Here is a 57,671-nt window from a genome sequence, read left to right on the forward strand (position 1 = left end):
CCGATTTTGAAAAATGTGTCCGTGACTATTACGATTTCCTGTGCACATATTGGCAGGAAAATGAAAATACAGGCAATTCCTTTGATCTTTTGCCCTTCAATATTGTTGTTAACGACGAAGGCAAATGGATAACGATTGACAAGGAGTGGTGCGTCGACCTCCCGCTTACACCTGAGTATCTGTTGTTTAGGGCATTGTTCTGGTTTCCGGGCGGCAATGAGTCGGTGTTGGCTGCGTTGTTTGCGGAATACAATATTACCACTCTCAAAGATTTCATCGCCCATTATTTCAAGCGCCTGTCTCTTCCTCTGGAGAAGTCGCTGGATCAGTTCGTTGCCAACGAAGAAGCGCTGCAGTCAGAAATAGCCGAACAACTGCGTGATAATCCTATTCAGAACATGCTCGTTCAACCTCTACGCCAGCATAACGCCGGAGCTGTTTCCACTTCTTTTCTCGCTCAACTCTATTGGGCCGGTCCTGACGATGAATGGTCCGAGGATAAAAGCCTGTTCGAGCCCGCACAACTTGGCCCTGAGTCGCAGATCATCAGCTTCAGGATTCCTCCTGCTCATGGACATATAACAAAATTCCGTTATGACCCTGCTGACAGAGCGGGCTTTTTTCGTATGGATAACATCAGGATTTCAGCCATAGCGGATCACAACAATGGTCCTCAGGAAATCTGGGAGTTGGTGGGGAACGGATCAATCGCACGCTCGGCAGGGTTACACAACATCGAGTACTGCAAAAACGGTCTGGGAGATGTGTTTATATCGACAGGTAATGATCCTCATTTTATTTTTGATGTTCCCGAAAAGGTAGAGCAATGGTTAAACTCAACGGGCATATATCTTTCGGTGACGATGGATTGGCCGAAATCATCCGATTATCTTGTTGTCATGGATACCTTGGGGAAACGATTTGTTGAACAGCAGATAGAACTGCAACGACTGCAGCAGGTTGAAAAGCTGAGCAGTGCGCAGGTAATCCGGATTTCGGAACAGGCCGCCAAACTGAAGGAAACAAGTGATCAGGTGCGGTCCAAGGATATCTACATCGAATCCATCGAGAAAGAAATAGAAACAATGCGCCAGACCCGTGTCTGGAGAGTGGCCGAATTTCTCAGGGCCAGAATATATTACCGGCTTCTTGATGGCAGGACGCTTTGCCGCAAAGGGATAAAGACCTTACGCCAGGAAGGTTTTCGACAATTTCTGCGAAAGGCTCGCCGACAGCTTACCTCACAGCCTGATTCAGAGACTCTTGGTCTGAACCGGACGGATTATACCACCTGGGTAGAACATAATCGGTTAACCGCCTACGATATCGACGAAATACGAACCAATATCAGTGAATTCCAGCTAAAACCACTTTTCAGCATCGTTGTGCCGGTGTATGACGTCGACCAGGAATGGTTGGAGCGTACTATCGATTCCGTACGGAGCCAGCTCTACGAAAACTGGGAATTGTGTCTGTGTGATGATCTTTCCCCGAGCCCGCATGTAAAGAAAATACTGCAACAGTATGCGGAAATGGATCCTCGAATTAAAGTGCTCTTCAAAGAAAAGAATGAAGGAATAGCGATTGCCTCCAATGCAGCGTTGTCTTTGGCAACAGGAGATTATGTCGGACTCCTCGATCATGACGATGAGCTCACGATCGATGCACTTTATGAGAATGCCCGAATGATCAACCAGAATCCTGGAGCCGGCCTGCTCTACAGTGATGAGGACAAACTGGATATGCAAGGCAGAAGGTGCGATCCCTTCTTTAAACCTGATTATTCGCCTGAGCTGATTCGCTCGCAAAACTATATTTGCCATTTTACGGTAATAAAAAAGAGCATACTCGATGACTTGGGAGGGTTCCGCCAAGGATTTGACGGCTCTCAGGATCATGATCTTATTCTCCGGGTTTTGGAAAAAACATCCAAGGTCGTTCATATACCGAAGATCCTCTATCACTGGCGAAAAATCCCCGGCTCAACAGCCGCGGTCTATAGTTCTAAATCCTATGCCTGGGAGGCGGGAAGGAAAGCGGTCGAGGATTCGCTGCAGAGGTTGGGCGTTGCCGGAAATGTCGGTCTTGCCAAATTTCAAGGCAGTTATCGGGTGAGCAATACAATTCTCGAAAATCCATTAGTCACCATAATCATACCATTTAAGGATCGAGCCGATTTGCTGAAAACCGCAATAAACTCCATCCTCGAAAAAACAGCTTATAAAAACTTTGAGATTTTGGCTGTCAACAACAACAGCAGCGAAAAAGAGACCTTCAGTCTGATAGAAACATACAGTAAAAACGACAGAGTAAGGTTTATTGAATATAATGTGCCATTCAATTTTTCAGATATAAATAACCATGCAGTAAAGCAGGCAAACGGTGAATACATAACACTGCTCAATAATGACATTGAGATTATCTCCCCGGAATGGCTTGATGCAATGCTTGAGTTTGCCCAACTTCCCGAGGTTGGTGCAGTTGGAGGAAGACTGTACTATTCCGATGATCGAATTCAACATGCCGGGATTGTTATCGGCATGGCAGGGGTCGCCGGTCCACCTCACTACCTCTTTCATAAAGATGATGTCGGTTATTATGCCAGATCACATGTCATCCACAATGTCAGTGCAGTTACCGGGGCATGTCTCATGGTTAAAAAAAGTGTGTATGAATCCGTGGGAGGATTGGATGCGGAGAATTTTGGTGTTGCCTACAATGATATCGATTTTTGCCTGAAGTTGATACAAAAAGGGTACCGCAATGTTTTTACGCCTTATTGTGAGATGTACCACTACGAGTCTCAGTCGAGAGGATATGAGGATACACCCGAAAAGCAGGAACGTTTGCAGCGGGAGAGTTCGGCGTTCCGGGAGAAATGGAAGATCTACTTTGACAAGGGCGATCCCTATTACAGTCCCCACCTCTCTCTCGAAAAAACCAATTTTACCATCAGGATTAGATGATTGATTTTATGCCGAAACAATGCTGATCATAGATGCTCACGTCCATATTTACGACTGCTATTCCCTGGAACGGCTGTTTGACTGCGCCTATTCCAATTTTCTCAAGCTGGCGAAAAAACAGAATAAAGAGAAATATTTTCAGGGAGTGCTGCTTCTTGCGGAGAAATCGGGGCAACATCATTTTAATGACTTATCAAGAAATATAGGGAAGCAGAATGAGCAGGGCGGGTTGGGGAAATGGAATGTGAGGCAAACGGCAGATCCTTTTTGCCTGGCCCTGTCAACGCCGGACGATCGACAATTGCATCTCATCCAGGGAAGACAGCTCATCAGCAAGGAAGGGCTTGAGGTTTTGTCTCTGGCGACGGAGAAGGAGCTTGAAGAAGGATTGCCTCTTGCCGGCCAGGTAGAAGAAAGCATCAGCAAACAGGCTCTTACCGTGATACCCTGGGCATTTGGAAAATGGATGGGCAACAGGGGGCGGGTTTTACGGAGTTTCCTGGACAGCAATCAGCATCATCCGGTTTTTTTGGGAGATAATGGTGGGAGACCGGGATGCATCTGCTCTTCCATTCTAAAGAGATACAGTGCAGGTTCAGCAACTTCGTTGATATCGGGAAGCGATCCCTTACCACTAAAAAGCGAAGAGAGGAGGGCCGGCAGTTTTGGAGTATTCATCGATGAAGTTCTGCATGAGCCGGACATAGGAAGGGAGGTAAAGAAAATATTACAATGTAGATCAAGAGATTTTTCCCCCTATGGAAACCCATTGTCTTTCCGCGAATTCATTCACCTGCAATATCTTCTGCGTCTGAAGCATAAGCCAATTATGGCATAATAAACGCATTAAGCTATGAAAAAAATACCATGCCTTATGAATATGAACATCATATGGTATTCTCCGTTGTTATTAGCTTTCCTTCTCTCATTTACCTGTGCAGTTCACACATCACCGGATTCGGGATTATACCTTCGTAAAGCATATGAGTTTACTCAGGGACAAATTGATTGGGGATTCCGGCCGGGTTTTATTGCCCTTCTGGTTGCATCTTTCAAGACGCTGGGGATCAGTGTGTGGTCAGCCGCAGTGGTCATCCGGATATTCTTTTTTGCCAATGTGCTTCTTATCTTTTATATGACTAAATATATAGTCAATAAACAAGCTGCCTTTGCTGCTTCCCTGGCTTTACTCACCTCCTATTACCTGACAATTCTATCGCAGTATGTTCTCCTTGACATTATACAACCCTTCTTCATCCTTTTGGCCATATTTTCATCCATGCTGGCTATTGATCGTCGTTCGGATAAAATTGCCCTGACTGCCGGTATTGTTTTTGTTTATTCCTACCTTGTCAAATCAACTACTCTACTGTTTATTCCTTTTCCACTCATATTGGTTTTCCTCTGGTTTGGTCTACGCATAAATTTTTTTAAGTTGAGGCAAGCTGGAATAATATGTGCGACATCCGTCATCGGAATCATTTTTTATCATTCTTCCCTAGTCTTTGTTATAGAAAAGAAAGCTAATCAATCTCTGGGTAGGGCCTCGGAGAGCGCCCTCAACCTCCTGTTTTCAGACAGTCTGACAGGAATACTGTCTAACGCATTGCATGGGTTTGTTGGATTTTGGCACAATTTCATGTTTCAGGATTCCCGTTTGGGTTGGCTGTTCGCCGCAGCATGGGCTTGGGTAGTTATCCGTTCAATAACACACAAAAACTATAGACCCATGGTGGTTGTTTATGTCTTATTCTTACCTGCAATGCTATTTCTAGGATTGACGAACTTTAGAACCGGGCAAGCCGGAGTATTTTTGTTTGCAACTTTTATCCCTATAGGGGTTTTTCTATCTGATCTGAGTAAAGGACTAGGCAAGATTCCAGTTCTGCTCTCTAAAGGCTATATCGGGACTACTGTTTCTGAAAGAGCAACAATCATAATCATTACCGTTGGATTATGCATCTACCAAACTTGGTATGTAGAGAATGTATATAGAAGCAGTTCACAATGGCTCCAATATACCTATATTGGCCGGATGCTGATGGGAAAAGAAACTCAGTGGAAATTAATTGGAGTCTTTGATAAACAAAGCCAGCGGCTAGCAAAAATAATCAGCAAGGAAGCTCAACCAGGTGCAATTATATATACTGGTATCACTTTCAATGCAGCTTTGGATTTTTTCACAAATTATCAATATAAGGTCTCTCGCCTTCCCACAGGCTTCATCCGTATACATTCACTACAAACAGGATTATCTGAAGATTTGCCAAAAGAATCGATTACAAAAGATTTGTTATTTTTATGGCCCAATGCTTGGCCGAGGAGACTTGAACATTGGAATGCGGGAGGAGAGTTGCGAATAAAGTTTATAGAGGAAGATGTCATAAGTCGCCTTTTTCGATTAAATGAACCTGTATTTATAGCCTTGGATAAACGCTACAAGCATCTCGGCGAATATTTTGAAAGGCTTTCCGGAGTTGTTAAGCTATCAAGCAACCCTTTAGTATACAAAGTTGAAAAATTTGTGCCGGCAGGAGAATTCAAAAAACCAAGAGTTGCATATGAAATAGGAATGCTTCTAGCTGAGCTGCGTGAAAGAAAACCTGAAAACTATAGAGTGCTGCGAGATGATTTCTTTCCCCGTTTCTTCGGGTTAGCCCCAGAAAGGGTCGAAGCTTTGGCCGATAAGGATGAAGATGCTGCAGATGTTGTTTTTGTTGGTTTGCCTGGGCGAAAATATTAAACAGGTTGTGGTACGTCAAATTGGAATTGATTCTATGCGGGCCATTAGTTTTCATGGCTTTGGTAGAATCGTGGCAGGCACAATTTAATAAAATTACTGGATTCTTTTGAGGAAATATGTTCGAAATTAGTCCTTTACGCCTTGTTGGTATTTTCTTTGGCCTGCTTGCCTTGTTCATTTGTTTCTCCAGGCTCCGGATCTATGCGAATAAAAGAACTGATGTCTGGTTTCTTTTCATTTTCGGGTCTGCACTTTTTTTTGTAGGGCTTTTCCCTGATCTGGCCAACTTTCCGTCAGCAATACTACATATGGGAGATTACCAGTGGGGAAGGTTGCTTGCTTTATTGATTCTTTCCAACCTTTTTTTGTGGTTCCTGGTCTTCTATCAACGTGCAAAAAATGAAACGAGGTTCTATCAGTTCGATAATCTCGTTCGGGCTCTAACTGTTTCCGAGTTTTTAAAAAATAACACCATCGACAATGTCGCCGGCAGTATCGTAATACTTATTCCCGCATATAATGAAGCCGCTAACTTAGCTACTGTATTATCGCAAATACCTGAAAGAATAATTTCTAATGATGTAAAGGTTATCGTGCTTGATGATGGCAGTAGTGATGGAACAGCTGATGTCGCAAGAAGTAAAAATGCATTTGTTGCAGTGCATCCCACAAACAGAGGAGGGGGCGCTGCTCTCAAAACCGGCTACGATTTGGTTACTCACTTAAAACCTGCGGTCGTGCTGACTATGGATGCTGACGGTCAACATAATCCGGTGGAGATTGAGACCCTAGTCAAGCCTATCCTGGATGATGAGGCTGATTTTGTAATAGGCTCCCGGATCTTGGGGAAATGCGCGGATTATTCCAAGTTCCGACTGCTGGGTGTCCATGTATTCAGTCGTCTGATCAATTTCATCGCCGGCACGAAGATTACCGATTGTTCCAGTGGATATCGGGCAATCAGAGGAAAGGTTCTTGAGGAGTGTCTGTTGCTTCAGGAACAATATCATACGGCAGAGGTAATAATTGAAGCTGCAAAGAGAAAATTTCGTATTATTGAACGGCCGGTGACTATTGCAAAGCGACTCAGCGGAGAGAGTAAAAAGGGACATGATTTAAAATATGGGCTTTTCTTCCTGCGCACTATTATTAAAACATGGATTCGCTAGCATGGGACACCTTGCAGAGAACAGTCCTCCTTTAATTGACACGGTTGCGTCCTGCCCCCTATGTGGTGCTGACAGCTGTATCCATGAGCATATATCAAAGGTAATTCATGAAAGGCAGTATGACATATATAAATGCAACTCATGTACCGTATGTTTTACATATCCAGTACCTTCTGCTGAGTTGCTGACCCGTATTTATTCCGGTGAGTACTGGTTAAGAGAGGGAAAGGTAAATGTCCCCAAAAAGAACCTGACCGGTTTAGTACAAAAATTTAATACAATTCGCCTTGCAGCGATGGTGAAACCACTTGTAAGGCATCTCAAACCTGGAGACAGAATTCTTGAAGTTGGTTGCGGTTCCGGCCAATTAGCTGTTTATTTGCAAGAGTGTGGCTTCAATATTGAAGTTACAGATGTCAGTACAGAAATATTGGAAGAAATTTCAGATCTCCATAAAATAAAAGGGTATTGTGGTGATCTTCAGGATATTTCTTTTGATGATGAACCATATCAGGCTGTGATATTCAATAATGTATTAGAACATCTTGATGATCCGGAAGGAAATTTACGTCAAGCCTGTCAACTTCTTGACAGGAATGGTCTTGTTTTTGTTGAAGTGCCCAATATCGAGAGTTTTCAGTTCAAATTATTTGGAGAAAAATGGTTTCCACTGCAACTTCCTGAACATTTGTACCATTTTTCTCCGATTTCTTTACAAAAAATAGCAGGAAAATGTGGATTGATTAGAGCTTGGATGTCTACTTTATCGCCCAGAGTATCTTCTGCAGGATATGTTGCTACTATTTTTCCTTTTCTACGGCCCGAACGGTTGCGCTTTTCTATGTCGAAACCATTGCTTGGCCTATATCTTGGTTTGCAGGTAATCTTTTTACCTATTGCTTTCGTTGAGTCTTTGCTTGGAAAGGGTTCCGCAGTTCGCATTATTTTCAAAAAAGAGAAGGAATGATGGATCTATCTATTCTGATTTCAACTTTTAATGGTGAGAAAGATATAAGACTTCTTCTTGATTCCATAGCAGAGATCGAAAAAAATGCATATTTCCTAGAAGTTATTCTACGGGATGACTGCTCGTCAGATGATACCTCGAAGATAGTTAAGGAGGAATATAAGTGGGTAAAGGTATTAGAAGATAACTATGGCAATATTGGTTTTGTTAAAAGCAACAATTTACTGTTTCAAGAGGCAGAGGGGAAGGTTATCTGTTGTGTAAATCAGGATACAATTCTTCATCCACGATTTGTAGTTGAAGGCATGAGGATGATTAATCAGAATCCTGAGGTTGCCGGTGTAAATACCAACATGATTATGCCATGGATAATGCCTCTTGATAAATATAGGAATGCCGAAAGTACTCAATTACCGGCCTATGAATATCAACTCACAAGTTATGGATATGTACGATATATTGAGGTGGAAAGACAATCACGTGAGGCAAACTTTATGACGGGTGGAGGCTTCTTCGTTAGAAGTGCTGTTTTTCCAAGTAATTATCTCTTCGATCCAGATATTGACATGTATTGCGAGGACACCGAACTTTCATTGCGATTGCAGCGGCATGGTTGGAAGATGCTGTATTGCCCCGAAGCAGTGATTTATCACAACCAGATCAGAAAAAAGGCCACTGTTTTTCGGGATCTGATTAAGCTCATTCGAATTACAAAAAACAGGTTCGCTCTCTTTGCAAGAATTGAATCGCCATCGAGTTATTCTCGGAGGTATATCAAATATGTTCTCGGTATTATAAACAAGATGAAATACATCGGCCTTTCTTTTCCCAAAAATGTAGGTGCTTATATAGCGGGTATTGTAATCGCTGTCTTATTCCTCTTCTTCTTTCCTTATTGGTTAAACTATTCAAAGAAAAGTAAAAAGAATTCTATTCTATCACTCATTCAAAAGGTATGAAAAACAATTTAAAGAAATCATTGAATATGCTGGAAGTGGTTTTTTTCTCTTCTGAGCGGAGGTCGGATTGTCCGTGAACGAATTTGACAATAAGAAATTATTGCTAATCATGAGTCAACTAATAACGATCAATGACTGATAATAATAGTTCTTTCCCCGCATTGCCAGAGAAAAATCGAATGAGTTTACCGAAGCAAAATGGCAAGATTAGGTATTGTTTCTTAACTATTTTGGGTTTAATCGCTTTTGGTGGATTGCTCTATTTTGGTGGTTTTGAATCTTTTGAAAAAATCAAACATCCTAATTACATCTGGCTTTTAGCTGCTTTTTGTGGTTCCGGGTTTATGATTTTTATTTTTGCAATTCGTTGGGGAGGAATAGTAAATAGCTTGCTAGGTAGAAAGATTACGGACAACATGACCTATTTCTTTTATTCACTCTCTTCCTTGGCTGTTGGTACCGTCCTTCCCCATACCGCCGGATCTCTTGTTGGAAAGGCAGCTGCTTTAAATAAATTCCAGAAAATATCGATGAAAAATAGCGCGGCATCGGTCTTGTTAGATAAGGTATTTGATGGCTTTTTCATGCTGATGTTCGGCTGGCCTTTATTATTGCTACTCTCAGGTGTAGCAACAATTAAGCAAGTCATTGTTATATCAATCGCTGAATTTTTAATTATCAGCTTACTTGTCCTGGTACATTATTCTTTATGGCTGAGATTGCTGAAAATAACCATAGCTTCTTTGGTTAATTTTTTGGGCATGTTCTCATTTATAAGAAAGCGTAAGCAGTGGCAAAAGATAGATGCCTTGAATCGATTAGATGAATGGGATGTTTTGCAAAAAGAGACAATACTAAGGGCGTATTTTCTTACAGCCATCGGTCAATTAATGTTGACAGTTCGGGCTTGGCTGGCGGCTATGGCAGTGGGAGTCGGAATCACCCCTTTTGAGATTTTTGTTGGAATAGGATTGGTGCAGGCAAGTATATTAATAAGTGTTACTCCGGGAGCCTTGGGTTTTGCGGATGCGGCTTGGTTTATAGCTTTAGTCGGTGCAGGCGTCCCTAAAGAAATCATACCGGTATTTCTTGTATCCATTAGAGTTATAGAAAATCTGGCGGTTTTGTTTTTTTGGCTGCCTCTGTATTTTTTTATTATTTGGAAATCAGCCGTTAGAAGAAGGAACAAATAATTGACATGTGCTTTTAATCCAACACCTTTCTACCTCCTACCGCAGTACTCCTCCCGAAAATATCGAAAATTATTTCAGGATAAGGTAAGAAAGCATATTAAAATGCATTCCTGTCTTAATAAAATACTCCGAACACGGTCTAACATCTAAGTTAAAGTTTCTTATGAACACTTTTTCAAATGGCCAAAGCACATATAGGCATGGGCGAAGGGACATCATCATTGGGTTTATGGGATCTTTTTTCCTGCTATGTCTTTTCTACCCGGGTTTTGTTTTTTTTGAGACCAGTCCTATGCATGCTAATAGCTGGGAGATCAGCGATCCATCAGTAAGCTGGGCCAATTTCATGCCCTCGTTCAGGGTTTTTCAATATGAGTTGTACAACAATGCCAATATATTGTGGTCTTCGTTGCGTACCATGGGAATGCCCGTTCTGGCCAACGATATTCAGGCCGCCCCCTTGTTCCCTCTGACTGTGCTGTTCAGCTGGCTGGATGAAAATATCTTCTGGAATGTCTTTGTCGCCGCCAGATTGGTGCTGCTGGGGCTGGGGACCTATCTTCTTGCTCGACGGTTTTTGGGTTTTCAAAAACTTCCGTCTATATATTTTATTGTCACCTTTGTCTATGCACTATACGTGATGAGGTGGATGAACAATCCTTGGCAAAATGGCTTGTTGGCGGGTGTATGGTACCTCTATTTTCTCTGCCGGACCCTGGAGCAGCCTTCATGGTATACCCTGAAAAGAGTTAGGGTTTTTGCCGGTCTGGTGCTGGCGGTCTTTATGATGGTAACCTGCGGGTTCCCGGAAGCTTCAATGATGTGCGCCATTCTGGTGATCCTGGTCTTCACTCCTTTGCTGGTGAGCAGGGTATGGAGAAAAGAGGTGAAGCTTAAGCCTTTTTTTCAGGATCTGCTGCTCGCTCATATTGCCGGATTTGCACTTTCTTCATTCCAGATATTTTCCATAATAGAGCTCCTGGCCGCTTCTGAGTCACACAGATATGTCGGCCTGAGACAATATGCCGCAGCCGATATCATGCCGTTTTTTGCTGAAAATCTAACACGATTTCTTGAATCGGGACCACATCTTTACGGTGACAGCCGAACCTATCTCGGGCTGATCCCCGTCGCTTTTTTCCTAGCAGGAATTGCCTCAACTATAAAAAATATCAGAAGAATTGGGGCTGGAGAGGTTGGAGCCCTGTTATGCGGCCTTTTTATAATCCTGAAGATGTTTGCCATAGGGCCTGGCTGGTTTAATAAAATGGTGGCCAGCCCTCCTGTTTTGCGGGAATCATATTTTTATGTCTATTTTTTCTCTATCTTTCTCTGGTTTTTTTCATTTTTTTCCGCCAGGGGATTTCAGGAGGTTGTCGGGATTTGTGGAAAGAGGGGATCGGCTATTTCCACTACCTGGAAACATTTGCTTTCCCTTGCTTTTCTGGCTGTTATTCCTCTTGTCTGGTTTGCTGCTCCTCTGGCAACCGAACAAAATTTGTGGGAACTCGTAGTCATTGAGAGACAGCGTATTCTGTTCAGGGTGCTGGTAGTTTTCGCGGCAGCGCTCGGAGGGATTTTTTTATGCCTGTATTTGCGCAAAAGCAGATTCATCAGCATTCTTCTTCCATTTCTGTTGCTGGGGCTGGTCATTTTTGAGAATGCCCTTGTTTTACCCTCCGATTTTCATGCGTTGAAAGACAGAGATAACCAGGAAATCGATCATATTCTCGATGAACTGAAGAAACGCGATATACCCCTAGTCGAGTCAAGGATTATCGATCGCAACGGCACCTATGTTTCTCATGGTCTGGCCACTATTGATACGGGGGCAACGCCCTTGCTGCCCAGGCGCACGCAGATATTCCGGACCAATTTCTTCAAGACCGTTCGGGCCGGACATTTATCAATTGATGCCCCCAAAAACCGTTTTGCATGGGGACTGACCTCCACTAATTTAAGATCTCTCGATAGATATTATGGCGGGGGAGAAGCAGAATTTCCCGACTGGTCCTCCTGGGAAAAAAAGGAAGGCGGCACTATTCATCTTGATGAGATGAAATTCAATAACCAGGATCTTCCCCAAAATGCAATGACGAATATTATCGCCGGTTCCCGTGACTATCTCTACTTTAGAGGCTGGGCCATAGGTGCAGGGCAAAAGAGTCTGGACTCGACTGCTGTCTATATCATCCTCAAGGGACAAGACGAGGAAATCGCCATCCCGGCCAGAAAGGCTGTACGTCATGATGTAGCACAGCACCTCCAGGATGAAAAATTCACCATGGCCGGATGGGACAGCTATGTATCCGCCTCTTTATTGGCAGAAGGAAGTTATGCCGTACATATACGTTTTGCAGATCATCTTAAGCGTCAATATTACGAAAAGATTACTGGGAATCGAATTCAGTTCCGTAAAAAAGAAGAAGTATCATCCAATAGGTTTATCTTCGGCCTGGATGAAAACAACAAGGAATTTCTCGGACTATTGGATCAGTACTACATTTACCTTGACAGAACCGCTTTGCCGCGAGCCTATATTGCCTCACGATGTCAATATTATCCAAGTCTCAAGGATGTTGTCGAGGAATTTAAAAGTACAACTACCTTTCAGCTTGGACACGTTTATCTGGAGGATCTTTCAGAAGAAGAGCAGGTATTCTGCCGAAATTATAGTGCCAGGGTTTCGCGCGTACCCATTGTGGAAGATGGCGGGGATAATCTTGAGTTAGGCAAAGTTCGGGGGCCTGCAATCCTGGTGCTCAATGACAATGTATATGACGGCTGGAATGCTTTTGATACTGTCAATGAGGTATCGCTGGCAATTAAACCTGCAAACATAACTTTCAGGTCGCTGATACTGCCGGAAGAGAGAGAATACCATATTATCTTTACCTACAAGCCAAAGTGGCTGCCCATAGCCCGGGTCTTCCTTGCTATCGGCCTGCTTAGCCTTTTGCTGCCCGTGTTTTTATTCATAAGAAGACATACAAAGAGCGAATACCCGATTGAGGAATACCATGGATTTAACAGAAATTGAAAATGCAAGTGTTCACCGGCATCCCTGGGAAATCTCAAGAGCAGACTCTATCCTTAAGCTTACAGGGCAGTTCATTTCCGACTCGATGGCCGATATAGGCTCGGGAGACCTTTATTTCGCCAGGCAAGTCACAGAGTTTAGCGGTAAGAGTTTATATGCCTGCGATATTCATTATACTGATAATGATACTGTTTCTCCCCGGATAACCAAAGTCTCCTCTACAGCTGAGATTCCAGCCGGTTCCATTGATCTGGCTTTTCTTCTGGATGTCCTTGAGCATGTGGAGAATGAAGATGCCTTCTTGTGCAATGTAAGCTCACTTTTGCAAAAGGAGGGCAGGATGATAATCACGGTGCCGGCGTATCAATGCCTGTTTGGCGATCATGATGTTTTCCTCAAACACTTCAGGAGGTATGATAAAAAAAGGCTCACCAAGGTTCTTGTAGGCAATGATTTTGTTGTGGAAAAGATCTTTTATTTCTATACTTCCCTTCTTTTGCTCAAGGGAGCAGGAAAACTGCTGTCACGATGCGGAATTAGAAGAGAATACAGCAATTCCGTCAGCAACTGGAAATATTCCAGGTCGGACTATGTCACTCGCTCATTGGTTTTTCTGCTCAACCTGGATTTTTTCCTGAACAGGTTTTTGCACAGAACTTTGAAAATATCTCTGCCGGGTTTGTCTCTATGCGCAATCGTCAAAAAATCTGTTTAGTCATTCCCTGCTATAATGAAGAATTTCGTCTTGATATTAAAGAGTTTTTACGGCATTGCTCAGATGATCTGATCTTTGTTTTTGTCAATGATGGCTCAACGGATAACACCGCAGAGGTGCTCTGTCCTCATGTCGGCAGGAACTGGCACGTAGTCAGCCTTGAGAAGAATAAAGGTAAAAGCGAGGCCATACGGCAGGGAGCTCTTTATATAAAGAAATCCGGTTTGGACAAGGAAATTACCTGGTTTGGCTTTTGGGATTCCGATCTCTCCATTCCTCTTGCTGAACTAGAAAATTTCTATAAATTTTCTGAGTGTTTTGGTGCTGACGCAGATGGTGTCGTAGGCAGCAGGGTCAAAAGAATGGGCAGCAATATCAGCAGGTCTCTGGTCAGACATTATCTGGGGCGTGTGTTTTGTACATTGGTATCTTTTCTTTTTTCCATTAGCTACTACGATACCCAGTGCGGTGCTAAAATCTTTAAAAAAGAGATGCTCGAACCCGGATTCTCTGAGCCGTTTAACTCAAACTGGATATTTGATGTGGAATTGCTATTACGCTTGATGCACCATGAAATCATAGAATACCCACTCCATGTCTGGCAGGAAAAGCCAGGCTCGAAAATCAGGTTTCCTACTGTAATCTTTGAGGTAGTTCGAGACCTTGTCCATTTAAAAAAAATATATGGAAGCTGAATTAAGAATACATGCTTTGCTGCTTGTTTTTTAAGGTGCATTTCCTGTAACTGAAGATAAGTTATTGATGAAAAGAGATATTGTAAAACTGGGCGAACAGAGTTTTGATGTACTGATAGTCGGCGGCGGCATACATGGCGCCGCTGCTGTCCGGCAGTGTGCGGAACAGGGAATGAAAGCCGCTCTCATCGAAAAAGCCGATTTCGGCGGCGCCACCTCTGCCAACAGTTTGAAGATCATTCATGGAGGTTTCCGCTACTTACAGCATCTTAATATCAAGCGGATGCGGGAGTCGATTGTTTCCAGGCGTTTGATGTCGCAGCTATCTCCGGAGAATATACGGGCTCTTCGTTGTGCTATACCGAACTCGGGTTGGGGGCTGCGAAGTAAAATGTTAATGCGGCTGGCCCTTTTGCTCAATGATGTTATATCATTTGACCGGAACCGGGGAGTTCGGCAGGAATGTAGAATACCAGCAGGTGAAATACTTTCACTCGAGGAATGCCGGAAGCAGTTTCCCTTGATCGACTGGACCGGAAAAACAGGAGGGGCGATATGGCACGACGCCATTGCGCTCAACTCAGAAAGATTGACGCTTGCATTTGTGCAGCAGGCGGTTCAGCTCGGTGCTACAGTTGCCAATTATCTCGAACTCAAAGAAATACTGGTAGAAGCCGGTAAGGCTGTTGGAGTCAGGGCATATGATTCAGTAAGCGGCAACGACCTGCTGATAAAGGCAGAAGCACTGATAATATCAGCAGGATCGAACAATGACAGGCTGTTGGGAAGGCATCAAAACAAAAGAGATATGCAGAAAAAATGGGCTAAAGCTGTCAATGTCGTTGTGAAAAGGAAGCTCCTCGACGATACGGCCATCGGTTTAACCGGTGAAGCTGATTTTACTGATAAAGACGCCGTTATTAAAAAGAATGGTCGGTTTTTCTTTTTTGTTCCCTGGCGCGGTTATACCATGATCGGCACTACCTATAGTTTTGATAAAAATACTTCAGCGGTGAAGGCTGATCGGGGTGATATCGAAGACATCCTGAGGGAAGTAAATGATATCTTTCCAGGAGCGGCACTTACACTGGACGAGGTCGGTAATGTCCATGCCGGACTGGTTCCGGCATATTCGCATGCCTCAAGAAAGGATGAGGTTCAACTGGTTAAGGAGACGGAAGTTGCAGATTTGACTAAGAAGGTTGTAAATCCTATTCAAGGCATTTTTACCATAAAAAGTGTCAAATACACAACTGCTCCGCTGGTTGCTTTTTCTACCGCTAAAAAAGTTGCAGCCTATCTGGGATTTCCGCTGCCGAAAAAAATCCAGTTTTCCTTAAATCCTTCCGGGGCAGAAGAAAATAAGGCTGAGAACAGCCACGCTCATGGCAGGTTGCTTCAGGACCGTTATGGCAGTTTGAGCGGAAAGGTCGGAAAATATATAGCTGCCGATAACGATTTGCTCTGTGCTGACACGCCGCTCTATGGCGGAGAGGTAAAATATTTTATAAAGGAGGAGATGGCCCGGACGCTCAGCGATATTGTTTTCCGCCGCTCACCTGTGGCTTCGGCAGAATGCCCTTCGACTAAAATACTTACTTTAATTGCCGAACGAATGGCGCTACATCTTGATTGGAAAGAAGAAAAAATCTCTCGAGAAATCAAAGAAGTTGAGAATGCTTTCGACTGGCGGAATTCTGCTCCGGCTTTAGGGAAGCGGTCATGAGTAATTTTCCTGAAACTGCTGACATCGAAACTGCATCGGATGATTATGCAACCAGATTCTCCGGAAAGGTCGGAGAGTTCTTTCTCGAAATGCAGTTAAAAAAGGTTGTTTCGCTACTGGAAATGTATGATAACCCTGCGTTGTTGGATGTGGGGGGAGGGCATGGACAGCTGGCCGTTCCTTTAATCAAGACGGGGTACGACGTCACTGTAACCGGGAGCGATGACAGCTGCGAAAATCAGCTGAAAAAGCAATTGAGTACGGAAAAATACTCATTTCTTACCTGCAATTCCCTGGCTCTTCCTTATCCTGATAATGCCTTTGATGTCGTTCTGGCTTTTCGCCTGGTGCCGCACACTCAAAGATGGCGGGAGTTACTCAAAGAACTGTCACGTGTTGCCAGGCAGGGCGTAATTATCGACTATCCGGATATTCGCAGCGCCAATATATTGAATGCCGCATTATTCAAAGTAAAAAAAATCATGGAAGGAAACACCAGACCTTTTGAGCTGTTTTCCCGAGCGCAGATATGCGAAGAATTCAAAAGATATCAATGCCGCCCGATAGGTCTGTATCCGGAATTCTTTCTACCAATGGTTCTCCATCGAAAACTCGGATCCGTTGGATTCTCAAGGATTTCTGAAAAGATTTTTGCAGCTGCCGGGCTTACTTCAATTCTTGGTTCTCCCATAATCGTTCACCTGGAAAAAGTAAAAAGCCAATGAAAATATTAGTATTGGCTCCTCAGCCTTTTTTCCAAAACCGGGGCACCCCCATTGCCGTGCGTATGCTCATTGAAGATTTGCAGGGTGCAGGTCATGAGGTTGAACTCTTGGTCTTCCATGAGGGAGAAGATGTCGATCTCAGCGATATCACCATTCACAGGACCTTGGCCGTACCTGGAATCAGCAATATCGGACCGGGATTTTCCTTCAAAAAAGTCATCTGTGATTTCTTCATGTTGACTGGAGCAGTGCGGCTTTGTTGCAGATCGCGTTATGACATGATTCATGCAGTGGAAGAATCGGTATTTATTGCAATGATTCTCAAATTATTTTTCAGGATTCCCTACATCTATGACATTGATTCCTGGCTTAGCGATCAGATTATAGAAAAATTTTCGTTTATCCGGCCTATGCGGGGATTTTTCTCTTTCTGTGAAAATGCGGCGGTACGCTACAGCAATGGAGCGGTTGCCGTATGTAAGGTCCTGGAGGAAAAGGTAAGAGGCATAGATTCCCGCATACCCCTGCTGCGTCTTGAAGATGTGAGTCTTGTTTCCGAGGCGGAATGTGAATATGAATCGCTTCGTGATGTTGTCGGTTCGTCGGGCGACATACTGCTTTACGTGGGTAATCTCGAGAAGTATCAGGGCATAGATCTGCTTCTCGAGGCCTTTCGGATTTTATCGAAGAAAAGAGCGGACTGCTGTCTGGTCATCATAGGCGGAAGCCGGCCGGGTATAGAAAAATATATCAAAAAAGCGGAAGAGCTTGCAATTCTTTCACAAGTATTCTTTATTGGCTCACGGCCTCTGGATAGGCTCGGTATGTATTTGCGGCAAGCGGATCTGCTTGTTTCTCCGCGTGTTGATGGAGAAAATACGCCTATGAAGATATACTCGTATATGGCCTCAGGCATTCCCATCGTGGCCACACGAATAACAAGCCATACCCAGGTCCTGGACGATTCCACAGCGCTGTTGGCGGAACCTGATGGAGTGAGTATGGCGGAATCTTTTATGCAGGGACTTGCCGACAAGAGAAAGAGCGCAGGATTAGCAGCATCTGCCGTTGAAAAGGTGGAAAACGAGTATAGTCGCTCAGCCTTTCAATTCAAATTAACCAGGTTTTATTCAGAACTTTCAAATGTGTGGAATTTGCGGATTTAACTGGAACGATGAGCAGCTGGTCAGCAGAATGTCCGGCACCATTGCCCATCGTGGCCCGGATCAGGAAGGTGTTTTCTGTGACAGCCATTGTTCTCTGGGACACAGGCGTTTGTCCATTATTGATTTGAGCGATCAGGGCAGGCAGCCGATGTTCAATGAGGATAATTCCCTCTGCCTCGTTTTCAATGGTGAAATATATAATTATCTGGAGTTACGCGATAAGCTCATCGGCAAGGGACATGTCTTTAAAGGTAAATCTGATTCCGAGGTAATTCTACATAGTTATGAGGAATTTGGGGTAGAATGCCTGCAACATTTCAGGGGAATGTTTGCTTTTGCCATATATGATATAGCTCGGAAAAAGCTCTTTATCGCCCGTGACAGAATAGGGATAAAACCCCTCTATTATTATCATAAGGCAGGAAAGTTTATCTTTGCTTCCGAGATCAAAGCGATCCTCGAAGCAAAAGAGGTAGACCGGCAGGTAAATCTCCAGGCACTGTATGATTATCTCGGCTTTGAATTCGTGCCTGCTCCCCAGACGATGTTCCAGGACATCTTTAAGCTGCCTTCGGGTCACTATCTTGAATTGACTGGGGATTCCTGCAGGATTACCCGATACTGGGACCTGAAGATGGGCGGCAAAAGCACAATATCTTTTGAAGAAGCAGTCGAAACCCAAAAGGAACTCTTAGGCGATGCTGTACGGAGTCACTTGATGAGTGATGTGCCGCTGGGTGTTTTTCTCTCGGGAGGACTTGATTCCAGCGCCATTGTTGCGATGATGCGCAAGTATATTTCCGGTCCCTTGAAAACCTTTACAATCGGCTATGAGGATCGCAGCTTCAGCGAGCTTGATTATGCAGCCATTGTCGCCAAATATTGTGATACTGACCACCAGGTGCTGATGCTGGATGATATCCGTCCCGAATATGTCGAGAAGACGCTATATCATCTTGACGAGCCGATGACCGATCTCTCCACCGTGCCCCTGTATCTTTTATGCAGACAGGCGCGCCGGCATGCAACTGTCTGCCTCAGCGGTGAAGGCGCCGATGAGAGTTATGCCGGGTATGACAGATTCAAGGCTGCCAGGATTGCTTCGCTTTTCAATATAGTGCCGGGTCCTGTTCGACGAGGTGTGATAGGAAGGCTTGTCGGCATGTTGCCCGACCAGGCCCAGAAAAAAGGCGCCGTCAATATGCTCAAGCGTTTTGTCGAAGGTGCCAATCTTCCTGCAGAGGGCAATCACCTGCGCTGGCAGTATTTCACCAGTGAAAAACTGGTCGGCAATCTGTTCAATCAGAAATTTTTTGGTGATGTTGTTGCTGATCCCTTCAGGCTGGTGCGCGAATATGCTGAACGCTGCGGCGACACTGATCCGGTAAACCGGCAAATATACCTGGATATGCGCTATATGATGACCGACAGCGTATTGATGAAGGTCGACAAGATGAGTATGGCAAGTTCTCTTGAAGTTCGGGTGCCATTACTCGACCATGTTCTTGTTGAATTTCTTGCCGGACTGCCGGGCAACTGGAAACTCAAGGGCCTGACCACCAAGCATATATTCCGGGCGGCTCTTAAGGAGCTTTTGCCACAGAAGATCGTTAACCGGGGCAAGCAGGGATATAGTTTGCCGGTAAAACACCTGCTCCGGGGTGATCTTAAAGAATATATGGTGAATCTGTTGAATGATTCACCGCTGCTCCGGCAATACACCAATATGGAATACGTCAATATTTTAATAGATGAACATTGTGCCATGAAGCAGAATCATAATCATGTCCTCTGGGCTTTGATGAATGTGTCAATCTGGCATAATAGATTTTTCAGATAACAGCAGCAGGATGGGGATATAAATGAGAGTTTTAGTAACAGGTGGAACAGGATTTACTGGAAAAGCCTTGGTGCGGCGATTGCTGGATGAAAATCATGATGTGATAGCTCTGGACTATCAGGAAGGACTGAAAACCGAAGAGCTGCGAGAGTGGGGCGCTGAAGTGGTGATCGGCACGGTTACAGACAGGGAGATCGTCAGAAAAGTAATGCAGGGAGTCGATATTGTTCATCACCTGGCTGCAGCATTTCGGGAAATGAATGTTCCCGATAGTTATTACCGGGAGGTCAATGTCGGGGGCACGCGTATCGTTCTGGAAGAGGCCTATGCCTGTAAGGTAAAAAAATTTATCTATATGAGTACCTGTGGGGTTCATGGCAATATAGACAATCCACCAGGTGGAGAAGATGCCCCCATACAGCCGGCGGACTATTATCAGCAAACCAAATATGAAGCTGAACCTGTGGTGCAGGAGTTCTTCCGGAAGGGCATGAAGACGGTTATTCTCAGACCGGCTGCTATCTATGGTCCGGGTGACCCGGAACGATTTCAGATGATATTCAAGAGGGTGAGCAGGGGGATGTTTCCCATGTTCGGCAGTGGCAAAACGTATTATCACCCCCTCTACATCGATAATCTGATCGACGCCTGCATGCTGTCCATGCAGGATGGCAAAGGCGATGGACAAGCCTATCTTATCGCTGATGAGCATTATGTTGAAATCAAGGATCTTGTTTTAAAAACGGCCAAGGCTCTGCGGGTGGATGTCAGAATTCCCCATTTCCCGGTGATGCCGGTGGTTATTGCCGGTCATATATGCGAAAAACTATGCAGACCATTTAAAATAGCACCGATTATTTTTCCCCGGCGGGTAGACTGGTACAGGCAGAACCGTGCTTTTAAAATCGACAAAGCCAGGAAGGAGCTGGGCTACCAGCCAAAGATTGACCTTGATGAAGGCTTAAGGCGCACTGGAGAATGGTATAAGTCTGAAGGCTATCTGTAATGAATGGCCGGTATACGCGTTTCAAAAATCGAGCTGAGACCGGGTCAAACCTTACCGAACATCCAAACATCGTTGACTGAGCTTGATCGGTAATCAAAAAAATCTGATTACCCCTGAAACTCAGTACTTTCTGGCCCCGGCCTTGAGCTGAGGGTTAGGAGTAATCAGGTAAAAAAATGAAAAAAACCCATGAGGCAATAACCGGGAATGGATCTGTATTCAGCCAGTATCTTGATGTGATAGTAGGCAAACGGTCTATTTTTTACTTCCTCTATTTTGAATTCTGCCTGTTGCTGAGCTGGATTCCGGGGGCCGCCGGTATGATGCTACGCAAAATATTCTGGCCGCGCCTCTTCAGTTCCTGCGGTAAGGGAGTCCTGTTCGGTGCAAATGTGGTCCTGCGTCATCCTGGAAGGATTGCCATCGGCAACAGGGTAGTCATCAGCGATGGTTGTATTTTCGATGCCAGGAATCCGGAAGAGGAAATAGTTATAGCACTGGGTGATAATGTCATGCTTTCCAACAATGTCATGCTGTCCTGTAAAAACGGCACAATTGAAGTCGGAACAAATACCGGAATAAATGCCCAGACAATAATCCAGTCGACCAGCAACTGTCCTGTCATTATTGGTGAAGACGTCATTATTGGTCAAAGGGCATTCGTGATTGGGGGAGGGAATTATCATACCGAAGACCTGGAAATACCTATCCGCCTGCAAGGAATTCAGGATGACGGTGGGGTACATATCCAGAATAATGTCTGGCTTGGCGGCAATGCTTCCGTATTGGGAGGCGTCACGCTGGGACATGGTTCAATTGTCGCGGCTTCCGCAGTTATGACAAAATCGGTAGAACCTTTTTCGATTTGCAAAGGGATCCCCGGTAAGGTTCATGCGTATAGAAATAGCGCTGATTAAGCAAGCCCTGCTTGAGTTGATGGTGTCGTGATTAGCACCCGTAAGGGCATAAACTCCCTCTTCGGGAATGCCTGACTGCCTGAAACACCGCGCCTTGTTTATCAAACCTGGTATCCAGCCATCTGACATCGTGGTAACCTTTTTACCAGATCATCTTAAAAATATTGTTGAGGATAGAATGAGTCGAATTGGTATCATGATGCGATCGGCCGACGAAGTTGGTGGCATCAGTGTGTATGCGAGAAATATAGTCAGGGAATTACTCGAGATAGACACGGAAAATCAATATGTTCTCTTCTATAAGACAGATAAGCACCTGGGCTTATATCAACATTACGACAACTGCAGGGAAATATTGCTCAAAGGCGGAAATAAGGCGGTCTGGGATCAGTTTATTATTCCGCGCGCTGTAAAAAAAGAAAAAATTGATCTTGTCTTCAACCCAAAATTCACGGTTCCTCTTTTTACATCGGCCAAAACGGTTATGGCTGTCCACGGAGCAGACTGGTTTATCCCGCCCTACGATCAGGTATATACAGCAATAGACAATTTTTACATAAAGCGGGTAATGCCTCTTTATTTTAAAAAAGCAGACTTTATTACCTCGGTTTCCGATTACTCAACGGATGGTTTTGTTAATGCATTTCCATGGTGTAAAGATAAGATACAAACTATTTATTTCGGGCCGAACAAAATTTTTAAGCCGGTGACCGACCCTGAAAAGCTGAAGAAAATACGGAAGAAGTATGATCTGCCTGAGCGTTTCCTGCTCACGGTTATCCGGTATGATCATGGCGCACGCAACACCCGCAAAAATTTCAAGGGCATGGCTGAAGGATATGCCAAATATCGTCAGCTGGGCGGGGAAGAAAAATTCGTTGTTGTCGGTAGAGACTGTCACCTCTATGCAGAAGAATATGATCTCAAGGCCATGGGGGTAAGTGACCATATTGTTTTTACGGGTCTGGTTGATCAGGAAGATCTTCCGGCCTTCTATTCACTGGCCCAGTTATATCTCTATCCCACAATAATTGAAGCCTTTCCGATTCCAACAACGGAAGCTATGGCCTGTGGATGCCCGATTGTGACTTCGGACGGCACCGGGCTCAAGGAATTGACCGAGAATGTATCGATAACAGTTGATCCTACAGATACCGATGCGATAGCCGCGGCGATAGTGAAAGTTCAGTCGGATGAGAAGCTCAAGGAGAGCATGATCCAAAAGGGATTTGAACGGTCAAAAATCTTCAGTTGGCGAAAGTGCGCTGAAGAAACTCTCAAAATTTTTGACAGACTGATAATAAGTTAGCTGAAGGTGAATGGTTCATGATGGTAAGCCCTGACAGACCTTCCGTTGTCCTGATAATCCTCACCTGCAACCAGAAAGAGATAACCCTGCAGTGCCTGGAGAGTCTCGCCGGATGCAACTATCCAAATAGACATATTGTTCTTGTCGACAATGGATCGACGGACGGCACAGTTGAAGCTGTCAAAAAAATCTATCCCCAGATACATTGCCTTCGAAACCAAGCCAATTTAGGAGCTGCAGCCGGCCGTAACGTGGGGATCGATTATGCCCTTGGCACTCTCGGCTTCGAGTTTGTTATGTTCATGGATAATGATATTGTCGTCAATCCCTCGTTTTTAGATAAGCTTGTCGATGGATTAATAGAACATAACGATCTGGGAATACAGATAGCTTCTCCCAAACTCTACCTTATGGGGCAGGACAATATTTTGGATTGTGCAGGCGGTGCTAAGGTGAATTTTTATCTTGGATCAACTCAAACGCGCGGCCACGGGGAAAAAGACAATGGCCAATACGATGACGAGAAGTTTCCGCGATGTGTGCCTACCACTGTTTTGATGCATCGTGAAGCCCTGCTGAGGGCAGAAAAATTCGATGTCTCTTTTGATCCCTATGGTTATGAAGATCTCGATATGGTCATGCGGGCGAGCGTTCCCGGTGTTCCTTTTCTTTTTGTTCCTGATTCGATAGTTCATCATAAGGGAAGCAAGACAGGTTTTTCCGGATATTCCGGAGAATATACCAAAGTCAAGACGCTCAACTTCAAGCGTTTTCTCAGGCGGCATTCTACCAATCTGCAAAGATGTTCATTTTGTTTGCTCTTGCCGTTTCTTGCTGTTAAAACGATAATTCGGGAATTGAGAAGAGGTAATATCGGGTCTATTATCGGAATGATAAAGGGATTTCTCAGATAAAGAAGTGAGAATAAGTTGCACCGCGACAGCGTGGCCACAATAGCAGCGCAACTGCACAGTCGTGCTGGTTATTCCCCTGACTCACCCAGCTAACCCAGCCGAGCTGGCTAAGAACCCTTAGACGGATTATTTTTGCAAAAAAAAACAAGGAAATGATCTGTAAGGTACTAAAAATATAGATGGTATCCCTCATACATGGTTTCATCCACCACAAGGAAACGATATATAATTTCCTCTGGAGGGTTGTGCAGATTCTGGGAAAACAGGGAACAACCTTTTTCATTTTCCTGGTCTGCGCCAGACAACTCAGTCCCTATGATTTCGGCATCTACAATTATGTTTTTTCGACGATCTTTCTTCTAATTATTTTCAGTGATTTCGGAATTTCGATTGCTACATCGAAATTCACGGCTGAATATTCGGCATCAGATTCTGAAAAACTGAAATTGCTCCTTTTCAATTCGGCAATGCTCATTATTGTCCTGTCAGGACTGATTGCCTTACCGCTGTTTTTTTTCTGGGATGTATTTTATCAGTACAGGTATATACTTTACTGCATCCCCTTATTGTTCCTGGTTCCGCTGACATCCTTATTGGATGGATTTTTTCGCGGTCTGAAGCAGTTCAGAAGTGTTTCTCTGGTTTATTTGATATCCGCGGGCATATCTCTGCCTTTATTCTACGTGCTTATCTCAGAATTTGGACTTCATGGAGCATTTATTTCCCAGAATGTCTATTATCTCCTGTTAGTCATCCTTCTGGCCCTTCATTCAAGAAGAAAAAAAATCCCATTTCGTGCAAAACTCAATATTCCCATTGTCAGGAAAGTGGTTGGCTATTCGATAGTCATCGGTTTGGCTGATATCGGACTGTTTTTATATACCAGAGCCGATATATTGATTCTCGGACACTACAATCTCATCGAAGAGATTGGATATTATGAAATTATCAACAGGATGTTCCTCCTGGTCATAATGCCGGCTCAGATACTGGCAACCGTAGTTGCACCTAATGTCACCCGCAACTTTACCCTGAAAAAATATGATTCCTTACAAAAGAACATCCGCAGAGACGTGCTGTTGCTTTTGGTTGTGGGTAGTGCGGTTGCCATCAGCTGTTTCCTCCTGTTCCCATACCTGTTCAAGTATGTTTTCGGCGGCTACGATATGGATACGCTTGTTTATTTAATGAACATCATCATCATCATCGTACCAATAAGATATTTTTCCACCTTTCTCAGTATTGGTTATATTACTCCCTCGGGGAACGCCAAAATTTCGACAGTCTGTTTATTGTTTTTCGGAGTGGTCAATATCCTATTGGATTTCATATTTGTAGAGCCTTTCGGGGTTGTTGGAATAATCTATGCAACCCTGATTTCTCAGCTGCTCTTTATTGCATGCAAAGACACTTTATTTTATTTTTTCGTCTTTAAGCGCAAACTTATATAAAACTGACATTTACTGCAGAATTTTTGACAACTATGAAAAAGTATTTTGAAAGATTAGGCCTTACCGGAAGTAAAGGAAGAGTAAGAGCCTTCTGGTGGACCGGTGAAGGAAATAGAAATTTTGGCGACATTATTACCCCGTATCTGATAGAGAAAATTACCGGAAGACCTCCACTATTATGCAATAAGCATTGTTTCGCCGAGCATTATATTATGACAGGCAGTGTCATAGAAGTGGCCAACCGGAACTCTATCGTCTGGGGGACCGGCATGATGTACAGGCACCAGAAGATAAGGCGGCCCAAAAAGGTATTGGCCGTTCGCGGACCGATAACCAGAAAGGGACTCCTCGAGCTGGGATATGAATGTCCCGAGATATATGGTGATCCTGCTTTACTCCTTCCCCGGTTTTATCGTCCCACTCTGGAAAAAGTGTATGCTCTTGGTCTTATCCCGCATTTTGTCGATTACAGGAGGGTGAAAGAACATTTTTCCGGGCGCGACAAAATTCTGGTCATCGATCTTCTTAATCCTGTTGAACACGTCATTGATCAGATTTATCGCTGTGAAACTACCATATCCAGTTCGCTGCACGGAGTCATCGTCTCGCAGGCTTATGGGATCCCTTCCGTATGGGTCAGGTTTTCCGATGATCTCAGTGGCGACGGCACTAAATTCCGTGATTATTTCCTTTCCGTGAATATCCAGCCTTACGAGCATAAACGAGTGGATTTGACCAAAAAGGTGGAACCAGCTCTCCTTGATGACATTGCGGCCTTAGCCAGTGCCGTTATCAGCATCGATCTGGATGGATTAATGGATGCCTGTCCACTCCGGCACCCGGACATTTAAAAGCCATCATTTCGCCAGAACCATGAGCGAGTAGCCGCCCAGGATACGGGCAGCGAGATCTTTGTTCAGCAAGCCTGCTATTTTTAAAGGAATCTTCCCAAGCGAATAGAGGAGGGACGGTGCAGGAAGATCAAGGGTCGAGGCTGTGTAGGAATAATCGACAATGGTGTAGCCTGTATCTTCCAGAGTTGCCAGGGCTGTTTCTTTGGTGAAATAATGAATATGACCGACCTCGCGGCGCCTTTTCATGATGGGTTTGCTCAGGAGGACTCTTTGAACCGAGATATCCAGAGGAATGTGAAAGATTTTGTAAGCAGCCCTCTCTCTGACTTTGCGTAGAAAGCCATAGTAATCCTCTATATGTTCAAACACATCTATGGCGAGAAGGATGTCATAATACTGTTCGTTGTTCTGTGAAAAATCCTCCAGAAAAAATTGCACTCTCTCATTTTGCTTCTGTTGTGCAAGTTCATATGCCTGCGGTGATATTTCAAATCCAAAAAATTGAACATCCGGGAGTTTGAAAGAGAGCTGCCTGAGAATCTCGCCTGCACCGCAGCCCACTTCACAGACAGTCTGCGGCATAAGTTCATTTTCTTGCATCATATTAAATATATTGCCGGATTTCCAGTACGAGTCTTCTTCGTGCCAGGTCGGATTGTCTTGTAAATATTTGCCGGTAGTATATATCTCAATTTTTTGCATAATATTTTGTTACTGGAATTATTTGACGATTTTTCTTACAGTAAATTACTTACCACCTTGAAAAATTACTCGTTTGGGTTATTCTGGGCTTAGATTCAGAAATTTGAACAATAACCAAGATACAGCCTAGCCATTAGGTATAGTCATGTCGCAATTCAAGCTTAAATAGAAACAATCTTAAATTTTCGAGCCAAGCAACATATACATAAAGAATAGAAAAAAAAATGTCGATATAAAACTGTTGAACCGGTACCACGGAAGCATCTGTACGAAATTGACAGATCCGGATATTTCTTCATGATTAATCACTGTTCCGAGTGAAGATATTTTTTTATATATGGTAAAGAATGCCCTTACGGGAATGGTAATGGCTGATTTAATTAATAGTATTAGAAGAGAGGTGTTATTTTGATAGGCAAAAAGACTTCATGCGCGATGTTTGGAATGTTCTGCGTCTTTGCGTTGACCGGCACCGATGCCGGTCTGTTAAAAAACGCTGAAGCTGCACATTTAACAGCAAAGACAACCTTAACTGTAGTGAATGTCACAAGCTTTGTAGATCCTGCCAAGTCACCGTATCAGGTGATCGACTACAAGGTTACACATGACATGTGGAACGTACGATATGAACCGTACTGGGTTAAATGGGATTGGGCACCAAAGGAAGGTGTGTCGAGATGGCCTTATGGATCGACTTCACTGACGGGCCGTATCTGGAAGATAGCCCCCCTGGATAATGGAAGGACATATCAAGCCGTTGCCTGGGATTACATCGGTAATAATACTCTGGTAAAACACCGTGGATCAGATGTTCCTTCTTACTGGATAGGTACCATGTTGTCGTCATTATGTCATACCAACTCCACATGTAATGCTGAGGAAAGAACAAATATCCAATTTTGGGGAAATTAGAAAAAATTCATATTACAACAAATATATTGTGGGTAATTTCATATGGAGGATCGCAGCGTGAAAGTATTGAACAGCTTCTCTTCGCAGGAAAAACGGCATCATCTAGGCATGCGCATTTTGACACATTTTTTAATATGTTTATTTTTGAGCGCATCTGCAGGCTTAGCGGCAGCTTCTGAACCAAATTATGTTCGTCTCACAATAGAGCCGCACAACGTCGGTGTTTTTTGGCAGAATAAAACCCAGCAATTCACCGCATATGGCTATACAGCTGCCGGTGAAAAAATAGACATCACTGATAAAGTGGACTGGTATATCGATCCGGCCGGGTATCCCCATAACTACCAGCCAGAAACTGCAGGTTCTGTTGCTACCATCGATGAGACAGGATTGGCCACTGTCCATAATACTTGGGGCAGGGTTGTAGTTTATGCCGATTACCCTAAAGGCAGTAGAATTCGCAATGATCATCCTGTAGCTCCATTTTTACAGCCGCTCCTGCTGCGTCAATAGAGTGATGAAAAATCTTGCTATGATCGGATACCTCAGAGGAGTGACGGAAAAATACAGGGTGAATGTAAGTATTTTTCTTTGCCGGTAGTTTAAGGGCAGCCTGTGACTATATTTTGATTCTGAACCATCATTCGAAGCGTTACAATCCAGCCTGAAGCTGTTGGAATTCTATGGAACTAGAATTCTAGCAACTTCAGGCTTTTCTGTTTTGGGTAACGCTCTAATTTTATTTGTAGCATTGAAGTTAAAGCTAGATGAAACCTTTTGAGGCTGGGTATTACAATTGGATATTGTTTATTTTATGCTTGCTCTTAATGTGGAAAAACGTGTATTCAATACTCTCAATTCAGGTCAATTGTAATCAAAGATTCAACCTTGGCTGAGAGATAATTTTTGCTCTCAGTTTTGCCGAAAATTACAGAGAAACCAATAAAGCATTCAGGTTTTACTTTTTTGACATCAGATAAGGGCATTAAGTATGAAGAAAATAGTGCTGTTTTTTTATAGACCGGTTGTTGCTGCCGCTATTCTTTTCAGCATCGTACTTACCGGCATGGATAGGGCTGCAGTCGGTGCTTCCGGTGAATTGGAAACCGCGACAATAGCTTGGATGCAGAAAAATCAAAGCGGTTCGGAATTGTTCTACAGTCAATTTGCAGATAACAGGTGGCAGCGGCCAACACAACTGACGCAGACAGGGGACACCAACTTCCTCCCTGCTGTCGAGATGAATGGGAAAAATGAAACCTTTATAGTCTGGAGTTCCACGCAAGGTAGCGGTTTTCAACTAAACTTTGCCATAATTAAAAATGGAAAAGTGTCCAAGGGTCCGGCCGAGATTCTGACGGGATTTTCCTCAAATCTTGGACCATCCCTGGCCTATGACAGAAAAAGAAGCAAAATGCTGCTGGTCTGGGCGGGAAGCAACGGGGAAGCGGATGATATTTTTCTGTCGGAATATAGTAATAACAGCTGGTCCGCACCATCGCGAATCCATTCAGAGAATGAAGTCTCAGATTATTTGCCGAAGATAATCGTTGACCCCAACGGCAGTATAAAAGTAGAGTGGCAGGCGACCTTGGCCGAGGAAGGGCCGCGTGAGTTTTCCACGATTCTGCACTCCGGCACGGTAAATAAAACTGCGCCCGGCCATCTTGAGAAGTTGCACCGCCTGGACAGGAAGGCTGCAATAGAAAACTGTGTAACGCGACTTCCGGATGGTATAGAAGATCTGAATGACAGTTCTATAGCTTTTAAATGTGCAGGAAAGACACCGGAACAGGTAAAATACCTGGGATCGTATATGGGGAAAGTGACGAATTAATCACGGAATTTTTTATTTCACAAGGTATTGATCACCGTTCAGGGCAAGCAGATATGAGGAAAAATTATTTTTGGAAGAATTCGGCACTCTCGATTTTATTTATTGCGGTTATTTTTACTCAGCCAACAGCTTCGTTCGCCACAAAATCCATTATAGCTTTTGGTGACAGTATCACCGAGGGATACGGAGATACGAGAAAACCAGCAGGCTATGAAACCGATCTGGAGAAACTCACGGATGCTATCAATAACTATCACGATGTTCTTAATTTTGGTTTAGGTGGCGAACGTACGACTAATACGGAAAGATACCCCTATCCTGAAGGCGGGATACACAGGCTTGTAGAAAAAGTATTGCCTGCAGCACCACCTGCGAAATACATATTAATTATGGAAGGGACCAATGATTACTGGGATGGTATCACGTCAGGTGCTACCATAGATAACCTGAGATATATGATCACAAAGGCCAGGGAAGCCGGACTTGAACCAATAATCGGTACACTTACTCCCGACACCCGTTTTTATGCTCAAGATAAGAATATTCTAGAACTTAATTCGTTGATAAGGAAAATGGCTGAGGAAGAAGATGTGGTCGTTGCGGATTTTTATCCGCAAATGATTGAAGACTGGGAAGCAGTCTATGCAGGTTGTCCATTTCCAGAATATCTCGGCGAACCGGATATGGTTCATCCCTGTCGCCAAGGATATGAGAAAATGGCGGAAATTTGGTTTGAAGCATTGAATCTCCCTGTTATCGGTCTTCCTTTTACGTGGCTCAATCTTTTGCTGAAGTAGGATGAAGCGTCCGGCTCAAAAAAAATTCACACTTTTCTAATGATTTATAGATATTTAGGATCAGAATAGGATCAGAAAATAATGAGTGTATCAATTATCATTCCACTGCTCAACGAAGAAAAGAACATTGAGATTCTTTATAATGAAATACAGGAAGTAGCCGCACGATCAAGATATACCTTTGAAATTGTATTTGTAGATGACGGCAGTACCGACAATTCCTTATCGATATTAGAGTCTATCCAAAAAGAAAACCCACAGGTCATTATCATTTCATTGAGAAAGAACTTCGGCCAGACCGCAGCCTTGTCTGCAGGATTTGATATGGCGGGAGGCGAAATCATAATTGCCATGGATGCCGATCTGCAAAATGATCCGGCGGATATTCCTCTGCTCCTGGAAAAGATAGAAGAAGGATATGATGTGGTTACCGGTTGGAGGTTTGATCGCAAGGATCCGTTTTTCAGCCGCAAATTGCCATCTCAGATCGCCAATAAAATAATTTCCTGGACCACCAGTGTAAACCTGCACGATTATGGTTGTACACTTAAGGCATTTAAACGCGAAGTGATCAAGTCGATTCATCTTTATGGAGAGATGCATCGATTTATACCCGCTATTGCCAGCGGCATGGGGATATCGATAACAGAGGTGAAAGTGAATCATCGTCCCAGGAGATTTGGTTCATCTAAGTACGGCATATCCAGAACAATCCGAGTGATACTCGATTTAGTCACGGTCAAATTCTTATTGAGTTATTCGACCAGGCCGATTCATGTTTTCGGCACCATGGGGTTGCTCAGCGGGGGAGTTGGTTTTCTTATTGCTGCGACCATGACTTTTCAACGGCAGTTCTATGGGATGGCCATGTCTGACAGGCCCTTGATCTTTCTCTCCATACTGCTGATGTTCGTTGGTGTTCAATTCATTACCATGGGACTCATAGCGGAAATGTTGTCGAGGACGTACCATGAGTCGCAGAGCAAACCAACGTATTATATTCGTAATGTTTTAAAATGTTCCGAAGATAAAAGAAATTAGTACACTTACCGATTGCTTTTTGGTTTTTTGCCCAAGAAAAACAATCTTTCTGAAGGTTCTTTTCCGGCTTAGCCGGGTGAGATAGTTTCATTTGAAGTTTTTCTCTGACATTTTTCCCTTTTTGAAAAGATGCATATTCCAAACCAAACTAACCTTATCCGATGCTGACCAGTTTTCTTAATTTTCTTAACCTGATCCTTGAGAAACGAAGCCTGATAATTTCCATGGCCAGGCGGGAAATCACAACACAATATGTCGGATCGTTGCTCGGCTTTGTCTGGACATTCATTCATCCAATGGTCATGGTCTGTGTCTTCTGGTTTGTCTTTAGTGTCGGCTTCAAATCCAAGCCAATGGGTGATGTACCTTTTGTTGTCTGGCTCACTGCCGGAATGGCGCCCTGGTTCATGTTTGCAGATGTGGTTCTGGGATCGGTGGGAATGATTGTTGCCAACGGTCATCTTATCAAAAAAACCCTTTTTCCATCACAGATTCTTCCGGTTATTAAGTTGATTTCCGGATCGGTCACGCACGCAATCTTTCTCACGGTCCTGCTGGTGCTTATTCTTTTCCAGCAGATGCCCATCAGCTTTTTTTATCTTCAGGTTTTCTACTATTATATATGTCTGATTGTCTTAATACTTGGGGTTTCCTGGGCAGTATCAGCGCTTAATGTTTTTATACGGGATATCGGGCAGGTAGTAGGAGTTGTTGTCCAGGTAGGATTTTGGGCTACCCCTATTTTCTGGGATATCAACATGATGCCTCCCAAGGTTCAGTTTTTTCTTAAACTGAACCCCATGTATTATATTGTACAGGGATATAGAGATACTTTTATTTCTTTTAAGCCTTTTTGGCTCAATCTTGATTTAACGCTATATTTTTGGGTTTGTACCATAGCAATTTTTCTTGCCGGGGCTTCTATTTTCAGAAAGCTCAAAGTGCAGTTCGCTGACACTTTATAATTTCTCCGGCCTTGTGGATCGAGAGTTCCCAACAGTACAGGAGCTTTTTCGCGATTTACAGTAAATATTTTTATCAAAGTGGAATTGTGGAAAAAATCATTGATTTACATAACATAACCAAAACCTTTAAGCTGTATGCCAAGCATACCGATCGAGTAAAGGAAACTTTCAGGCCAGGCAGGAAAAAGTATCATACTTCCTTTGATGCCTTAAAAGATATATCACTGGACATAGAAAAAGGTGAAACGATAGGTATCATCGGCAGGAACGGCAGCGGTAAGTCAACGCTGCTGCAGATCGTCTGCGGCATTTTAACACCTTCGAGCGGGGAAGTAAGGGTTGAAGGCAGAATATCCGCACTGCTTGAACTGGGCGCAGGATTTAATCCCGAATTTACCGGCCGGGAAAATGTCTACCTCAACGCCTCCATTTTGGGGTTGAAAAAGGCGGAGATTGATTCCTGTTTCAGCAAGATAACAGATTTTGCCGATATCGGTGTCTTTATCGATCAGCCGGTAAAAAGTTATTCCAGCGGCATGTATGTGCGGCTTGCCTTTGCCGTCGCCATTAATGTTAATCCCGATATTCTTATAGTTGACGAAGCTCTCTCTGTCGGCGATACGTTGTTCCAGGTAAAATGCTTTGAAAAATTCAGGGAATTTCAGGACAACGGGGTAACCATCCTTTTTGTCACCCATTCACTGGATCTCATCACCCGCTATTGCAATCGGGCCTTCCTCCTGGATTATGGTGAACTCAAGGGCATGGGAAAACCGAAAGAGATCGTCGATCAATATAATCGTCTTCTGGTCTGCCAAAGCCAGGTGAATGCCGATCTGCAACGAAAGCGGAACCTCACTGATAGCGACAATGAGCTTTCATACGACACCCAATGTATCTGGACCAATGTCTTTCAGGTAAACCCCCATGAAAACAGATACGGCAACGGCAGAGCGTCAATTTTGGAAGCAGGAATATTTAATGAAAATGATGAACCTGTCCAAAAACTGATAACAGGCGATACCTATACCTTCAAGATGAGAATTCGTTTTTACCAACGAGTTGAAAACCCTATTTTTGCCTTTACCATAAAGGACATAAAGGGGTTTGATATTTCGGGGACAAATACTAAGTTCCAGAATATCCCCACAGGTATCTTCGAGCAGGGGGATCTCATAGAGGTTGAGTTCCGCCATGACATGATCCTGAGTTCGGGGTCATATCTTCTTTCCTTTGGCTGCGCCGGCATCGAATCGGGAGAGTATGTTATCTACGAACGGCGCTACGATTATATGATTCTGGATGTTATTTCGCATCGAGCAAATGTCGGCTTTGTGGATCTGAAGAGTGAAATAAAGTTCAACAAAATACCACTGCCGATCTGTGCATCAAAGGCCTAAAAAAAAGAAACAATAGACAAACCTTCCTACCACCATAAGAATCACAGCGCTGCAGATCCATAAGGCGTAGTGGGCGATTTTTGACCGTTTTTCATTCATATCCTGGCGCTCTTCGATTCGAGTCAGAGAAAAAGTCGGATCGTCGGCATCCTCTTCGGTTTCAAAGAAGAAGGAAGCCTCGGTAATCTCATGCCGTTTTATCTGGTTTCCCGGTTTCAAGGCGTCAAAGGGTACATTAAAAACCGTACCGTCGCTATACGAGAGTGTCAGTTCGTAGATTTCCATTTGTACAGGGCGGGTGGCGGGATCAAAACGTATGCCTCTCATTTCACTGTAGGTGGGAATACAGAAGCTCACCATGGTTTCACCGGTTTCCTCAATATATTTGCTCTGCTGGTCCTCTTCCCTCAATCCCTTTCCTATATCGTAGTATATGGAAAAATCCACAGGAGCGGATGTATTTATAAGAAAATCGATCTGGCAGGAAGAAGGCGAGGTAAAGGTATACTTGGCAAAAACGGTAAATAAACTAATGAGAACTATCAAACCTGTATAGAAGAGAATAGATTTACCAGGCCAAAAATATTTCAACATTCTACTTTCCTTTGAATACTATGAATCATTCCGGACTTCTTGTGGAATTTGAAGAATGACGAATGGATCATTCGCTTTCCTATGGGTGATCCCCCAAAAACTCCCATTATGAGATCGTGTAATTTTAAGGTGATCGCTGTATTGGAGATCAGCCAGAGATAATTGGTGTGTAGTTTCTCCAAAGAGAACGAGTTCCATCTTGTCTATCTTGAATACGGCAGGTTTTTTCACGGGATCAAAGCGCAAACCCTGCAGTTTAATCGGTGGTATTGAAAATTCGAGATACTGCCTACGTCCATTAAATTTAAAAGCCCGCGTACAGGAATCAAGCTCATTAAAGCCGTTACCGTTGTCGTAATAGACTTGTGCTTCTCCTCCTGGATATGCTGTAAACTCAACTCTTAACAGATGGTTTTGTGTCTTTTTCAGGCTTTCCAGAAAAAGCATTCTTTTGGTCTTGTGATCAAGTGATGCGGGAAGTTTCTCCAGTTGAACGACGAATTCAAAATTATGGTAATCAACGGTAAAGAAACGTCGTATGCGAAAATCAAGCAAACCTATCCTATTGAGGACATCAAGCAGGCGTATAAAGCTGTCGGCAGTAAATACCCAGCAGTGAGAATCGATATACTTTTCATTATTAAAGGCATCCTCGCAGATACCTTTTACTTTGTGTGGATCTTTTGCCGGTACAAGTTTGGAACCATCGAAACCTTCCTTCCAGGCCTCGACAATATCAATTTCGGCAAACAATGAAAAGTGATCATAAATATGCCTGATCGATGGCTTTTTAAGTTTTCGGTAATATGCATCAAGAAGATCTGCGATAATTGTTTCGGGTCGCAAATAATCAAAAGTATATCGTCGATCCGGGATGGAAAAGGAGGCGATTCCATTATCGCAGAGAACTTCTGCTATTTCCTTCAGCCAACCGATAAGATCCGGCACATGTTCGATAACATGTGCTGCGACACAGTAATCAAAATGATCTTTCTGTCTTGTGGCTTCCGCCAAAGTATGAGAGCCCCATATATGATCGACTTCTACTATTTTTTCTAAATCAACGGTTTCGTTTTTGCGATACCATTCTTTAATTTCCTTAGTTGAAGCTCGATCGATATATTGGACATTCCCTTCACTCTTTTTCACCAGTGGCGAGGTCAGCGGACCGATTTCAATACCATTTGACTCGGCAATATTAAGACCATAAAGGATTTTATCTGTAATTGATAAAGATGTGCTCATTATGATTGAAAAGAAAATGCTTGAGAATGAATAAAAAAAGCATCTAGCTGCTTACGTTGTTTTTAACGGTGGTGAAACGGATCAGGAAAAGCAAGCCAATGATCAGCAGCAACCAGAAGACAAGAAAAGCCAAATCGTGGGTCATTCGTTCCGGGCCGTGGCTTAAGGCTTTTAAAAAATAAGGTATACTGATTTCCGGTTTCAGGGAATCTTCAACGGATAGAGAATAATATGCATCTACTTTTGTATACTCATCGTCTACATCCGCAAGAGATAGGACCTCATAGTTTTCAACTTTAAAGGTTGTATCGATATAGCTGGGAAAATCCAGGCGAATCTGAGTAAATCCGGCGGTGTGTTCCAGAGGAATAATCATTTTATTCGCTGTACCATCTGCATGCGGATGAACTATGAAAAAGACTTTATTTTCTTCTCCAAATCCCAAATAATCGGTGCTCCAGAACATCTCAAGACGTAAGGGTTTGACGGGAACAGGGTCAAACGTGATGGCGAGTCGGATGCCCATGGGAGCACAGGTTGATTCTGATATCTCCGGGAAAACTATGTAGGGATCACCTGCTGATTTTTCCAAAAAGCCGTTTTCAAGCTTGATAATTTCATTCAGGCGCCAATTTTCATAGAGATCGGCCGCATCTACTGACCCTGCAAAGAACCAACAGCAGAAGGTGAGAATGAAAATGATTTTAGGATGGCATTTCATGTTGTTTTTTCAAGGTTATTCTGATCATTTGAGCTGCGAGGTAGAGCAGCGAGGCGACCCATACGGAGCGGAATAAATAAATTAGCATAGTGCGATTGAAGATTCCCATATTCTGGGAGAATTCTTCGATGTACATTGGAATATTTGGGAAACCGATGAAATGCAGAGAGTAGGCCGACGCCAGCCAGGTGGTGAAAACCCCCGGATCCGTAAGAACAATCCAATAGAGAAACCACGAGACACACAAGCCTACGAAAGGCATTAATAGGTTTTTGTTGTATCCATAGAAAAAAGCAGGAAATATTATCATCCACGAAGTGAAGTGCGCCGTATGGGTGCTAAATGCAAAAAAGCTCATCATGGCAAGTCCACAAGCCAGTAAGAGCTTGTTGTGCATTGGTGAATTGTCTGAGGCAAGCCAGATTAAAAGCAGCGCATAGACAAAGGGGATAAGCATGATTCTATCGATGGCGAAATCAAAAAGGTATCTTACACGACCTTCATGAATAATAGTACCGGCTTTGCCGCCGGCAGCATTCTGTACTTCAGGGAGAACAAAGGTGTAAAGCTGCAGGGCAAGTACTGTAAAACCGAAAATAATCGTTATCGCCAGCAGCTTTCTCGGTAAATCAATCTGTTTGAAAGAAGCGAAAAACATAGCAACAATGAACAAGGGGGAATATATGATCATCATTTCCCGCCCATTCAGGCAAAGGCCCAGCAGTATCGCTGCCAAGACAAAACGCTGGCGTTTGAGCGCTAAGAGGCTGGCTGCTATAAAGAAAATCGGAATGGATTCAAATCTTCCGAATACATAAAAGGCAAAAATCGTGATAGGGTTAAAGAGCCACATTTTGCAGCTATCGAGGGCATTTTCTTTATTGTCGAAATAATTGTAGAGAACGACAGCTGTCAGAAGATCAAAAAACAGAAAAGGCAGTTTGAGGACAAACATTGTCCTGAAGATCGAGTAATGGCTGACAAATTCAAAAGAATGGGGGATGCTTGATGTCGAGTATTTGATATTGTCAATGTGAAACATGCTGAATTCATCCGGCAGCAGGAAGCTTGTTGCCTTGTAGAACAGCACTTCAATCAACATCGTTGTGTTTCTTGCTATATCATCAAAAAAGATATTGTTTTCCGCCCAGAAGTAGACTCTTCTTGCTTCGGAAAGCACATCAATATGACCGAAAAAAGGCATGAGGAGTATTCGCAGAAGCAATGAAATAAGGAGGATATGGATGAATCTTTGATTCCTTGATTTCTTATAGAAATCTGCGCATCTATTTCTAAATTGCGGTAGCATTTTTTGAGTATGAATTATTTTAAATCTTTTTAAGAGACTGCATGCCTCTCTTGTATTAGAAACGACTGACCGGTGAGTTCGGCGAAAATCTAACATTAATTGCCTTGATCGCGCCAGAAGTTTCTTCAAAGTGCACCTTTTCAGGAGATTTAGCGGCAAGGATCTTTTCGTAAAAAAAGTCGTCGTCAAGAAGCAAACAACCATATATTTCTTGAACAACATATGGTAAAGACAAGAAAAAGTAATGAGCTACGAGAGCCCGTAGATAGAGAAGTATTGTGCAAAGAGATTCATATATGACAGATGCAACTGTAACGGCAATAATTGCAACCCATAATTCTCGGAGGTATATCGATAAGTGCATAGCTCATCTGCGTCGGCAGAGTCATCAGATAGGTGAAATTATTGTCGTCGACAGTGGCTCTACAGACACCGAATACCTGGAAGTGTTTCAATCGGCCAGGGACATTAAGCTTATTTACGAAAGCAATATCGGCTACTCTGCGGCCAACAACAGGGGCTATCAGGAGAGATCTCATCATGCCGATTATATTATTTTCCTGAATCCGGATACCTTTTTGCTGGAGGATTGTGTCAGTCAGGGCATCGCCAAACTTGCATCCAGAGCTGATGTTGGAGTTATTTCCGGAAGATTAACCGGATTTGACTCCGTTAACATGAAATCTACCGGCAAACTGGACAGCACAGGTGTCTTTAGAAAAATATATGGCCGATGGTATGACCGTGGCCGTGAATTGCCGGACACCGGTCAATTTATGTGTGAACAAGAAGTACCGGCCCTCTGCGGTGCCTTGCTGTTTTGCCGTCACGAAGCGCTTGAAAATTTGGGAGGGATGATTTTTGATCAGGATTTTTTCCTTTATAAAGAAGACATCGAATTTTCTTTACGGTTGCGTAAAAATGGGTGGAAGCTTCTGTATTCTCCCGACCTTCAGGCTTATCACTGCAGGGGATGGCAAAAAAGGAACAAGGTATCGAACCAACTAAAGGAAATTGCTGCGGAAAGCGAGATACTTCTTTACAGAAAGCATCCCTCACCCTATATATTCTGGGCTTATCTAAAGTATTGGCTTGTCGTGATATTTCGTATTTAACACAGGTTGACCTATTTACTATGACTCTGGCTGGAGAAAACCGCAAAAACATTCCTTTGATATCGATATTGATACCGACCCGAAATGGGGCGGATACGCTTTCTGAATTGCTGGCAATGCTGTCCATACAAACGATTTCAGTAGATGAAATCCTTATCGCTGACTCCGGTTCAGAGGATCGCACCATCGATATTGCCGGCCGTTACGGTGTTACGATATTGCCCATTGACCCGGCTACCTTTGACCATGGCGGGACGCGGACTTTGCTGTCCAGGCAGGCCAAGGGTGAGATATTAGTTTTCTTTACTCAGGATACTATTCCTAAAAAACGTGATTCAGTTGAAAAGTTGATTGCACCTTTATTAAACGATCCGGAAGTAGCAACCAGTTACGGCAGACAGCTCCCGGCTTTTAATGCCGATTTCTTTGCCAAAAGCCTGCGCGGGTTTAATTATTCCGAACATGCCTCTGTAAGGAGTATAGGTGATAAGGATAAATTGGGCATGAAAACTGCCTTTACTTCTAATTCTTTTGCGAGTTATCGAAGATCGGCACTGGAAAGTATAGGCTTTTTTCAAGACGGTTTGATATTTGGCGAAGATACGATAGCGGTGGCCCATTTGTTGAGTCGGGGGAAAAAGATAGCTTATGTTCCGGAAGCTGCAGTATACCATTCTCATAATTACACCCCGACAGAAGAATTCAGGAGATATTTTGATATTGGTGTTCTGCATTCCAGTGAGGCGTGGTTTGTCAAGATGTTCGGCAACGCAGAAGGGCAGGGGAAAAAATATATTAAATATGTACTTCGTGCACTTTACGCGGAGAAGAAATTACATATTCTCCCGGAATTCATGTTGAGAATAATGCTGAAGTATTGCGGATACAGGTTGGGGATGTATTATAGGAAGCTGCCCATTCATCTGGTGCCCCGATTGAGCCTGCATCAGTCGTGGTGGACGAAATAGCGAAGAAAAAAGTATTTGAATATTATGCTGTCAATTAAATTAAGAGAACAGAGCTCCATTATGGTCAGGGTCTTGCACCTGACGGACTGTCTTACTGTCATAGGATATCTCTGGCTTCTTGTCTACTGGTATAGAGTTCCCTGGAATATGTACTATACCAGGCTTGTGATTCTCACCTTTATTCTCTGTTTTGTTACCTTTCAGTCCTTTCAATTGTACAGGTCGTGGAGGGGGTGGCAATTTTACACCGAATTTATTGTCATTCTCAAAGCCTGGGGAGCTGTCGTCGGACCCCTCCTCTTCTTTTTCTTCATTTTCAAGATCTCACACGCTTATTCCCGCCTGGTCTTTTTAATCTGGACCATAAGCACACCTGTTATTATTTTTCTGATTCATGTCATTTTTCGGAAATTATTACGTCACATACGTTCCAGGGGAAAAAACATACGAAGAGCTGTGGTTGCGGGGGCAGGAGATTTAGGGAAAAATCTGGTTAAGGAGGTGGAGTCCATTCCCTGGGCGGGTATCGATGTTTTGGGTTTCTTTGACGACAAAGTCTCTCCGCAGACCAGGGAAGAGATCGGGAAACCCATTTTGGGAGATATCTCAATGCTTCCATGTTATCTTAAAAACAATGATATCGATTATGTATATATTGCCTTGCCCATGAGGGCTGAAAAGAAGATATTCACCATATTGAGAGAGTGCAGATCCCTGGGTGCCAGAATATTTCTTATTCCTGATCTTTACGTGTTTGGCCTTCATCATGCAGAAGTGCAGTCATTGGGAAAATTGCTCCTGCTCAATTTCAATCCTCATACCGAGTGGAAAAGGACGTTTGATGTATTGTTTTCAAGCATGGCGCTGCTGTTGACTCTCCCGGTCACACTCATCATCATTCTATTGATTAAACTTGAAGATGGCGGACCTGTAATCTACCGGCATAAACGGATTGCCTCAGCAGGAAAAACCTTCGACTGCATGAAATTTCGTACTATGCGGGTGGGGGCGGAGGAAGAGTTGAAGAGACTTCTCGCCGAGGATCCGGAATTGCGTGCCGAGTGGGAAAAGTCATATAAATTGAAAAAAGATCCGAGAATAACCAGGATCGGCAGATTCCTGCGCAAGACCAGCCTGGATGAGTTGCCGCAGTTCTTTAACGTCCTCAAGGGAGAGATGAGTGTTGTGGGTGCCCGGCCGATTGTCGATCATGAACTCAATGAGTTTTACAAGGAAAGCGCCGGTCGCTACTGCTCCATGAAACCAGGGATTACCGGTATGTGGCAAGTGGGCAGAAGATCCGATACCGAGGATTATGGGGATCGGGTAAAGTTGGATGACTGGTATATCCTTAACTATTCCTTGTGGACTGATATAAAAATTATCGGCAAAACTATTATCACGGTCTTCAAAGGGAATGGGGCATATTGAGCGGATACCTGTTTTCGGTACAAAATGAGGAAGCCCATCATTGTTTGTTGTCTATAAAAGATTATTATCTAACCCAGCTGAACAGTTATCTTGCTTTATACGAAGACTTTCAAGGGTAAGATATTTAATAAGATAGAACGGTACAGTTAAAATAAGGAGACAAAGTATGCAGGGAAACGTTAATCAAATAACGGTTACGCAGGCAAAGAGAGAGGCGTCATCGATCTTTCTTGCCAAGGTGTTCAACTGGATGGCCGTGGGGCTCGGATTAACCGGCATCGTCGCTCTAGTGACTGCTGAGTCCGGTATAGCGCTCAACATTGCCTCGAGTCCTATTTTTTTCATTCTCATCATCGCCGAATTGGGAATGGTCTTTTATCTCTCGGCAAGAATCGAGCGTATTCAGGCCGGTACGGCCACGCTGCTCTTTTACGGTTATGCAATCCTGAACGGTCTGACCCTGTCCGTCATTTTTCTGGCCTATACCAGATCATCCATCGCCGGGACATTTTTCATTACCGCGGGGATGTTCGGCGCCATGGCAGTATACGGGATGACAACCAAAAAAGATCTTTCCGGATGGGGCTCATTCCTCTTTATGGGGCTTATCGGTATCATCATTGCGACAGTGGTGAATATTTTTCTGCAAAGCTCCAGCCTTTATTGGGCCATCTCCTTTATAGGTGTCTTTATTTTCACCGGGCTGACCGCCTATGATGTACAGAAAATAAAGAATATGGGAGAAAAGGGCATCCTGGAGCAGGGAGAGGAGGCCATCAAAAAAGGGGCAATAATGGGTGCACTTGCCCTCTATCTTGACTTTATCAACCTCTTCCTCATGTTATTGAGGATCTTCGGCGGCAATAGAAATTAACAATTACCTTTCCGGGCGCAGCTTCTTTTTGCCGAAGCTGCGCCCCTCCCGATTCAGGAGATAGAGAGTAGTCAATGGAATATTCTTTTGCCGGCAAGAGAATTGTTGTGGGCATCACCGGAAGCATTGCCGCATTTAAAGTTGCGGGCTGGGTAAGTACCCTTGCCAAAGAAGAGGCCAGAGTCGCGGTTGTGATGACGGAATCGGCGCAGAAGTTCATAGCACCACTTACCTTCTCCGCATTAACGGGTGAGCCTGCCTACACTTCCATGTTTAATCAGGCTCAATCAAGCCCGATGTCCCATATCGACCTCGCTCAGGATGCCTCTGCTTTTCTCATTGCGCCGGCCTCGGCCAGGACAATTGCCCGGCTGGCTCACGGCATTGCCGATGATCTGCTGAGTACGACAGTGCTGGCGACCAGAGCGCCTGTCGTCGTCTGTCCGGCCATGAATCCGAAAATGTATCTTCATCAGGCAACGCAGGATAACCTCGAGAGGCTGCGTCAATTCGGCTATCATATAGTGGATCCGGATTCCGGACTGATGGCCTGCAAAGATGAAGGACAGGGGCGCCTGGTGGAATGGGAGAGTGTGCAGGAAGTTCTGCTGCGCTGCCTTCTGAAAAATGATCTGCAAGGAGAGCGGATACTGATTACAGCCGGTCCAACCAGAGAAGCACTTGATCCCGCGAGGTTTATCAGCAACAGGTCTTCCGGAAAAATGGGATATGCCCTGGCGCGGGCAGCATATAGAAGGGGTGCGGACGTTGTTCTTGTCAGCGGCCCGACAGCCCTTCAATGTCCGTTCGGAGTGAAAAGGATAGATGTTGTTACAGCCCGGGAGATGTATGATGCCGTCCTCGCTGAGTTCAATAATGCCACTATGCTGATCAAATCGGCGGCCGTGAGTGATTTCAGGCCGGCTGTGAGCTTTGAGCACAAGGTTAAGAAAGAAAATGCTGGTGAGACCATTGAGGTGGTACGCAATCCCGATATTCTCTATGAAATTGGGAGGCTGAAGAGAGATCCCGAGCAAATCGTGGTGGGATTCGCTGCTGAGAGCGGGAATCTGATAGAAGAGGGTAAAATAAAGCTGCAGCGCAAAAATCTGGATTTAATTGCTGTTAATGATATTACCTCCGCTGATTCCGGCTTCGAGGTGGAGACCAATAAGATGATTCTGATTGATGCTGAAGGTTCGAAACAGCTTCCCTGGGCGTCGAAAACTGACACGGCTCATATGATCTTCGATTATATCTGCCAGAATTTAAGAAAAACAGGAAATTAGAGGCCTTGGAAGACGGAACTCACCAGTTTTGCCGGCGGTAAGCCTTTAAATAGAGTGATTACCGACAGTCCATGAAAAAATCATTATTGAGGCATGAGGCTGGCTTTACCGGAAACAGCATCTTTTGAATTTTTTGGTAGAACTACAGGGGCACGGGGAGTTTTGGGAAAGAGCTTTTTTGCTGGTTGTCAAATCTCCTTCCCGGTAATACCAAGTATCCTTTCTGCGCACAAAGACGCTGTTTTCCCGCATCTCGATGAGCATCGAATTCTGGATAAAGGTGGCGGTGTAACTCACCAGGCCTTCTTTTGCCTCCTCTGAGGGGAGCGGGGCTTTTTCGATAGTCAGGCTGAGCCATCGTACGCTCTCTTCCAGGGGGAGGGTATCAGGTCGGAAAGGGTAATCCCAGCTGTTGAGGAGATGGGCTGCATCCTGGAGGACAAAAGCCGTATATCTTGAGCGCATCAGCATCTCCGGAGTTGCAGCCAGGGAGTGGTCGGCGAGAATCGGTGCACAGCAGTATTGGAATTCTTTGCCGCTGCAGCAGGGACAGCTATGGGTGCCATCGGTTTTCCGGTTTTTCTCTTTCATATGCTCATGGTCGTATTGGAGTAGTCACATTTCCCCGAATTTTTTGTTAATTCCTATTTATATCCGGAAAAAAATATTTATCTTGATGGTCGATCTATACAGTTGCGGCATCTGCTTGCCGGTCTGGAGAAGCAGTAAGGCTATGCAGAGGATTGAAGCAGATGATACCAAAAGTCGTTTATCATATTTTTTCGCTGCCGGTGAAAGCTCTGCTAACATTGCTGTGGCTCAGGATTTCCGGAAGAGATTTTCTGATCAGTGGCAGCTGCCATAGCTGTGGACAGTGCTGCCGGAGCATTAATCTAAAATACTATAAAGGCTGGATCCGCAAAGAGCAACAGTTTGATGAGCTGCTGCAGGAGCATCCTGAGTATGAGATATTCCACATTGACGCAAAGGATCACGAAGGTTTTCTCCAATTCAACTGCTCAAAGTTCGACCCTGAGGCCGGCTGTCTGGATTATGCAAATCGACTCGACGTCTGCAAAAGGTATCCGAGTAAAATGTTGCTCCTGCGTGGTGATTCATTGATTTCTGGTTGCGGATATAGTGTCAAAGAAGGGATTCCCTTTAAGAAACATCTAACCGCGGAGATGCGCAGGAAAGAGTACCGATGAAAAGAATACTCGTAGTCGAACCTTATTTTGGGGGATCCCATAAGCAATTTATAAGAGGGCTGCAGAAAAACATCGAAGCTGAATTTCTTCTTATTACCCTGCCGGCAAGGAAATGGAAGATGAGAATGCAGTTATCAGCTCCATGGTTCGCCGACTGCGTCGGCAAGATGAAAAACCGATATTTCGATACGGTCCTCTGCTCCACGTTTGTCGATGTGGCCGTTTTAAGAGCGTTATTGACTCAAATGGACAATTGGAATGCCGGATGTGATTTTTGTACATATTTTCATGAAAACCAGTTTGCATATCCGGTTCGCAGTGCAGATAGGGCGAGTCACCTTTTCGGGACAATCAATTTCACAACTGCCCTTGCCTCTGACAGATTAGCGTTCAATTCCTGTTTTAACTGGCAGACCTTTTTTGAAAGCAGTTCCCGGCTGGTCAAAAGAGCAGCCGATATAGATCTGCAGCATCAGTTAGAGCAGGTAGAGGATAAAGCTTCAATTCTTTATCCCGGTATTGATTTCGCACACTTCAACGACAGGAACCGACGAAGAAACAAAATTCCGACTATCTGCTGGAATCATAGATGGGAACATGACAAAAATCCCGAAGAGTTTTTTCATTCCCTCGGTGAACTTGAAGATATGGGCTATAACTTCAAGCTTGTCATACTTGGACAATCGTTTCGCAACAATCCACCGGTCTTTGCCCATGCCGCCCAGAGATTTCATGACAAAATCGAGCATATCGGTTTTGCTGAAACACGAGAAGAGTATATTTCTCATCTTGAAAATTCCGACATTGTCGTGTCTACGGCAATACATGAATTTTTTGGCATCTCTATTATAGAGGCAATCAGAGCGGGATGTATTCCATTGCTTCCGGACAGACTGTCGTATCCGGAGCTCTATCCGCAAAAATATCTCTATAAGGAAGGTGAACTTACGCTCCAGCTGAAAAAACTATTGGAGAGATTTCATGATAATGGAATCATGAATGACGAGGCCATTGATACAGAAAGATTCAGCTGGCCGTGCTTGAGGGGAGCATATCAAACCTGGCTGTTTCCACCGGGTGGGAAAAAGCCAGGATGAATAGCCGCGGTGAAAAAATGAAAAGCTATTTCAGGCTTTGTGCAAACTCAAGCATTCGCCGGATGGGCACTTGTGCCTTTGCCGCAAGATCCGGTGAAATAATGATCTCGTTTCTTCCCGTTTTCAATACCTCAGCCAGACTCTGCAGGGAATTCATGCCCATCCAGGGGCAGTGGGCACAGCTTTGACAGGTGGCGCCTTCACCGGCGGTGGGGGCTTCAATCAATTCTTTTTGAGGAGCCAGTTGAGCCATTTTATTGAAAATGCCGGCATCGGTGGCAACAATAAATTTCTTATTAGGCATGGTGACGACTGCATTTATCAAGGCCGTGGTTGATCCAACTACATCGGCCTGTTCGATAACGTTCTCCGGAGACTCAGGGTGGACAAGCACCGCCGCATCGGGATGCAGTTTGCGAATACGCTGCAGGGCTATGGCTTTAAACTCCTCATGCACCACACAGGAACCCGGCCAGAATATCATCTCCGCCCCTGTGGCTTTCTGGACGTATCTACCCAGATGTTTATCCGGAGCCCAGAGAATTTTCTCTCCTTTCTGAGCAAGATGTTTGACGATAGAGAGAGCAATACCCGAGGTGACCACCCAATCCGATCGGGCCTTTACCTCGGCGCTGGTATTGGCGTACACCACCACCGTATGATTGGGGAACTGATCGCAGAATGCCGAAAAAGCCTCAATCGGGCAGCCCTCATCGAGGGAGCAGGTAGCGCCGGGATCAGGCATCAGGACTCTTTTCTCGTTGTTGAGAATCTTAGCTGTCTCCCCCATAAAACGCACACCTGCCACCACCAGCGTGTCAGCGCTGCTTTCCGTACCGAAACGTGCCATTTCCAATGAATCCGCAACGCAACCTCCGGTTTCTTCTGCAAGGTCCTGGATACGGCCGTCTGTATAGTAATGGGCAACAAGCACCGCGTTTTGCTCTTTGAGCATTTTTTTAATGGAGGAGGCTATTTCTTTTTCTTCTTTTGCGGACAACTCCGGCCAGACTGGGTGATCAGGAACCGTAAAGGGTGGTATCTCAAAGGTGTTCTTACTCATCTTGCACTCACTCATTAGAAAAGATAATATCGGAAAAATTGCGACGAACTCCGGAATGGCTGGATAACAGTACTTGACTAGCCCGGCGGAGCAGGAAAATCGCTTTTCAGGTACATTGGAGATGTTACGCCTTAGTACTTGTTATTTCATGTTTTATGAAAAATAATTCAGGAATAAAGTACTAATTTTCTCTCAAAATTACACGGTACGCACTGCTTTGAATATATTACGCATTCCATGATATGCAAATACAATTTCCTGAAATGCGAAAAACGTCCGTGAAACAGTTTAATCTGGCAGGTGCCCTTGAAAATGCAGGTGTGGAAAGAAAAAATCGGGGAGAGAAAAACAGGAAGAAGAGAAAGGGATATCCGGCGGATATCCCTTTTCGGATCGAGGTGCAGGACTATAGAAGATCGGCGATGGCCGCTCTTTCATCCAGTAATTCCTGCTCGGTAAGCTTCATACGCTCGCGGCTGAAATCGCTGACTTCAAGACCGGTAATTTCTTTCCATTCCCCGTTTTCACAGACGATAGGAAAAGCATACATGATATCTTCATCTATTCCATATGAATTCCCTGCGCTGTATACACCCATGCTGACCCACTGTCCGTTGCTGCCCATGGCCCAGTCACGCATATGGTCTACTGCTGCGGATGCCGCGGAAGCGGCACTGGATGCACCGCGTGCTTTGATGATAGCGGCGCCTCGCTGCTGTACAACAGGTATGAATTCGTTAACGTTCCAATCCTCATCCACTAATTCCTTAACAGGTTTTCCTTCCAGAGTCGCATAGCTGATATCGGGGTATTGGGTCGCAGAATGATTCCCCCAGACCACCATTTTCTCAATCTTTGTAGAATGGCTATCGGTTTTTTGGGCAATCTGAGAAAGGGCCCTGTTATGGTCGAGCCGCATCATTGAAGTGACATTTTTGGGGTTTAAATTCGGAGCATTTTTCAGGGTAATGAGGGCGTTGGTATTGGCTGGATTACCGACTACCAAAACTTTCACTTCAGGATTGGCATTATCACTGAGGGCTTTTCCCTGCGCCGAGAATATCTTGGCGTTGGCGGTGAGGAGATCCGATCTTTCCATCCCGGGTCCACGGGGACGTGCACCTACCAGTATGGCATAGTCAGTGTCCTTAAAAGCAACGTTGGGATCATCGGTGGCCACAACTCCGGCAACCAGAGGGAAAGCACAATCATGGAGCTCCATGACAACTCCATTTAAGGCATCCATGGCAGGAGGAATTTCAAGTAACTGCATGATTACCGGTTGATCAGGACCAAGCATGCTGCCGCTTGCAATGCGAAATATGATCGAATAGCTAATTTGTCCGGCTGCACCTGTAACCGCCACGCGTACGGGGTCTTTCATCTTCATTCTCCAGTGGTTGAATTATTAAATCAGACAATAAATTGTGCCCAAAAAAGCCGCAGTGTCTCTCCATGCAAAGACATATGAAAACTGATGAAACAGCATATCCACACGACTTCTATGAATCAGATATTAAAAAGCAAACTTAATATCACCAACTCAAAAAAGCTACCATAATGTACCGATTATTATCAACTCTCAGTCAGTAATCAGTGTATTACTCCTGAAGAGCCGGGAAATAAAGAAAAGAAAATAAAAAATGAATATAAAACAGTAACTTAGCATCTTTAATCAACGATTTTATCAAGCTCAGATGGTGAGATGAGAAGGCTGTTCACAAGATCAAATCCTCGAGCGGGAGATAAGTGGGTATACTGGTAAGACCTATTTTGAGAAGTTGTTTTGCTCTAAATTAATAAAAAAAGACTAGGTCATGGTTTCCTGGAATACCAATAGTTGAAAAAGGCTTTCTGTCTCAAATTTTTACGCAGAGCAGAAAGCTTAAGATCATTAATATAGATATAAGCAATGAATTAAGGTTATGTGCCTTATCCGCAAGTGGTCTCTGTCGCCGAGGATGGTTATTATTTCGGGGGGAAATTTCGCAGGACGGCGGTTACCATTTCTTTAATCTGTTCATTCATTTCTTCAGGTGTTGCATAAATGGAAATGACGTCTGTCCCGGTGCCGCGCCAAATCAGCTTTTGTGTTGAACTGTCCTTTATGTCTATGATCAGGATACCCTGATCAATTTCGGAGATATCCGTACAGGTTCTTGCACCAACTCCTCCATAGCGATTGTAGGAACCATAGCTGAACCCCATCTGCCTGGAGATGTTGTAAATGTCCATCTTTGGCCGAACTGCATAGGTATAAGAGACGATAAAATCAATTCCTTCGGTATCTTCCTGATAATTTAATCCTTTATCCTGAAGACAACTCTTGATTATACGGTAAAATCTCTGATTGACCAATTCATTGTCATAAAGGGAATCGGCCTGGTGCCCTGGGTCTATTTCGCCAAGTGTAAAGCGGGTGTATTCTGAAAAGGAGACGGCGATGTCGTAATCCTGGCTTACTTTAATGGAAGAACAGGAAGGTACCAGGAAGAGTATACAAGTGAGGAAAATTAAATATCTCATTAATCACGACGCCTTGGGTTAAGCTTTATTAATTATGGAAAATCCAGATGTGAAGATTTAAAAACATGGTCATATCGCACATCACACCAGCATAGTATCGGATTGTTGTGCAATATCCAATCGGTTTTTTCATAACGCACTTAGCAGATAGTGATTTTAGGTGCAGTGAGACAGATAAGGATGTAATTAAGAAAAAAGAAGAGATGGCGGTTAAGAGAACTTCTTTTCTTTTTTTTCTGGAGTGTTAGACTATTTTAGCAGTTAGAAAACGGCTCTTGTGCGAGCAAAGTCATATATCCTGTGAATCAATGATTGATAATTTGTAAAAAAACATGGAGTCGCGAGATGGATTTTGCAATAAGCCACCTGTACGGGCATAAACTCCGGTTTCGAGAAAGCTCGATATGCAATGACATATGCCTGAAACGGCGTTTTGACTGTACAACACCGTAGATCGTTTTCTTTACGAGTACATAATGATTCAGGCAAAGCCAGCACCTGTTTAGTGCAGTAGTAATGGTTTAAGAGGAGAAAAGATGCAGGAATTGTCCAAATCGCATAAGGCGCGAATTGCAATCAGAACCTTCAAGGTACTGGCTGATGCCCTGACGATCAGGGGGTATTTCAAGCCATTTGGAAAAACCGGCCGCAAGCTTGCAGAGGCTCTCAAATTGTTCAGTCCGGAGATTTATGGGTCAATGAGTGATTCCAGGATCATTGAGCTCAAAGGACTGGAATATGTTGTGGACAGGTTGCCGAGAGGCATTGAGAAATGCAATCGGATAATCCTCACGGCTCAGGAGGATTTTCAGGATACAACTTTCGAGAAGGTTGTTCCTCCGAAACGGCGGAGGGTCTGTTACGTGGTTTCTGAGACAGAAATCTGTTTTGTAATCACCCGTGGATTGACTGAAATTTATGACGTTCTTACACATATCACCTTCTTAAGCATTGAATCCCAGAAAATATCCGAAAGAATAGGAAATGAAGAAAAAGGGACGAGCCTTGAGTGGCTCGACCTCGAGAAGGTAATAGCTCAGGGGCCTGATAATCTGGATGGCGCTTCATTGGATCAGGCTATCTGGAATTTATCGATAATTTTGGGCAGAACATACCGGGAGACAAAAGAGTCATATGAGTATCTGCAAAAAAACAAAATCGAAGGCAACCACAACAGTGGATTCTTTCAGATAATTTACAACCTCGGTAAAAGATATCAAAATGAACAGCGTAATGAGGAAGATCAGTTGGCCGTGTACTTTACACCCTCATTGCATGAAATGATCGAACATCACAGATATGCTGCAACCTGGGCAGGTAATATTAAGAAGGTACTGTGTGAACTCGGGCTGCACAACAGGCCCGTCCACATCCTCAGTGCCAATATGCATTCTGCCAAAAACCTGTTGTACGGTTTTGCCGCGTTGCAGACCGATGATAATCCACTGCCGGACGATCTTTATGATATGATAGGTTCCATAAGGAATATGGATGAGGCAATCAATGGATATGCCGCAGAGTACGGCTATTGCTTTGTCAAGGACACATCCGGGTCTAATATAGATGTTAATGTCATCGATCTTTCCAAGGTGGATCTCTCAGCTTTACGCCCGGAGCTGGAATATGACAGAGCATATATTGCCTCACAAAAGCCGGTGCTTGTGGTTATAGACTATGCTTTCGGCACCCAGGCATTTCAAATAATGGATGAACTTCTCTCCCCCAGCAGAGTAGAAGATGCCATGGTGGCACTGCAGCTGGAATCCATTTCTATTATGGGCAAAGCCGGTATTCTGCCGGGAAAGAAAGGCGATATTATGCTGGCGAGTGCGCACGTCATGGAAGGTACTCCCCATAGCTATATTGTCAATAATGATCTGCTGATCACAGACTTTGATGAAACTGTCGATGTCTATTGCGGCCCCATGCTCACTGTTTTGGGAACATCCCTGCAAAACAGGGATGTGTTGGAGAGATTTCATCGCTCTTCATGGCGGGCAATCGGATTGGAGATGGAGGGAGCCCATTACCAGCGGGCAATCAATGCCGCGATCATTCAGGGGCATATTCACAAAAAGACAAAAACCCGCTATGCCTACTATGCTTCGGATAATCCACTGAAAAGCGGACAAACCCTTGCCTCGGGTTCCATGGGGGTGGAAGGGATAGTCCCTACCTATATGATTACCAAAATATTGCTTAATAAGATATTGAAACCATGATGGCGTCGCAATAAGCCGTACGGGCATAAACTCCGACTCGGGAAAATCCGATCTCCAGCGTAATATATCAAATTATTATTTAGATATCTGAAATCGTGGCAAATTTTTTATGAGTCCATCAACTCTTGCAATAAATGTATGAAGAAACAGAGGCTTGCAAATGTATCACCCTGGTTGCTGGCCGCAGCCTGCACTCTGTTGGCCCTGATAATCACCATCTTTGCCGTGAGTAATTATCGGCGCGAGAAAGAGCTGATGTCGGAAGCCCTGGTGCAGCAGGGTTTGACCATCGCCAGGTTTGTCACCTCAAGCTCACGGGCATCCCTCCGCGGCAATATCAATAATATTCGGCTGGCCACGGGGCAGTGGATCGATCATGTTCAGCAAGCCATAGAGAATAGTGCGGATCATCCAGGACTCCGCTTTACGGGATTGATCAATTCTCAGGGGGAGATTTTAGCGGGAACTTCCGGGAACTATGAAGATAAGAAAATTGATCGGTCAACTCTTGAATTTTTACAGAATCTTGAGCAAGGTGAAGGACCGGACCGGTTTTACATTTTCAGAAAAAAAGATATTGGAGCAGAATCGGTCTTTCAGGTAGCGACACTCTTTTTTCCTTTTGGCCATGGACGCGAGGGCCCGCGGGGGCGAGGCCCTATGTGGATGAGATCTGACAGCCCGGGGGGGCATATGGGCTCAGGAAACAGGCAAATGCTGCAGCAGATCGAAGAGCTCCGGGCTCAGAAGTTTATGCTGCTCATAGAACTGGATCTTGATGAATTCGACAAGGCCGTACAAAGACAGCTGTTTCAGATAGTATCCCTTTCGCTGGTTTTGCTTCTTGTCGGTATTGGCGGCTGGCTTTCTCTGCTCACCCTGCAGGGCCTCAAGGGATCTCAGCGTCGTCTCAGACAGATTCGTGAATTTACGGATATGCTGGTGTCCTCGCTGCCTGTCGGACTCATTGCCACCGACAGCAACGGCAACATCCGGATTTTCAATTCATCCGCTGAGGAAATGGTTGGAATAGCCGCCTCAGAGGCGATCGGCAAGGATCCGGCGAAGGTCCTTCCAAGGCAGCTATCAAAAGAACTTCAACAAAAACATCTTCCATTTGGGGGAAGTGAGCAGAAAGAAATACTCTTGAGCGATGAAAACCAAAGCAGGTCATTGCTGACCATAGCTTTGCCTGTTGTGGACAGCAACAGGCAATATGCAGGCAATACCTTGCTGGTACAAGATCTCAGCCAAATAAAAAACCTGCAGCGTGAGTTGAGAAGAAACGAGCGTCTGGCAGTTCTGGGGAAGATGGCAGCCGGCGTAGCCCACGAATTACGAAATCCCCTCAGTTCCATTAAGGGTCTGGCGTTGCTGCTGAAAGCGAAAGTGCAACAGGACAGACAGGGAAGCGATACTGCCGATATTCTGATTCAGGAAGTCGAGCGTTTGAACAGGAGTATAGGTGAACTGCTTGACTATGCACGCCCCCATAAGCTCCATCTGGAAAAGATGGATATAGCCGAGGTGCTGGGGAAAGCTGTAACACTGATAGCCGCGGATGTCGATTCCGCAGGCGTCATTCTGGATGCGGAATATGCAGCCGGACAATATGTATATGGCGACAGGGATAAGCTAATTCAAGTCTTTTTGAATCTTTTTCTGAATTCAGTACAGGCCATGAGCAGTGGCGGCACCCTGAAGATTACAGTCGAACAGGAGGACGACTTGGTTGTCTGTCGCGTAGAAGATACGGGTTGCGGACTGTCCGAAGAGGATGTTGCCAGAGTTTTTGATCCTTATTTCACCACAAAAAGTGACGGCACCGGATTGGGCCTGGCCATGAGTGCCAAAATAATAGAAGAACATTCCGGATCGATAGAATTCAGAAGCAGTGTCGGCAAGGGGGCTGTGGTTAAAATAACTCTGCCCGCCTATTTGGAAGGGAGCTGAGGAGGTTCGTGATTGTGCTTATCCGTAGTGGAGAAGAGCGATCGTATCTTTGCAAAAAGAATTTTGATCCCTCTCCACAATCTGGGGATCAGCCAGATTGACAGCAGCAGGAATGCCACAAACAGGACTATGAAAATTACAGGGTAATATAAAGCTGTCAATAATCCCACAATCACGGCAGTGTCTTCGGACACCGAGGCTGCCCAGTTGCTGAACGGTTCAGGACTGGTGTTGATGAGGACACGGCTGCCTGCCTTGATAAAATGGCTGGTCGCTGAAACGGTCCCGCCAAGGATCCCGGCCACAATGACCATGGCCGGATTAACATCGCCGACCGCCCCTGCTGCCAGCATTACTCCAGCCGGGATGCGTATAAAGGAATGCAGTGTATCCCATCCTGTGTCGACACCCGGAGTTTTATCGGCAAAAAACTCGATCATGTACATAAACACGGCTGCCCCGATCACCAGGGGATCCTGGAGAATGAGGAGCTGTTCAGGCAGAACGATATTGCCGGTCACTCCCAGAATTCCGAGCATGGCTATAGTGGCATAGAGGTTGATGCCGCTTGCCCAGGCAACCCCCATAGTCAGTGATATCGTAGCGATCAGTTGCTGATAGGCGTCCATATCTTATCCAGTATTTTGTATATGAATTTTAACCGGCCTCGGGATCATCGCGGAATTGTTTGTTGAGGAATTCGCTTTCAAGCGGTGAAAGATCCAGCTTGATCTCGATTTCCTGAAGCAGGGCTGCTCTAGATTTGTCTGGATGCTGCTCTTTCATTTCGGACAGCAGGGTTAATGCTTTTTTCAGTTTTTCTCCAGGGAGTTGAGTTGGATGTGATGTAGTCATATGTTACTCCTTTTCAGCCTTGGTTGAAAGTTGGTTTAGTAATATTCATAAAATCACCATGAAGCTCGCCTATGACAAGATAAAAAGTTCGACATAAATACACAACAAAACGGACTTTCCCGAAGTCGGAGTATGCCCGTACCTGTGCTTATCGCGACGTCACCGGTTTTAATACAAGGGCGGCCAACGGCGGAACCGTCAGTTGGGTATGGTATCCGGCCTGGGAGAATGGTTCTGCTATACTGCTATGAATCTTTCCGGCGCCGTCGCAGATCCCCCCGCTGCCCCCGTACTCGCTGACGTCTGAACAGAGAATCTCAGCATAATCGCAATTCTCCGGCAGTCCTACCTTATAATCATAGAGGGTTTGTGGAGTGAAATTCAAGACGCAGACAATATGATCATGGGCCCTATTGCCGAATCGTGCAAAAGAGATTACCGAATTCTGCCTGTCCTCAAAGTCCAGCCACATAAACCCTTTTTCGTCAAAATCCCTCTCCCACATAGCGGGATTTTCCCGATACACCTGGTTAAGCTTGCCGACAAATCCCATGAGCTGGGAGTGCAGGACATTTTCTTCAAGAAGATGCCAGTCCAGGCTTCGCTTACAGTACCACTCGGAAAATTGGCCGAATTCGCCGCCCATAAAAAGGAGCTTTTTCCCGGGGTGACACCATAAAAGAGCTAACAGCAATCTCAGGTTGGCAAATTTCTGCCATATATCACCCGGCATTTTGCTGATAAGAGAACGTTTTCCGTGGACAACTTCATCATGAGACAGCGGCAGGATAAAGTTTTCGGAAAAGGTATACATCAGCGAAAAGGTCAGGTTGTTGTGATAAAATTTCCTGTAGAACGGGTCTTTGCAGAAATAATCAAGAGTATCGTTCATCCAACCCATATTCCATTTGAACCCAAAGCCCAACCCCCCGATATTTGCAGGCTTGGAAACGCCATAAAAACTTGTCGATTCTTCGGCGATCATCAGGATGTCGGGGTGCTTGTCAAAAAGTATTGAATTCAAATGGCGTAGAAATTCGATGGCGTCAAGATTTTCCCTCCCCCCGTATTGATTGGCAACCCATTCACCCTCCTTGCGGGCATAATCCAGATAGAGCAGGGAAGAAACGGCATCGACCCGAAATCCGTCTATATGATACTTCTCAATCCAGAACAGGGCGTTTGATATCAAATAATTGCTGACTTCTTTTCTGCCGTAGTCATAAACAAAGGTACCCCATTCAGGATTTTCGCCTTTGCGGGGATCTTCATGCTCAAATAAAGGGGTGCCGTCAAATTGAGCAAGGCTATGACTGTCCCTGGGGAAATGAGCGGGAACCCAGTCGAGAATAACCCCGATCATGTTCTGGTGGCACTGATCGATGAAATACATGAAATCTTCCGGAACTCCATACCGGCTGGAAAGACTGAAAGGACCGGTAACCTGGTATCCCCATGATTCATCAAGCGGATGTTCCATGACCGGGAGGAACTCGATGTGGGTAAATCCTAGTTTTTTAACATGAGGAATCAAGGTATCCGCCAGTTCTCTGAAAGTCAGAAAACGATCTGGATTTGAAGGGTCTCTTTGCCATGATCCCGGATGCACCTCGTAAATTGACAATGGATTGGTATAGGGAGAAACCGTGGAAGTATATTGCCGCCATTCCTGATCGTTCCATTGGTATCTGCTCAGGTTCCTGACAATTGAGGCCGTATTGGGTCGCATTTCCCCGTAAAACTGAAAAGGGTCGGATTTAATGAGAATGTTGTTATTTTTAGTTTTTATTTCATATTTATAGAGCTCATTCTCAGTTATTCCCGGGATGAATAACTCCCATATGCCACTGCTGCCCAGCGAACGGCAGGCATGTACTCTGCCGTCCCAACTATTGAAAGGTCCGATAACCGAAACCCGGCAGGCTGCAGGAGCCCATACCCTGAACACCGTGCCGCTGACATTGCCGATAATAGTGAGGTGGGCGCCCATATGGTCATAAAGCTTATAGTTTGTGCCGAAATTAAAAAGATATGAGTCTCTTCGATCCAGTTGGGGAAGGAAACGGTAAGGGTCGTTTCTCAGTTCAATAGTACCATCGATATATGTTATCCGGTACTGGTAGTTAAAGGGAGGCAACTCCGAATCGGTGAGTTCCTCTTTATGCATTTCAGCTTCAAACAAGCCCTGTTTGCGGGTAAGCCTCATTTTAACCTCACGTCCCTCAATGAGCAGACTTACCTGCCGTGCATGGGGCTGGAAGGTTCTGATATAGACGAGGTTATTGTTGTTCCGATCAAAGTGAACTCCTAAAACTTCGAAAGGATCATGATAATCGCCGGTAATGATTTTTTCAGTGGGATCATTCATCAATTTTGAGAAAAGTCAAAGATGGTCGATTTTTCGGGATGGCTATCCCTTACCTTGTGTATCATGGTGGGGAAGTCATTGTCTATAATCCATGGTGTCGAAAAGTATAACAGAAATCGTAAAGAAGGTAACCATTGATAAGTTTTAAAAGGGAAATTGACCCGGCATCCGTGGAAGTGATCCTTGACTTGCAATTTGCGTTTTTGATAGAATTTAGAAAACGGGGAAACAAAAACTTGAGCGGCAGGCCTCTCAGTTTCACTTATTCTATAAAGAAGGAACGTTATGAAAGAAAACAACCCTCCGGTTCTCGACCGGCTAACGGGATCATTTTTAATTTCCACTCAAAATATGCCGGATCCCCGATTTGAGGAACAGGTTATCTATATTTGTGCCCATAGCGAAGATGGAGCTATGGGACTGACAATCAACAAGCCCAACAATATGTTCTCCCTAGCGGAAATACTTACCAGCGCCAACCTGCCGATCCCCGAGAATGAACTGCCCCCTGTCTATATCGGTGGACCTGTTGAGCTTGAGTCGGCGTTTATTTTATTCACCTCCGATTATAGGACGGAATATCAACTTGAAGTAACACCGACGACTTTTCTCTCAAGGGAAACTAAAATTCTTGAGGATATAGCTCATGGGAAAGGTCCGGAAAAGTATCTGTTTTTACTGGGATATGCCGGATGGGGCCCCGGACAGCTTGAGAATGAACTGTTAGCTGATGGCTGGCTTACCGTTCCCGGCAACGATATGATAATTTTTGATACCCCTGATGAGGAAAAATGGCGTGCTGCCGCCATGCTATATGGCATCGA

General features: G+C 44.4%; 49 protein-coding genes (2 of these 49 running past the window's edge). 37 read left to right on the top strand and 12 right to left on the bottom strand.

Annotated elements, in window-relative coordinates; genetic code table 11:
• From JWG88_RS00455 to JWG88_RS00550, 20 genes are all read left to right on the top strand, one after another.
• Positions 1-2,966, top strand: partial view of a glycosyltransferase gene (locus tag JWG88_RS00455; protein ID WP_205231714.1) — the 3' portion only. Its footprint begins 1,099 nt before the window's first position; 2,966 of the gene's 4,065 nt are visible here — the last part of the coding sequence; its start codon lies beyond the left edge, outside the window; its stop codon occupies positions 2,964-2,966.
• 19 nt (positions 2,967-2,985) lie between these two features.
• Entirely contained in the window at positions 2,986-3,804 is an 819-nt protein-coding gene (locus JWG88_RS00460; protein WP_205231715.1) for a hypothetical protein, read from the top strand.
• A 15-nt stretch (positions 3,805-3,819) separates the two neighbouring features.
• Positions 3,820-5,709: an ArnT family glycosyltransferase gene (locus JWG88_RS00465; protein ID WP_205231716.1), complete on the top strand. Its 1,890-nt coding sequence runs from the start codon at positions 3,820-3,822 to the stop codon at positions 5,707-5,709.
• A gap of 116 nt (positions 5,710-5,825) precedes the next feature.
• Positions 5,826-6,878 carry a glycosyltransferase family 2 protein gene (locus tag JWG88_RS00470; protein WP_205231717.1) on the top strand — a complete coding sequence of 351 codons (1,053 nt, stop codon included), beginning with the start codon at positions 5,826-5,828 and terminating at the stop codon, positions 6,876-6,878.
• A 1-nt stretch (position 6,879) separates the two neighbouring features.
• Entirely contained in the window at positions 6,880-7,845 is a 966-nt protein-coding gene (locus JWG88_RS00475; protein ID WP_205231718.1) for a class I SAM-dependent methyltransferase, read from the top strand.
• Positions 7,842-8,804: a glycosyltransferase family 2 protein gene (locus JWG88_RS00480; RefSeq protein WP_205231719.1), complete on the top strand. Its 963-nt coding sequence runs from the start codon at positions 7,842-7,844 to the stop codon at positions 8,802-8,804. The genes JWG88_RS00475 and JWG88_RS00480 overlap by 4 nt, the downstream gene beginning before the upstream one ends.
• Before the next feature lie 179 nt (positions 8,805-8,983).
• Positions 8,984-9,997 (top strand): lysylphosphatidylglycerol synthase transmembrane domain-containing protein, encoded by a 1,014-nt coding sequence (locus JWG88_RS00485; RefSeq protein WP_205231720.1) that lies wholly within the window; start codon positions 8,984-8,986, stop codon positions 9,995-9,997.
• A 292-nt stretch (positions 9,998-10,289) separates the two neighbouring features.
• Complete coding sequence (locus JWG88_RS00490) at positions 10,290-13,037, top strand: glycosyltransferase family protein (protein WP_205231721.1); 2,748 nt, start codon at positions 10,290-10,292, stop codon at positions 13,035-13,037.
• Positions 13,018-13,752, top strand: a complete 735-nt coding sequence (locus JWG88_RS00495; protein WP_205231722.1) for a class I SAM-dependent methyltransferase — start codon at positions 13,018-13,020, stop codon at positions 13,750-13,752. The genes JWG88_RS00490 and JWG88_RS00495 overlap by 20 nt, the downstream gene beginning before the upstream one ends.
• On the top strand, positions 13,725-14,447 hold the full coding sequence (locus JWG88_RS00500) for a glycosyltransferase (protein ID WP_205231723.1): 723 nt from the start codon (positions 13,725-13,727) through the stop codon (positions 14,445-14,447). Before JWG88_RS00495 ends, JWG88_RS00500 begins: the two co-directional genes overlap by 28 nt.
• Before the next feature lie 67 nt (positions 14,448-14,514).
• Positions 14,515-16,173, top strand: coding sequence for a glycerol-3-phosphate dehydrogenase/oxidase (locus JWG88_RS00505; protein WP_205231724.1), 1,659 nt, complete (start codon positions 14,515-14,517; stop codon positions 16,171-16,173).
• The gene (locus JWG88_RS00510; protein ID WP_205231725.1) at positions 16,170-16,898 is read left to right on the top strand and encodes a class I SAM-dependent methyltransferase; all 729 of its coding nucleotides are present in this window, start codon (positions 16,170-16,172) and stop codon (positions 16,896-16,898) included. The genes JWG88_RS00505 and JWG88_RS00510 overlap by 4 nt, the downstream gene beginning before the upstream one ends.
• Positions 16,895-18,064, top strand: coding sequence for a glycosyltransferase family 4 protein (locus tag JWG88_RS00515; protein WP_205231726.1), 1,170 nt, complete (start codon positions 16,895-16,897; stop codon positions 18,062-18,064). The genes JWG88_RS00510 and JWG88_RS00515 overlap by 4 nt, the downstream gene beginning before the upstream one ends.
• Positions 18,042-19,904 (top strand): asparagine synthase (glutamine-hydrolyzing), encoded by a 1,863-nt coding sequence (asnB, locus tag JWG88_RS00520; RefSeq protein WP_205231727.1) that lies wholly within the window; start codon positions 18,042-18,044, stop codon positions 19,902-19,904. Before JWG88_RS00515 ends, asnB begins: the two co-directional genes overlap by 23 nt.
• Before the next feature lie 22 nt (positions 19,905-19,926).
• Positions 19,927-20,910 carry an NAD-dependent epimerase/dehydratase family protein gene (locus JWG88_RS00525; protein ID WP_205231728.1) on the top strand — a complete coding sequence of 328 codons (984 nt, stop codon included), beginning with the start codon at positions 19,927-19,929 and terminating at the stop codon, positions 20,908-20,910.
• A 176-nt stretch (positions 20,911-21,086) separates the two neighbouring features.
• Complete coding sequence (locus JWG88_RS00530) at positions 21,087-21,827, top strand: acyltransferase (protein ID WP_205231729.1); 741 nt, start codon at positions 21,087-21,089, stop codon at positions 21,825-21,827.
• Between the two features lie 178 nt (positions 21,828-22,005).
• On the top strand, positions 22,006-23,136 hold the full coding sequence (locus JWG88_RS00535) for a glycosyltransferase family 4 protein (protein ID WP_205231730.1): 1,131 nt from the start codon (positions 22,006-22,008) through the stop codon (positions 23,134-23,136).
• A 17-nt stretch (positions 23,137-23,153) separates the two neighbouring features.
• Positions 23,154-24,050, top strand: coding sequence for a glycosyltransferase family 2 protein (locus JWG88_RS00540; RefSeq protein WP_205231731.1), 897 nt, complete (start codon positions 23,154-23,156; stop codon positions 24,048-24,050).
• 179 nt (positions 24,051-24,229) lie between these two features.
• Positions 24,230-25,501 (top strand): lipopolysaccharide biosynthesis protein, encoded by a 1,272-nt coding sequence (locus tag JWG88_RS00545; RefSeq protein WP_306793026.1) that lies wholly within the window; start codon positions 24,230-24,232, stop codon positions 25,499-25,501.
• A 32-nt stretch (positions 25,502-25,533) separates the two neighbouring features.
• Positions 25,534-26,352 carry a polysaccharide pyruvyl transferase family protein gene (locus tag JWG88_RS00550; RefSeq protein WP_205231733.1) on the top strand — a complete coding sequence of 273 codons (819 nt, stop codon included), beginning with the start codon at positions 25,534-25,536 and terminating at the stop codon, positions 26,350-26,352.
• Positions 26,353-26,358: 6 nt separating this feature from the next.
• On the opposite strand, the gene JWG88_RS00555 is transcribed toward JWG88_RS00550, so the two are convergent.
• Complete coding sequence (locus tag JWG88_RS00555) at positions 26,359-27,057, bottom strand: class I SAM-dependent methyltransferase (protein WP_205231734.1); 699 nt, start codon at positions 27,055-27,057, stop codon at positions 26,359-26,361.
• Between the two features lie 408 nt (positions 27,058-27,465).
• Between JWG88_RS00555 and JWG88_RS00560 the strand changes: the two genes are divergently transcribed.
• From JWG88_RS00560 to JWG88_RS00590, 7 genes are all read left to right on the top strand, one after another.
• Entirely contained in the window at positions 27,466-27,969 is a 504-nt protein-coding gene (locus tag JWG88_RS00560) for a hypothetical protein (protein WP_205231735.1), read from the top strand.
• Between the two features lie 57 nt (positions 27,970-28,026).
• Positions 28,027-28,482: a hypothetical protein gene (locus tag JWG88_RS00565; protein ID WP_205231736.1), complete on the top strand. Its 456-nt coding sequence runs from the start codon at positions 28,027-28,029 to the stop codon at positions 28,480-28,482.
• A gap of 478 nt (positions 28,483-28,960) precedes the next feature.
• On the top strand, positions 28,961-29,806 hold the full coding sequence (locus tag JWG88_RS00570) for a hypothetical protein (RefSeq protein WP_205231737.1): 846 nt from the start codon (positions 28,961-28,963) through the stop codon (positions 29,804-29,806).
• Positions 29,740-30,603, top strand: coding sequence for an SGNH/GDSL hydrolase family protein (locus tag JWG88_RS00575; protein ID WP_205231738.1), 864 nt, complete (start codon positions 29,740-29,742; stop codon positions 30,601-30,603). Before JWG88_RS00570 ends, JWG88_RS00575 begins: the two co-directional genes overlap by 67 nt.
• An 81-nt stretch (positions 30,604-30,684) precedes the next feature.
• Positions 30,685-31,644 (top strand): glycosyltransferase family 2 protein, encoded by a 960-nt coding sequence (locus tag JWG88_RS00580; RefSeq protein WP_205231739.1) that lies wholly within the window; start codon positions 30,685-30,687, stop codon positions 31,642-31,644.
• 161 nt (positions 31,645-31,805) lie between these two features.
• The gene (locus tag JWG88_RS00585) at positions 31,806-32,609 is read left to right on the top strand and encodes an ABC transporter permease (protein ID WP_205231740.1); all 804 of its coding nucleotides are present in this window, start codon (positions 31,806-31,808) and stop codon (positions 32,607-32,609) included.
• Between the two features lie 86 nt (positions 32,610-32,695).
• Positions 32,696-34,009 (top strand): Wzt carbohydrate-binding domain-containing protein, encoded by a 1,314-nt coding sequence (locus JWG88_RS00590; protein WP_205231741.1) that lies wholly within the window; start codon positions 32,696-32,698, stop codon positions 34,007-34,009.
• On the opposite strand, the gene JWG88_RS00595 is transcribed toward JWG88_RS00590, so the two are convergent.
• From JWG88_RS00595 to JWG88_RS00610, 4 genes are read right to left on the bottom strand one after another with little or no spacing between them, the layout of a single operon-like run.
• Positions 33,998-34,603: a hypothetical protein gene (locus JWG88_RS00595; protein WP_205231742.1), complete on the bottom strand. Its 606-nt coding sequence runs from the start codon at positions 34,601-34,603 to the stop codon at positions 33,998-34,000. The two genes, JWG88_RS00590 and JWG88_RS00595, sit on opposite strands and share 12 nt — an antisense overlap.
• An 18-nt stretch (positions 34,604-34,621) precedes the next feature.
• Complete coding sequence (locus tag JWG88_RS00600) at positions 34,622-35,848, bottom strand: methyltransferase domain-containing protein (RefSeq protein WP_205231743.1); 1,227 nt, start codon at positions 35,846-35,848, stop codon at positions 34,622-34,624.
• Between the two features lie 43 nt (positions 35,849-35,891).
• A complete protein-coding gene (locus JWG88_RS00605; protein ID WP_205231744.1) occupies positions 35,892-36,569 on the bottom strand; it encodes a hypothetical protein in 678 nt (225 codons plus the stop codon).
• Entirely contained in the window at positions 36,553-37,422 is an 870-nt protein-coding gene (locus tag JWG88_RS00610; RefSeq protein ID WP_205231745.1) for a hypothetical protein, read from the bottom strand. Before JWG88_RS00610 ends, JWG88_RS00605 begins: the two co-directional genes overlap by 17 nt.
• Positions 37,423-38,174: 752 nt before the next feature.
• Between JWG88_RS00610 and JWG88_RS21550 the strand changes: the two genes are divergently transcribed.
• The 5 genes from JWG88_RS21550 to coaBC all read left to right on the top strand — a co-directional run bounded on the left by JWG88_RS21550 (position 38,175) and on the right by coaBC (position 43,555).
• Positions 38,175-38,993 carry a glycosyltransferase family 2 protein gene (locus tag JWG88_RS21550; RefSeq protein WP_240194207.1) on the top strand — a complete coding sequence of 273 codons (819 nt, stop codon included), beginning with the start codon at positions 38,175-38,177 and terminating at the stop codon, positions 38,991-38,993.
• A gap of 20 nt (positions 38,994-39,013) precedes the next feature.
• A complete protein-coding gene (locus JWG88_RS00615) occupies positions 39,014-39,961 on the top strand; it encodes a glycosyltransferase family 2 protein (RefSeq protein ID WP_306793044.1) in 948 nt (315 codons plus the stop codon).
• A 60-nt stretch (positions 39,962-40,021) separates the two neighbouring features.
• On the top strand, positions 40,022-41,392 hold the full coding sequence (locus JWG88_RS00620) for a sugar transferase (RefSeq protein WP_205231747.1): 1,371 nt from the start codon (positions 40,022-40,024) through the stop codon (positions 41,390-41,392).
• Positions 41,393-41,558: 166 nt separating this feature from the next.
• The gene (locus tag JWG88_RS00625; RefSeq protein ID WP_205231748.1) at positions 41,559-42,266 is read left to right on the top strand and encodes a Bax inhibitor-1/YccA family protein; all 708 of its coding nucleotides are present in this window, start codon (positions 41,559-41,561) and stop codon (positions 42,264-42,266) included.
• 74 nt (positions 42,267-42,340) lie between these two features.
• On the top strand, positions 42,341-43,555 hold the full coding sequence (gene coaBC, locus JWG88_RS00630) for a bifunctional phosphopantothenoylcysteine decarboxylase/phosphopantothenate--cysteine ligase CoaBC (protein WP_205231749.1): 1,215 nt from the start codon (positions 42,341-42,343) through the stop codon (positions 43,553-43,555).
• Between the two features lie 105 nt (positions 43,556-43,660).
• Here coaBC and JWG88_RS00635 read toward each other — a convergent pair whose 3' ends face one another.
• Entirely contained in the window at positions 43,661-44,146 is a 486-nt protein-coding gene (locus JWG88_RS00635) for a YchJ family protein (protein WP_205231750.1), read from the bottom strand.
• Between the two features lie 161 nt (positions 44,147-44,307).
• Here JWG88_RS00635 and JWG88_RS00640 point away from each other — a divergent pair, with 161 nt between their 5' ends.
• Positions 44,308-44,763: a YkgJ family cysteine cluster protein gene (locus JWG88_RS00640; protein ID WP_205231751.1), complete on the top strand. Its 456-nt coding sequence runs from the start codon at positions 44,308-44,310 to the stop codon at positions 44,761-44,763.
• Positions 44,760-45,860: a tRNA-queuosine alpha-mannosyltransferase domain-containing protein gene (locus JWG88_RS00645; RefSeq protein WP_205231752.1), complete on the top strand. Its 1,101-nt coding sequence runs from the start codon at positions 44,760-44,762 to the stop codon at positions 45,858-45,860. Before JWG88_RS00640 ends, JWG88_RS00645 begins: the two co-directional genes overlap by 4 nt.
• A 25-nt stretch (positions 45,861-45,885) precedes the next feature.
• Here the strand turns inward: JWG88_RS00645 and nadA are convergent, their stop codons facing one another.
• From nadA to JWG88_RS00660, 3 genes are all read right to left on the bottom strand, one after another.
• A complete protein-coding gene (gene nadA, locus JWG88_RS00650; RefSeq protein WP_240194208.1) occupies positions 45,886-46,923 on the bottom strand; it encodes a quinolinate synthase NadA in 1,038 nt (345 codons plus the stop codon).
• Between the two features lie 406 nt (positions 46,924-47,329).
• On the bottom strand, positions 47,330-48,307 hold the full coding sequence (locus JWG88_RS00655; RefSeq protein ID WP_205231754.1) for a malate dehydrogenase: 978 nt from the start codon (positions 48,305-48,307) through the stop codon (positions 47,330-47,332).
• Positions 48,308-48,891: 584 nt separating this feature from the next.
• Complete coding sequence (locus tag JWG88_RS00660) at positions 48,892-49,449, bottom strand: DUF4136 domain-containing protein (RefSeq protein WP_205231755.1); 558 nt, start codon at positions 49,447-49,449, stop codon at positions 48,892-48,894.
• A 536-nt stretch (positions 49,450-49,985) separates the two neighbouring features.
• Here JWG88_RS00660 and JWG88_RS00665 point away from each other — a divergent pair.
• Both JWG88_RS00665 and JWG88_RS00670 read left to right on the top strand, forming a co-directional pair.
• On the top strand, positions 49,986-51,671 hold the full coding sequence (locus JWG88_RS00665; RefSeq protein WP_205231756.1) for a DUF6909 family protein: 1,686 nt from the start codon (positions 49,986-49,988) through the stop codon (positions 51,669-51,671).
• Positions 51,672-51,809: 138 nt separating this feature from the next.
• Complete coding sequence (locus JWG88_RS00670; RefSeq protein WP_205231757.1) at positions 51,810-53,624, top strand: two-component system sensor histidine kinase NtrB; 1,815 nt, start codon at positions 51,810-51,812, stop codon at positions 53,622-53,624.
• Here the strand turns inward: JWG88_RS00670 and JWG88_RS00675 are convergent.
• From JWG88_RS00675 to glgB, 3 genes are all read right to left on the bottom strand, one after another.
• Complete coding sequence (locus tag JWG88_RS00675) at positions 53,606-54,253, bottom strand: DUF4126 domain-containing protein (protein WP_205231758.1); 648 nt, start codon at positions 54,251-54,253, stop codon at positions 53,606-53,608. The genes JWG88_RS00670 and JWG88_RS00675 overlap by 19 nt on opposite strands.
• A 28-nt stretch (positions 54,254-54,281) precedes the next feature.
• The gene (locus JWG88_RS00680) at positions 54,282-54,479 is read right to left on the bottom strand and encodes a hypothetical protein (RefSeq protein WP_205231759.1); all 198 of its coding nucleotides are present in this window, start codon (positions 54,477-54,479) and stop codon (positions 54,282-54,284) included.
• A gap of 148 nt (positions 54,480-54,627) precedes the next feature.
• Entirely contained in the window at positions 54,628-56,847 is a 2,220-nt protein-coding gene (glgB, locus tag JWG88_RS00685; RefSeq protein WP_205231760.1) for a 1,4-alpha-glucan branching protein GlgB, read from the bottom strand.
• 285 nt (positions 56,848-57,132) lie between these two features.
• Between glgB and JWG88_RS00690 the strand changes: the two genes are divergently transcribed.
• Positions 57,133-57,671: the 5' portion of a YqgE/AlgH family protein gene (locus JWG88_RS00690; protein WP_205231761.1), read on the top strand. It continues 37 nt past the right edge of the window; only the first 539 of its 576 coding nucleotides appear in the window; the start codon lies at positions 57,133-57,135; the stop codon falls past the right edge of the window.

It is taken from the genome of Desulfopila inferna (assembly GCF_016919005.1).
GTDB classification, from domain to species: Bacteria; Desulfobacterota; Desulfobulbia; order Desulfobulbales; family Desulfocapsaceae; genus Desulfopila_A; species Desulfopila_A inferna.

Bases quoted from the DNA above. Each gene is read 5' to 3' on its own strand.
- nadA (WP_240194208.1), bottom strand. From the start codon at position 46,923: ATGAGTAAGAACACCTTTGAGATACCACCCTTTACGGTTCCTGATCAC.
- JWG88_RS00645 (WP_205231752.1), top strand. From the start codon at position 44,760: ATGAAAAGAATACTCGTAGTCGAACCTTATTTTGGGGGATCCCATAAG.
- JWG88_RS00475 (WP_205231718.1), top strand. From the start codon at position 6,880: ATGGGACACCTTGCAGAGAACAGTCCTCCTTTAATTGACACGGTTGCG.
- JWG88_RS00575 (WP_205231738.1), top strand. From the start codon at position 29,740: ATGTGCAGGAAAGACACCGGAACAGGTAAAATACCTGGGATCGTATAT.
- JWG88_RS00485 (WP_205231720.1), top strand. From the start codon at position 8,984: ATGAGTTTACCGAAGCAAAATGGCAAGATTAGGTATTGTTTCTTAACT.
- JWG88_RS00585 (WP_205231740.1), top strand. From the start codon at position 31,806: ATGCTGACCAGTTTTCTTAATTTTCTTAACCTGATCCTTGAGAAACGA.
- JWG88_RS00490 (WP_205231721.1), top strand. From the start codon at position 10,290: ATGCATGCTAATAGCTGGGAGATCAGCGATCCATCAGTAAGCTGGGCC.
- JWG88_RS00550 (WP_205231733.1), top strand. From the start codon at position 25,534: ATGAAAAAGTATTTTGAAAGATTAGGCCTTACCGGAAGTAAAGGAAGA.
- JWG88_RS00470 (WP_205231717.1), top strand. From the start codon at position 5,826: ATGTTCGAAATTAGTCCTTTACGCCTTGTTGGTATTTTCTTTGGCCTG.
- JWG88_RS00510 (WP_205231725.1), top strand. From the start codon at position 16,170: ATGAGTAATTTTCCTGAAACTGCTGACATCGAAACTGCATCGGATGAT.
- JWG88_RS00635 (WP_205231750.1), bottom strand. From the start codon at position 44,146: ATGAAAGAGAAAAACCGGAAAACCGATGGCACCCATAGCTGTCCCTGC.
- JWG88_RS00595 (WP_205231742.1), bottom strand. From the start codon at position 34,603: ATGTTGAAATATTTTTGGCCTGGTAAATCTATTCTCTTCTATACAGGT.
- JWG88_RS00505 (WP_205231724.1), top strand. From the start codon at position 14,515: ATGAAAAGAGATATTGTAAAACTGGGCGAACAGAGTTTTGATGTACTG.
- coaBC (WP_205231749.1), top strand. From the start codon at position 42,341: ATGGAATATTCTTTTGCCGGCAAGAGAATTGTTGTGGGCATCACCGGA.
- JWG88_RS00500 (WP_205231723.1), top strand. From the start codon at position 13,725: ATGCGCAATCGTCAAAAAATCTGTTTAGTCATTCCCTGCTATAATGAA.
- JWG88_RS00535 (WP_205231730.1), top strand. From the start codon at position 22,006: ATGAGTCGAATTGGTATCATGATGCGATCGGCCGACGAAGTTGGTGGC.
- asnB (WP_205231727.1), top strand. From the start codon at position 18,042: ATGTGTGGAATTTGCGGATTTAACTGGAACGATGAGCAGCTGGTCAGC.
- JWG88_RS00555 (WP_205231734.1), bottom strand. From the start codon at position 27,057: ATGCAAAAAATTGAGATATATACTACCGGCAAATATTTACAAGACAAT.
- JWG88_RS00615 (WP_306793044.1), top strand. From the start codon at position 39,014: ATGACTCTGGCTGGAGAAAACCGCAAAAACATTCCTTTGATATCGATA.
- JWG88_RS00625 (WP_205231748.1), top strand. From the start codon at position 41,559: ATGCAGGGAAACGTTAATCAAATAACGGTTACGCAGGCAAAGAGAGAG.
- JWG88_RS00525 (WP_205231728.1), top strand. From the start codon at position 19,927: ATGAGAGTTTTAGTAACAGGTGGAACAGGATTTACTGGAAAAGCCTTG.
- JWG88_RS00620 (WP_205231747.1), top strand. From the start codon at position 40,022: ATGGTCAGGGTCTTGCACCTGACGGACTGTCTTACTGTCATAGGATAT.
- JWG88_RS00600 (WP_205231743.1), bottom strand. From the start codon at position 35,848: ATGAGCACATCTTTATCAATTACAGATAAAATCCTTTATGGTCTTAAT.
- JWG88_RS00660 (WP_205231755.1), bottom strand. From the start codon at position 49,449: ATGAGATATTTAATTTTCCTCACTTGTATACTCTTCCTGGTACCTTCC.
- JWG88_RS00670 (WP_205231757.1), top strand. From the start codon at position 51,810: ATGAAGAAACAGAGGCTTGCAAATGTATCACCCTGGTTGCTGGCCGCA.
- JWG88_RS00495 (WP_205231722.1), top strand. From the start codon at position 13,018: ATGGATTTAACAGAAATTGAAAATGCAAGTGTTCACCGGCATCCCTGG.
- JWG88_RS00610 (WP_205231745.1), bottom strand. From the start codon at position 37,422: ATGTGGCTCTTTAACCCTATCACGATTTTTGCCTTTTATGTATTCGGA.
- JWG88_RS00540 (WP_205231731.1), top strand. From the start codon at position 23,154: ATGATGGTAAGCCCTGACAGACCTTCCGTTGTCCTGATAATCCTCACC.
- JWG88_RS00515 (WP_205231726.1), top strand. From the start codon at position 16,895: ATGAAAATATTAGTATTGGCTCCTCAGCCTTTTTTCCAAAACCGGGGC.
- JWG88_RS00665 (WP_205231756.1), top strand. From the start codon at position 49,986: ATGCAGGAATTGTCCAAATCGCATAAGGCGCGAATTGCAATCAGAACC.
- JWG88_RS00545 (WP_306793026.1), top strand. From the start codon at position 24,230: ATGGTATCCCTCATACATGGTTTCATCCACCACAAGGAAACGATATAT.
- JWG88_RS00530 (WP_205231729.1), top strand. From the start codon at position 21,087: ATGAAAAAAACCCATGAGGCAATAACCGGGAATGGATCTGTATTCAGC.
- JWG88_RS00580 (WP_205231739.1), top strand. From the start codon at position 30,685: ATGAGTGTATCAATTATCATTCCACTGCTCAACGAAGAAAAGAACATT.
- JWG88_RS21550 (WP_240194207.1), top strand. From the start codon at position 38,175: ATGACAGATGCAACTGTAACGGCAATAATTGCAACCCATAATTCTCGG.
- JWG88_RS00655 (WP_205231754.1), bottom strand. From the start codon at position 48,307: ATGAAAGACCCCGTACGCGTGGCGGTTACAGGTGCAGCCGGACAAATT.
- JWG88_RS00680 (WP_205231759.1), bottom strand. From the start codon at position 54,479: ATGACTACATCACATCCAACTCAACTCCCTGGAGAAAAACTGAAAAAA.
- JWG88_RS00460 (WP_205231715.1), top strand. From the start codon at position 2,986: ATGCTGATCATAGATGCTCACGTCCATATTTACGACTGCTATTCCCTG.
- glgB (WP_205231760.1), bottom strand. From the start codon at position 56,847: ATGAATGATCCCACTGAAAAAATCATTACCGGCGATTATCATGATCCT.
- JWG88_RS00570 (WP_205231737.1), top strand. From the start codon at position 28,961: ATGAAGAAAATAGTGCTGTTTTTTTATAGACCGGTTGTTGCTGCCGCT.
- JWG88_RS00675 (WP_205231758.1), bottom strand. From the start codon at position 54,253: ATGGACGCCTATCAGCAACTGATCGCTACGATATCACTGACTATGGGG.
- JWG88_RS00605 (WP_205231744.1), bottom strand. From the start codon at position 36,569: ATGAAATGCCATCCTAAAATCATTTTCATTCTCACCTTCTGCTGTTGG.
- JWG88_RS00480 (WP_205231719.1), top strand. From the start codon at position 7,842: ATGATGGATCTATCTATTCTGATTTCAACTTTTAATGGTGAGAAAGAT.
- JWG88_RS00640 (WP_205231751.1), top strand. From the start codon at position 44,308: ATGATACCAAAAGTCGTTTATCATATTTTTTCGCTGCCGGTGAAAGCT.
- JWG88_RS00465 (WP_205231716.1), top strand. From the start codon at position 3,820: ATGAAAAAAATACCATGCCTTATGAATATGAACATCATATGGTATTCT.